A 53,217-nucleotide genomic window follows, 5' to 3' on the forward strand; every position below is an offset into this window, starting at 1 on the left:
CGTGCTGCCCGCCAACCGCGAGCTGGCCGGCGCCGAAGTGGAGATGGTGGCGCTGGACAACCGCGAGCGCCGCCTGAAGGACGCGCTGGCCAAGGTCGACGCGGACTACGATTTCATCCTGATCGATTGCCCGCCGGCGCTGTCGCTGCTGACCCTGAACGGCCTGTGCGGCGCGCACGGCGTGATCATCCCGATGCAGTGCGAGTACTACGCGCTCGAAGGCCTGTCGGACCTGGTCAACACCATCAAGAAGGTGCACGCCAACCTGAACACCGACCTGCGCATCATCGGCCTGCTGCGCGTGATGTTCGATCCGCGCATGACCCTGTCGCAGCAGGTATCGAGCCAGCTGGAGCAGCACTTCGGCGACAAGGTATTCAAGACCATCATCCCGCGCAACGTGCGCCTGGCCGAAGCGCCGTCCTACGGCATTCCGGGCGTGGTGTTCGATCCGTCCTCCAAGGGCGCGCAGGCGTACATCGCCTTCGGCGCCGAGATGGTCGAGCGCATCAAGACAATGTAATCAAGAGAGCTAGAACAACATGGCAAGCAAAAAACTGAAAGGACTCGGCCGCGGCCTCGACGCGCTGCTGGGCGGCGACAGCGAACCGGCCTTGGCGCCGAACAATCCGTCGGCACTGCCGGTGGCGCAGATCCAGGCCGGCAAGTACCAGCCGCGCACCCGCATGGACGAAGGCTCGCTCAGCGAGCTGGCCTCCTCGATCAAGACCCAGGGCATCATGCAGCCGGTGCTGGTGCGTCCGCTGCACGACGGCTCCGGCTCCGGCGCCCGTTACGAGATCATCGCCGGCGAACGCCGCTTCCGCGCCGCCCAGATGGCCGGCCTGGAAGAAATCCCGGTGCTGGTGCGCGACGTCGACGACCAGGCCGCCGCCGCGATGGCCCTGATCGAGAACATCCAGCGCGAAGACCTGAATCCGCTGGAAGAAGCGCAGGGCATCCAGCGCCTGATCTCGGATTTCAACTTCACCCACGAGCAGGCCGCCGCCGCCGTCGGCCGTTCGCGCAGCGCCGTGTCGAACCTGCTGCGCCTGATCAACCTGGCGCAGCCGGTGCAGACCATGCTCATGGCAGGTGACATCGACATGGGCCACGCCCGCGCCCTGCTGGCGGTGGACAGCGCAAGCCAGATCACCCTGGCGAACCAGGTGATCGCCAAGCGCCTGTCGGTGCGCGAGACCGAGAAGCTGGTCGCCCGTGCGATCGAAGAGCAGAACGCGCCGGCCGCCGCGCCGCGCGCCAAGGAAAAGCCGGGCGACATCGTGCGCCTGGAAGAGGAGCTCTCGGACAAGCTGGCGACCCCGGTCATGTTCAAGATGGGCGCGAAAGGGAAGGGGCAGCTGATCATCGACTTCGCCGACCTGGATATCCTGGACGGCGTGCTGGCGCGCTTGCGCACCTGATCGCCCTCCCGCCTGTTTCATTATCACAACAGCACATCACCGGCCCGGCGGATCAACCGCCGGGCGATGCTTCAAACACCACTTCCCCCAGGGAAATCTCCCCTGTCAGACACACAAGATCTGCCCGTCTTTCCCCCTGCCGCATCCCCTTACCAAGCGGTAAATTGTTAACTCGGCAGTCAACAGCAGTCTTTACTTAAGTAACTGAAAAGATTGCACAATCTCCCATTCAGACGTGACAGTTTCGCCATCTATACGTCTCAGTTATAACTTGCGAATCGTTTGACTCACGTCCGTATAACCACTTATAATCCCGCTGATTCATGTAATTACCACATCGCAAATCGTCCACATGCGCGGGCGCGAAACTAGAAAAAAATGCTGCGCATCGTTTCCCTGCAGTTGATCGCAACGGTAGTCGCCGGCCTCATCGCCGCACTGCTGGGGGGATGGCCTGCGATGTTTTCGGCAGTACTGGGCGGTTTGTGTTGTGTCGTGCCCAACGGAATTATGGCGGTACGCCTGTTTGCCGCATCAACGAAAGCGGGAGGGGCAAACCCCTTCACGTTTTTCATCTGGGAATTTATAAAGATTGCAATGACGCTGGCGCTCCTGGGCGTAACGGCGTGGCTGTACCGCGATCTGAACTGGCTGGCCCTGATGGGCGGGTTCATCGTGGCACTGAAAAGTTACATATTCTTATTATTTAGGCAACGATAATGGCGAATCCAACCGAAGGCGCAGCACACGCGCCCACCGCTTCAGAATACATCCGGCACCACCTCGGCTTCCTGTCGAACCACCATCAGGAAAGCCCGATCGACTTCTCGATCCTGCACTACGACACCATCTTCTGGTCGGTGCTGATGGGCGTCATCGGCTCGCTGCTGATGTGGATGGCGGCGCGCCGCGCCACCTCGGGCGTGCCGGGCCGCTTCCAGGCCGCTGTCGAGATGGTCGTCGAGATGGTCGAAGACCAGTCGAAGTCGATCGTCCACGGCGACCGCAGCTTCATCGCTCCGCTGGCGCTGACCGTGTTCGTCTGGGTCGCCCTGATGAACTCGCTGGACTTCCTGCCTGTCGACATGTTCGCCAAAGGCTTCGAATGGCTGGGTCTGACCCATGTCTTCCCGTACCACCGCGTGGTTCCGACCGCCGACATCAACGGCACCATGGGCATTGCCCTGGGCGTGCTGGTCCTGATGATCTACTACGGCATCAAGATCAAGGGCCTGGGCGGCTGGCTCCACGAACTGTTCGCAGCACCGTTCGGCATCGCCATGGCGCCGTTCAACCTGCTCCTGAACGTCATCGAATACGCAGCAAAAATGGTGTCGCTGGCAATGCGACTGTTCGGCAACATGTTCGCCGGCGAGCTGCTGTTCCTATTGATCGCTTTGCTTGGCTCGACCTTCACCGTCTTCGGTATCGTCGGTCATGTGATCGCAGGCTCGATCTGGGCGATCTTCCACATCCTGATCGTGTTCCTGCAGGCATTCATCTTCATGATGCTGACGCTGGTGTATCTCGGTCAGGCCCATGAAGGCCACTGATCGGCGCCGCAAGCATCGAACAAGATAGTGGTTGTAACGAAGTTGTAGTTTTTAATCTAGTTTTTAAATTAACTTTTTGGAGTAATCATGACTGACGTTTCTTTTGTTGCACTGGCTTGCGGTTTGATCATCGGCCTCGGCGCTATCGGCGCATGTATCGGTATCGCTCTGATGGGCGGTAAGTACCTGGAAGCCTCGGCACGTCAGCCTGAACTGATGAACACCCTGCAGACCAAGATGTTCCTGCTGGCTGGCCTGATCGACGCGGCATTCCTGATCGGCGTTGGTATCGCAATGATGTTCGCATTCGCCAACCCGTTCACCGGCTAAGACCTGGCGGCTTGAAGTCTTGAAGGGCCGAACCAACTCTGGTTCGGCATCCGTGTTTCTGTAAGAAGGAAAATACCGTGAACATCAACGCAACGTTGTTTGTCCAGTTCGGGGTCTTTTTCATCCTGGCGCTGTTCACCATGAAGTTCGTGTGGCCGCCACTGATGAAAGCGCTGGACGAGCGCGCCGAAAGGATCGCGAATGGTCTGGCAGCAGCCGATCGTGGCAAGGCCGACCTGGCCGCCGCCGAGAAGCGCGTGCAGACCGAACTGGCTGGCGCCCGTGACGAAGTCCAGAAGCGCATTGCCGACGCTGAAAAGCGTGCTGCCCAGATCATCGACGCAGCCAAGCAGACCGCTACCGAAGAAGCCGCCCGTATCGTCGCCGCCGCCAAGGCCGACGCCGAGCAGCAAGTGACCCGTGCCCGCGAAGAACTGCGCGGCCAGGTGGCGACCCTCGCCGTCCAGGGCGCCGAGCAGATCCTGAAGCGTGAAGTGAACGCAGCGGCCCACGCCGACCTGCTGTCGAAACTGTCGACCGAGCTCTGATCATGGCAGAACTCGCAACCGTCGCCCGCCCCTACGCCGAAGCGCTGTTCCGTGTCGCCCAATCCGGCGACATGGCCGCGTGGTCGGCCGTCGCTTCGGAACTCGGCCAGATCGGCGCGAATTCCGAAGTGCAGGCCTTCGCCAGCAACCCGAACCTCACCCACGCACAGCTGGCGGACACGATTGCGTCCCTGGTCAAGTCGCCGCTGAACGCTGAAGCGAAGAACTTTATCGCGATGCTGGCTGAAAACGGCCGCATCGCCCTGCTGCCCGAGATCAGCACCCAGTTTGCTGCCCTGAAGAACGCGAGCGAAGGTGCTGCCGACGCCACGATCTACAGCGCCTTCGAGATCTCGGCTGACCAGCTCTCGCAGCTGGTTGCTACGCTGGAAAAGAAATTTGGCCGCAAGCTGAACCCAACGGTAACAGTGGATCCTTCGCTGATCGGTGGTGTGCGCGTGGTCGTTGGTGACGAAGTGCTCGATACCTCGGTACGCGCCAAGCTGCAACAGATGCATGTTGCGCTGGTGTCGTAAGAACATCGCACTCGCCGGCGTCCCGCCCTTGCCCTACGCATCAAAAAACATTATTGGAGTTAGCAAGCATGCAACTTAACCCATCTGAAATCAGCGAACTGATCAAGAGCCGGATCCAGGGCCTCGAAGCATCCGCTGATGTTCGCAATCAAGGCACGGTGATCTCCGTCGCCGACGGTATCTGCCGCATCCATGGTCTGTCGGACGTGATGCAGGGCGAGATGCTGGAATTCCCCGGCAACACCTTCGGTCTGGCGATGAACCTCGAGCGTGACTCGGTCGGCGCCGTGATCCTGGGTGCTTACGAGCACATCTCGGAAGGCGACACCGTCAAGACCACCGGCCGCATCCTGGAAGTGCCGATCGGTCCGGAACTGCGTGGCCGCGTCGTCAACGCACTGGGCCAGCCGATCGACGGCAAGGGTCCGATCAACACCGCCCTGACCGCGCCGATCGAAAAGATCGCTCCGGGCGTGATCGCCCGTGAATCCGTCTCGCAGCCGATGCAGACCGGCATCAAGTCGATCGACGCGATGGTGCCGATCGGCCGTGGCCAGCGTGAGCTGATCATTGGCGACCGCCAGACCGGTAAATCGGCTGTCGCAGTCGACGCGATCATCAACCAGAAGGGCCAGGGCGTCACCTGCGTGTACGTCGCAATCGGCCAGAAGGCATCGACCATCAAGAACATCGTCCGCTCGCTGGAACAGCACGGCGCGATGGAGTACACCATCGTTGTCGCCGCGTCCGCTTCGGAATCGGCTGCGATGCAGTACATCTCGGCCTACTCGGGCTGCGCGATGGGCGAATACTTCCGCGACCGCGGCGAAGACGCGCTGATCGTGTACGACGACCTGTCGAAGCAAGCTGTCGCATACCGCCAGATCTCCCTGCTGCTGCGCCGTCCGCCGGGCCGCGAAGCTTATCCGGGCGACGTGTTCTACCTGCACAGCCGCCTGCTCGAGCGCGCAGCGCGCGTGAACGCCGACTACGTCGAGAAGTTCACCAACGGCGCCGTCACCGGCAAGACCGGTTCGCTGACCGCACTGCCGATCATCGAAACCCAGGCAGGCGACGTCTCGGCCTTCGTGCCGACCAACGTGATTTCGATTACCGACGGCCAGATCTTCCTGGAGACCTCGCTGTTCAACGCCGGCATCCGTCCTGCGATCAACGCCGGTATCTCGGTGTCGCGCGTCGGTGGCGCAGCCCAGACCAAGGTCATCAAGGGCCTGTCGGGCGGTATCCGTACCGACCTGGCGCAGTACCGTGAACTGGCTGCGTTCGCGCAGTTCGCATCGGACCTGGACGAATCGACCCGCAAGCAGCTGGACCGTGGCGCCCGCGTCACCGAACTGCTGAAGCAGCCGCAGTTCTCGCCGCTGTCGACCTCGCTGATGGCCGCATCGCTGTTCGCCGTCAACAAAGGCTACCTGGACGACATCGAAGTCAAGAAAGTGCTGCCGTTCGAGCACGGTCTGCACAACTTCCTGAAGTCGAGCCACGCTGCGCTGCTGTCGAAGATCGACGAAACCAAGCAACTGGACAAGGACGGCGAAGCTGCGCTGGCCGCCGCCATTGCTGATTTCAAGAAATCCGGCGCATATTAATCGACGAGCCGGCGCCGTGTAAGCACGGCGCCGGTGCGCGGAAGGAGTAAGGACTCATGGCAGTAGGCAAAGAGATTCGTGGCAAGATCAAGAGCGTAGAGAATACGAAGAAGATCACCAAGGCGATGGAAATGGTCGCCGCATCGAAAATGCGCAAGGCGCAGGATCGCATGCGCGCCGCCCGTCCCTATAGTGACAAGGTTCGTAACATCACCGCCAATCTTGCCGGCGCAAACCCGGAATACACGCACCCGTTCATGGCGCATGCCAAGGACGTGCAGGCGAAGGCCGTGGGTTTCATCGTCGTCACGACCGACAAGGGTCTGTGCGGCGGCATGAACACCAACGTGCTGCGCCAGGTGACGCAAAAAGCGCGCGAGATGGAACAGGCGGGCAACAAGGTCGAAGCGGTTGCCATCGGCAACAAGGGCCTTGGCTTCCTGAACCGCATGGGCATGAAGGTCGTCTCGCAGGTGACCCAGATCGGCGATACGCCGCATCTGGACAAGCTGATCGGACCGGTCAAAGTGATGCTGGACGCGTATCAGGAAGGCAAGCTCGACGCTGTCTACCTGTGCTACACCAAGTTCATCAACACGATGAAGCAGGAGCCGATGGTCGAGCAGCTGCTCCCGCTGCCGGCGAAGCACCTGGAAAAGGATGCCGGCGGTATCAGCTGGGACTACATCTACGAACCGGAAGCGCAAGTCGTCATCGACGAGCTGCTGGTGCGTTATGTCGAGGCGCTGGTGTACCAGGCCGTGGCCGAGAACCTGGCGTCCGAGCAATCGGCGCGCATGGTGGCGATGAAGGCAGCGAGCGACAACGCCGGTAGTGTCATCAGCGACCTGAAGCTGGTCTACAACAAGACCCGCCAGGCAGCGATTACCAAAGAACTCTCCGAGATCGTTTCCGGCGCAGCAGCCGTTTAACCGATCACGTAAAAGAAATTAACTATATATCTGAAGGAACGAAAATGGCTGATGGCAAAATCGTTCAGTGTATCGGCGCCGTGGTCGACGTGGAATTCCCGCGTAACGCCATGCCGAAAGTGTACGACGCACTGAAAATGGAAGGTTCGGAACTGACTCTGGAAGTCCAGCAGCAGCTGGGCGACGGCATCGTCCGTACCATTGCACTGGGCAGCTCGGAAGGCCTGCGTCGCGGCATGATCATCCAGAACACCGGCAACCCGATCATGGTTCCGGTCGGCACCCCGACCCTGGGCCGCATCATGGACGTGCTGGGCAACCCGATCGACGAATGCGGTCCGGTCAGCCACGAGCGCATGGCATCGATCCACCGCGATGCGCCTGCCTACGACGAGCTGTCGCCGTCGACCGACCTGCTGGAAACCGGCATCAAGGTGATCGACCTGGTCTGCCCGTTCGCCAAAGGCGGCAAGGTCGGCCTGTTCGGCGGCGCCGGCGTCGGCAAGACCGTCAACATGATGGAACTGATCAACAACATCGCGAAGGCGCACTCGGGTCTGTCCGTGTTCGCCGGCGTGGGTGAGCGTACCCGTGAAGGTAACGACTTCTACCACGAGATGGCGGACGCCAAGGTCGTCGACCTGGAAAACCCGACCAACTCGAAAGTGGCGATGGTCTACGGCCAGATGAACGAACCGCCGGGCAACCGTCTGCGCGTCGCGCTGACCGGCCTGACCATGGCGGAAGCTTTCCGTGATGAAGGCAAGGACGTTCTGTTCTTCGTCGACAACATCTACCGCTACACCCTGGCCGGTACCGAAGTGTCGGCACTGCTGGGCCGTATGCCGTCGGCGGTGGGCTACCAGCCGACCCTGGCCGAAGAAATGGGCCGCCTGCAAGAGCGTATTACCTCGACCAAGACCGGCTCGATCACCTCGATCCAGGCCGTGTACGTCCCTGCGGACGACTTGACCGACCCGTCGCCTGCTACCACCTTCGCCCACCTGGACTCGACCGTCGTTCTGTCGCGTGACATCGCTTCGCTGGGTATCTACCCGGCAGTGGACCCGCTGGACTCGACCTCGCGCCAGCTGGACCCGCTGGTCGTCGGTGAAGAGCACTACAACACCGCGCGCGCCGTGCAGGGCACCCTGCAGCGCTACAAGGAACTGCGCGACATCATCGCGATTCTGGGCATGGACGAACTGGCGCCGGAAGACAAGCTGGTCGTCGCACGCGCTCGTAAGATGCAGCGTTTCCTGTCGCAGCCGTTCCACGTCGCTGAAGTGTTCACCGGCTCGCCGGGCAAGTACGTTTCGCTGAAGGACACGATCAAGGGCTTCAAGATGATCGCTTCGGGCGAACTGGACCATCTGCCGGAGCAGGCCTTCTACATGGTCGGCACCATCGAGGAAGCGATCGAAAAGGCCAAGAAACTGGCTGCTTAAGCCGGATTCTTTACCTGAAGGACAGACATGGCAAACACTATTCAAGTGGACGTGGTCTCGGCCGAAGAGCAGATCTTCTCCGGCCAGGCTGAATTCGTCGCGTTGCCGGGTGAAGCGGGCGAGCTGGGTATCTACCCGAAGCACACCCCGCTGATCACGCGCATCAGGCCGGGTGCTGTGCGAATCCAGGTGGCCGGTGGTGGCGAAGAGTTCGTCTTCGTCGCCGGCGGTATCCTCGAAGTGCAGCCGAACGGCGTGACCGTGCTGGCCGACACCGCGATTCGCGGTAGCGACCTGGACGAAGCGAAGGCGATCGAGGCCAAGAAGCAGGCCGAAGAGCTGATGCTGAACAAGGAATCGAAGATCGACTACGCGAAAGCCCAGGCCGAAATGGCCGCGGCGATCGCGCAGCTCGCGGCGATCCAGAAGCTGCGTTCGAAGGGCCGTTAAGCTCTTTCGTGCAGCATCGAGAAAAGGCAGCCCCATGGGCTGCCTTTTTTATTGGCGTCCACGCCCTTCATGATAGTCGTCCTGGCGCCAGCGCCAGTCGAGGAAAACATCAGGAGGCAATGCGGCAGTCCTGCTCTCGGCGGGACAAAGAGCCATCTCGAACGGATGACGGGGAAAAGATACTGCCGCGTCGCAAACCAGCGCTACGCGGCCAATTCAAATAGATCTATCGCTGGGATACCAGCGTAATTAACCTCTTTTTTCGTCTTTTTTCTTGCGGCTGAAATAAGCCAGCATAAAAAAGAAAAAGATGGCGGTAGAAACCGCGATCGAATCGATTGCGAGGGAATTATTCGTTAATGTCCGATAAAGGAATGGGAAAACAATTGCGTAAATAACCGCCGCGATCAGCGCTTGTACATATTTATTCTGCATACCTGTTCCTTTCAATATGGAGCGGCCACGCGGACCGCTCCATACTAATATAGCCTACGGCGGGCTATTACGAGAAGCTGATTTTCAGGCCGCCGGCGATGCCGCCGCCGATTGCGCCCAGGCCAGCGCCTGCGAAGCCGCCCAGCGAGCCGCCGATGGCGCCGCCGATGGCGCCGGCAGTTGCACCGCCCCAGTCCCAGTCCACGGTCACGGTGAAGGAAATGGCTGCGCCGTTAACGCTATTGATCTCGTCAAAAGTCAGTTCTTGCATTTTATTGTAAGTCTCCAAATTACCCGGCGCGTTATTGCAGCCGGTGAAATCATTCTACTGTGAGAGATTTATTCAATGAGAGTAAGATACGTATCGCAATCAATTTTATTCATGGAGGATTATTGACCGCTCCTTCACTTATTTATTCTAAATGCGAATGAATATTCGCCAATAAATGGATTCCTTTCCGAGAGTCTGGGAATAAGATCTACTGTTGGTTGCGCCGGCTGTTTTCAGGGTCGAAGCTGACCTACTGTTACCGCGCGCACGTTGAGGCAGCGTGTTTCAGCGTAGGATGGGCCAGTGCCGGTCCGGGCACGCCACCTCCGAGTCGACATGGACAAGCACCCACCGCATCGCGAACAACAGCAAACGCCGCAAGATGTGTCGTTTGGCCGCACGCTGTACCGCTTCCTCTTCTTCGACTGGCTGTTCCGCGACGTGAACGCCGCGCGCAACCTGTTCGAACGCCATGCCGCGCGTGAGCACAACCATCGCATGAGCCGCTACCTGCCCGTCTACATGCGCCGCTGGTCGGTGCTGGCGGCCTGCGACTTCACCCTCGGCTTCCTGTTCGAACGGGTGATGCAGGCGACCGTGCTGTCGGCATGGTTCTTCACCTGGTCGTGCGTGACCGTGACCGGCATCGCCCTGATGACGGTGATGTGGCTCCTCCTCGCCGCCAAACTGCCCTGAGGTAGCAGGATCGCGCCTGCCGGCGGCCAGCCGGCCGTCCCGTGAATCCGACCACTCGACCCACCGGAACGACCGTTTATCCGGCCGCGATTGCCGCTGCCCGCCCGGGCGTCCTACATTGATCGCTCAACAACATAAAGAAAGGGATCCGACCATGCTGCTCCGTACCGCCATCTGCGCCGCCGTGCTCCTGCTATGCCAGCCGCACGCCGCCTTCGCCCAGGATGCTTCCGCCCCCGCCGCGGGCGTGCAGGACCTGGCCGGCCGCATCGACGGGGTCATCGCGCCCCACTTCAAGGCCGACGCTCCCGGCGGCACGGTCGTCGTGGTCAAGGACGGCAAGACCGTATTGCGCAAGGCCTACGGCATGGCCGACGTGGGCAAGGGCGCCAGGATGACGCCGGACATGGCGCTGCGCCTCGGCTCGATCACCAAGCAGTTCACCGCGGCCGGCATCCTGATGCTGGCGGAAGAGGGCAAGCTCTCGGTCGACGACGACATCACGAAGTACCTGCCGGACTATCCCACCCAGGGCAAGAAGATCACCATCGAACACCTGCTGACCCACACCTCGGGCATCGTCAGCTACACCAGCCAGCCGGGATTCAGGGCCCGCATGACCCAGGACCTCAGCGTGGCGCAGATGATCGACTCCTTCAAGAACGAGCCGCTGGAATTCGAGCCGGGCAGCCGCTACCGCTACAACAACTCGGGCTACTTCCTGCTCGGCGCGATCATCGAAAAGATCTCCGGCCAGCCCTATGCGAAATTCGTCGAGCAGCGCATCTTCGTGCCGCTGGGGATGACGCATACCGCCTACGAAGGCTTCGAGCGCAGCAAGGACCCGACCGCCGCCGGCCATACCGCGGCCGAGAATGGCTACGCGCCGCCGATCCGGGTCAGCATGAGCCAGCCTTACGCGGCCGGTGCGCTGGTGTCCACCGTGGACGACCTGGCGCGCTGGGATGCCGCCATCGGCAGTGGCAAGCTGCTCAAGCCGGCCAGCTGGAACAAAGCCTTCACCTCCTACCGCCTGAGCGACGGCAAGGAAACCAACTACGGCTATGGCTGGGAAGTGACGCAGCTGCAGGGCGTCCCCGCGATCGGGCACGGCGGCGGCATCCCCGGCTTTTCGACCTATGCGATGCGGGTGCCGGAACAGAAGCTCTACGTGGCGGTCCTGACCAACAGCGACAGCGGCCCGGTGAATCCGGGCATGGTGGCGCGCAAGGCGGCCGGCGTCGCCATCGGCAAGCCCTATCGCGACTTCAAGGAAGTGGCTCTCGAGCCGGCGGCGCTGGACGCCTTCAACGGCAGCTACGAAGTCGAGAAAGGCGTGCAGCGCGTGTTCCGCCGCGACGGCGACAAGCTGGTGATGCAGCGCACCGGCCGTCCTCCGGTCACGGTGAAGGCCTTCTCGCCGAACGGCTTCTTCCTTCCCAATTCCCTGGAGTACTTCGAGTTCGCGCGCGACGACAAGGGCCGGGTGACCCAGGTGACCCAGCACTACGACGGCGGCGTCCTGGTCCAGCCGCGCACCGGCGACGCCCCGGCGCCGCGCGAGGCGGTCAGGATCGCCAGCACGGCCTTCGACAGCCGCGCGGGTCGCTACGAGCTGCGCCCGGGCTTCGTGATGGAGCTGACGCGCGAAGGCGACCGCTACTTCGCGCAGGCGACCGGGCAGCGCAAGCTCGAGATCTTCGCGGCCAGGGACGACGTGTTCTTCTCGCGCGAGGTCGATGCCGAGATCGCGTTCGCCAAGGGCGAGGGGGATGCGCCGGTGCTGGTGCTGAAGCAGGGTGGCCGCGAGCTGCGCGGCGCACGGCTGCAGTAAGCGCTAACTGCTGGCTGGAGGGCGGCTCAGCGCGGCGCGCGTGCCTGCTCTCCCGCCAGCCTCAAGGCCACCTTGTGGCGGAAATAATCTTCCTTCACATAGCGGTACAAATTCGCTCCCGGGCACACGGTCTTGTCCGAGTAGTCCCGGTGGCTGCGGATTTCGTCCAGCGGCACCCCGTACTTCGCCGCCAGCATCGCCATCACATCGACGACCGCATCGAGCTGGCGCTGGTTCGGTTCCACTTCCTCGAAATTGCCGACCACCTCGATCAGGGCGTGCCCGGCCGGGTCGTACTCGGTATTGGTGTCGCCCGCGAATCCGATGGGACGCGCCTCGTACACCCGTCCTTCCAGATCGATCACGTAGTGGTAGGGAATGTCGATCCAGCCCTTGGTGGTGCGCGACCAGGTCTGCAGCCGGCGCAGGTAGGCTTGCGGATCGGTACCCGGCAGGAAGGGTTCGCCCTGGTGGTGCAGCGTGATCTGCGTGATCCGATGAGGACGCGCCTTGGCCGCATCCGCCGGGGTACCGCCCCAGGCGGCCACGGGAACGATGGCGCGTTCGACGCCGGCCAGCGGCTGCTGGGCATGGGCAGGGGCAGCCAGGACGGCGGCAAGAAAGGAGAGGGCGAACAGGCGCATGGGACGGCTCGATCGGGGACGAATCCGCATCTTTTCACGTTTGCGCGCGCCACGCCAGCGCTGATGCAAACCTGATAAGCTAACAGCGAACCCTGAACTACTCCGCATCCACCATGAGAAGCATTGCCCAGATCCTCAACGACAGCAAGACCATCGCCATCGTCGGCCTGTCGAACAAACCCGACCGCGCGAGCTACGGCGTCGCCGAATACCTGAAGGGCCACGGCTACCAGGTCATCCCGGTCAACCCGAGCTACGCGGGCCAGACGATTCTCGACGAGACGGTCTACGCCACCTTGCAGGAAGCCGCCGATTCCCTGGCCGCCAACGGCCAGCGCATCGATATCGTCGATTGCTTCCGCAAGTCCGAAGACATCCCGCCGATCGCGCGCGACGCCATCGCCGTGCGCGCCGGCTGCCTGTGGATGCAGCTCGACATCGAGAACCAGGCCGCCGCCGACCTGGCGCGCGCCGCCGGACTGGACGTGGTCATGAACCACTGCATCAAGATCGAGCACCGCAGCCTCCAGGCCTGAGTCCAGCCGTGCGCAAGGTGCTGCGTTACAATCGTGGCACCTTTCTTTGTGGGACCTCCACCATGACCAAGATCCTTGCCTTCGCGTTGGCCGCCCTGGCGGCCGCCAGCGTCACCCAGCCGGTGCGCGCGCAGACCGCCGCGGCGCCGCTGAGCGTCCGTCCGGCGAGCTGCCCGGCCGTCCTCAAGCACAACTTCAAGCGCCTGCAGGACGAGGCGCCGCAGGACCTGTGCCAGTACGCCGGCAAGGTGGTCCTGGTGGTGAACACCGCCAGCTACTGCGGCTTCACCAAGCAGTACGAAGGCCTGGAGAAGCTGCACGCCAAGTACGGCGGCCGCGGTCTCGTGGTGCTGGGCTTCCCGTCGAACGACTTCGGCAAGCAGGAACCGGGCAGCGCCAAGGAGATCGCCGACTTCTGCTTCAACACCTATGGCGTGAAATTCCCGATGTTCGCCAAGAGCGTCGTCTCGGGTCCGGAAGCCAATCCGCTGCACGCCGAACTGGCCAGGATCACCGGCAAGGAACCGAAGTGGAACTTCACCAAGTACCTGATCGGCCGCGACGGCAAGGTGCTCGAGCATTTCCCGAGCAAGGTCGCGCCGGAAGATCCTCAACTGGTCGGCAAGATCGAGCAGGCGCTGGCTAACTAAGTCACAATCACGGCGCGCAGCGGGCCGCGCAAGGCATTGCACACGACGACGTCGTCGGCCTGCTCCAGCATCTCGCGCGTGATCACGCGCTCGCTCGCCTGCCAGGCGGGCGCCGCCAGCATCACGCCGCGCATCACGCCCGGCAGCAGGCCCGAGGACAGGGGAGGGGTGAACCATGCCTCGCCGAAGCGCACGAACACGTTGCTGCGCCCGCCTTCCGTCAATTCCCCACGCTCGTTGAAGAACAGCATATCGAAGGCGCCTTGCGCCTCGGCCGCCTTCCAGCCCGCGTCGTAGCGGCTGCGGATGCTGGTCTTGTGGCGCAGGAAGATGTCGCTTGATTGCGTCGGCTCGGACGCCAGCACGACCATGACGGGTTCGTGCAGTTCGCTGATCGCACCGGATTGCAATTGCAAGCCCCTGGCGTGCGAGTTCGACAGGCGCATGCGGTGCAGCTGCCCATGCGGCAGGGCCAGGCAAGCCTCGACCAGCATGCGCCGCGCCTCCTCGCGCTCGAAAGGCAGGCCGAACCAGGCGCAGGAGCCGGCGATGCGGTCCAGGTGCTGCTCCAGGTGGCGCGGCCCGTCGTCCCAGGACGCGCGCAGGGTTTCGAAGATCTCGAATTCGTTGTGCAGCCCGGTCAGGAAGCGCGCCTTCAATTGGCACTCGGCGAATTCGGATTGCGGATCGCTGTCGTAGACGATGCCGGCGCCCACACCCAGCTCGCCCTTTCTGGCCCCACCTTGTGCGCCATTTTCCGGCGCCTGCAAGGCCAGCGTGCGGATCGGCACCGACAGGCAGAAGTCGCCAAAAGGACGGCCATGGCCATCCCGCGGCGGATCGAACCAGCCGATGGCGCCCGTGTAGATGCCGCGCGCATCCGGTTCCAGTTCGTGGATGATTTCCATCGTGCGCCGCTTGGGCGCGCCCGTGATCGATCCGCAGGGGTAGAGGGCCGCGAACAGTTCAAGCAGGCTGGCGTCCTCGCGCACGCGCGCCTGCACCGTGGACGTCATCTGCAGCACGGCGCCATAGCGCTTCACCTCGAACAGGGCCGGCACCTGCACGCTGCCGGTCTGCGCCACGCGCCCCAGGTCGTTGCGCAGCAGGTCGACGATCATCAGGTTCTCGGCGCGGTTCTTGGTGTCCTGCGCCAGCGCCTTCGCGCGCTCCTCGTCGACCGCCGGGTCGCCGCTGGCGGGCGCCGTGCCTTTCATCGGCCGCGCCAGCAGGGTGCCAGCCTCGTGGCGCACGAACAGCTCGGGCGAGAAGGACAGCACCGCGCCGCCGTCCGGCAGGGCGATCAGCGCGCCGTAGGGCACCGGCTGGCGTGCGCGCAGGCGGGTGTACAGTCCCATCAGCGGGCCGAAGGCGTCGAAACGCAGGCGGTAGGTGTAGTTGACCTGGTAGGTGTCGCCGGCCGCGATGTAGTCGCGGATCCGGTTGATCGCATCGGTGAAGCTGGCTTCGTCGACGTTGGCCTGGATGCCGGCCACGCCGGCCGCTTCCTGGCCGGCGCTGCGGGTCGCCAGCCAGGCCTCGACCTGGGGCGCCGTCATGCGTTCGCAGTGCGAGAACAGCAGCACCTGCGCCAGCGGCCCGTCCAGCGGCCTGGCGGGCAATCCCTGCAGGTGCGCGCCCAGCTCGTAGCTCAGGAGCGGGACCGCGTACAGGCCGTTGTTAAGGGCTTGCTGGAGCTGATCGAGCAGTTGCGGCCACCCCGCGGCGTCTTCGCAGCGCAAGCTGCCCGCGTGGCCGTTGTACAGCCGTGAGCCCGCCTCCTGCGTGGCGCTGGCGTCGTCCAGCAGCGCGAAGACTTCCGGGGTGTCCATGTTTTATGCGGCGAGCAGCAGCGACAGCTGCAAGGTGGTGCCTTCCGCCGGATTCTGCTTGAAGCCGCTCTTGGCGAAACGGTGCCAGCGGCCGGTCACATAGCTCACCAGGAGGCCGGCGCGCGCGGCGACATCGGCTTCCTGGCCGTGGCCCTGGGTGACGGCCACGCGCAGCGCCTGCTTGAAGGCCAGCTCGATCTTGTCGTAGAACTGGTTCATGCGCGCCTGCAGGCGCTCGTCTTCGCCCACCAGCGCGTCGCCGATCAGCACGCGCGTCATGCCCGGATTGCTGGCGGCGAAGCCGAGCAGCATCTGCAGGATGGCGTGGGCCTGCTCGACGCCGCCTTCCTCGCGCTCGCTGATCTGGTTGATCAGGCCGAACACGGTGGACTCGATGAATTCGATCAGGCCCTCGTACATTTGCGCCTTGCTGGCGAAATGGCGGTACAGCGCCGCTTCCGACACCGACAGGCGCGCCGCCAGGGCCGCCGTGGTGATCTTTTCTCCCTTCGGCTGCTCGAGCATCGAGGCCAGGGCCTGGAGGATTTGCAGCTTGCGCTGGCCTGGCTTGGTGCTTGCCATGGATTCCCTAGTGATTGTTGTGATGTTTAGCGCAACCGGTGCAGGCGTGCAGGAAGTTGCCGTACGGATTTTACTTTGACATCGACGTAACCGGGGCGTTTCAGGGTCCGCGGCAGCGGCGCGCGGCCAATCGGATCGCTCATGCGCAGGTATTGGGTGACCCAGACCGTGCGCAGGCCCAGCTGGCTGGCGCTTTTCAGGTTGGCCAGGGTGTCCTCGACCAGCACGCAGCGTTGCGCGGCCACGCCATGGCGGCGCAGCAGGCGGCGCAGCATCAGCTTCGAGGGCTTGGGACGCAGCTGGCCATGCACGTGCATGTTCTCGATCGCGATGTGATGGCTGAAGTGATTGTGCAGCTTCAGGCGGCGCACGATCTCGGTCGAATAGCGGGTCGGCGCATTGGTGAGCAGGATCTTGCGGCCCGGCAGGCGGCGCAGCAGGCGCCCGAGACCGCGCTCGGCGCGCATCATGCGGTCCAGCGGGCCGATGTCGTGGGTCTCGTGCAGGAAGTCGGCGGCGCGCACCTTGTGGTGGCGGATCATGCCGAGCAGGGTGGCGCCATAGCGCTTCCAGTAGCCCAGTCGGGCGGCATCGACGGCCGCCTGGTTAGCGGGCATGCCGTTCTCGCCCAGTACGCGGGCGATATAGATGTTCATATTGGCGCTGATCGCCGGGAAGATGGCGTACGAGGCGTCGTGCAGCGTGTTGTCCAGGTCAAACAGCCAGACCGGCGCGCGGAGGGTCGTCGAAGTAGCCACGATGTCAGCATGAAGCAGGATGGTTGCAACATGCGATTATAGCCATCCGGACGCGACTGCGCAGCGGGACAGATAAACGATGAGGGAAAGAAGAGATGGTGCCCTTGACGTGGATTGAACACGTGGCCTCTCCCTTACCAAGGGAGTGCTCTACCACTGAGCTACAAGGGCTGGTAGAAATTCGCGGCTTTTTCTGCCGCGAATGTTTAGTGCGACCGGATCATAGTGCCAAAAGCCTGTTCCGTCAAGACTTCGAGCAGCAAACTGTGTTCGATACGGCCGTCGATGATGTGCACGGTATTGACGCCCGACTTCGCCGCGTCCAGCGCCGACGAGATTTTCGGCAGCATGCCGCCCGAAATCGTGCCGTCCGCGAACATCTCGTCGATCTCGCGCGCCGACAGGTCGGTGACCAGCTTGCCGTTCTTGTCCTGCACGCCGGCGATGTTGGTCATCATGATCAGCTTTTCGGCTTTCAGGATCTCGGCGATCTTGCCGGCGACGACGTCGGCGTTGATGTTGTAGGCCTGGCCGTCCTGGCCGAAACCGATCGGCGAAATGATCGGGATGAAGGCGTCGTCCTGCAGCGCCTTGACCACGGCCGGGTTGATCGCTTCGATCTCGCCGACGAAGCCGATGTCGAGGAACTCGCCCGGCTTGTCCTTGTCCGGCATCGCCATGCGGCGTGCGCGGATCAGGCCGCCGTCCTTGCCGGTCAGGCCCACGGCCTGGCCGCCGTAGTGGTTAATCAGCATCACGATGTCCTGCTGGACTTCGCCGCCCAGCACCCACTCGACCACTTCCATGGTCTCTTCGTCGGTGATGCGCATGCCCTGCACGAAGGTGCCCTGCTTGCCGATCTTCTTCAGCGCGTTGTCGATCTGCGGACCGCCGCCGTGTACCACGACCGGATTCATGCCGACCAGCTTGAGCAGGATGACGTCGCGCGCGAAGCCGTGCTTCAGGCGCTCGTCGGTCATGGCGTTGCCGCCGTATTTGATGACGATGGTCTTGCCGTGGAAATTACGGATGTACGGAAGCGCTTCGGCCAGAATTTGCGCCTTGATCTGAGGCGAGACCTTGGTCAGGTCACTGGTCTGGTCGTCGGTCTTCAAGCTGGTCAGATGAGCGTTCATGGAGGGTCCGAAAATAATGTCGCGAGATTTTACAGGCAAAAGCCGTGCAATTAGCGTAAAACTTGTGCAGATTATAGGGCGTCTTGTTGTATTTTATGGCAGTCCGCTCCAGAGGCTCGCCACCGTGAATCCAGGTCTTTTCAAAAAATCAAGTGTTTTGTCCGTTGCAGGGGCAGCGCGATGAGCGTCTGCACCCGCTGCGGCGCCGAATTCGGCTGCGCCATGGCCGACGGCGCGGCCGAGCCTTGCTGGTGCACCGCGCTGCCGCCCGCCGTCCCTGTTCCGCAGGAAGCCGCGGGCTGCTGGTGCCCGGCCTGCCTGCGCGCCCACATCGAGGCTGTCAGCCTGGCGCGCGAGCGTCAGGCCGGCTAGCGCCGGGTGCGGAAGAAGCGCAGCATTTCGCGGCTCGCGTCCGGTCCCCTGCCATCCGTATAGCTGCCGAGCGCATTTCCGCCGAACCAGGCATGGCCGGCGCCGTGCACCACCCAGTGCTCGGCGTGCACGGTGCCGTCGTGATGGCGGTGCACGGTGCGCGTATAGGCATGGCCGTCCGGCACCCGCCCCGGTTCCACCGCCGGCCGCCGCGGCAGGCCGCGCGCGACCTGGGCCACCAGTTCCTCGCCGTTCGACGGATGCACGGTCGTGTCCTGGTCGCCGTGGAAGACGATGATCGGCAGCGAACGGTCCGGAGCCTGGCTCCGGCGGAATTCTCCCTTCATCGCCGCCAGCGCCGAGGGCAGGTCGCTGGCCGAGGCGAAAGGCAGGCCCGAGTGCACGCCGACCGCCGCGTACAGCTCGGGATAGAGCGTGCCCATGATGGTCGCCATCGCGCCGCCGGCCGACAGGCCCGCCACGTAGACCTGGGAGGCATCGACCGCATGGCGCGCCATGACGGCGTTCGTCATCCCGGCGATGATCGAGGGCTCCCCCTGGCCGCGCTGCTGGTCGATCTCGTTGAACCAGTTCCAGCAGCGCGAGGGATTGGCCTGCTTGCTCTGGGCCGGGTAGAGCACCAGGAAGGCCATCTCTTCGGCCAGTGCGTTCATGCCGGTGCCCTTGGCGAAATCCTCCGGATCCTGGGTACAGCCGTGCAGCATCACCAGCAGCGCTACCGGTTCCCCCGTGTAGCTGCTCGGCACGTACAGCTTGTAGTCGCGGCTGCCGGCCTCGTTGGCATAGCTGCCGTCGACGAACTTGCCCGGCAGTATATCCCGGCCCAGGAAGGGCGCAGGCATCGTCACCGCCATGTCGCGCATTGCCGCGCGCTGCATGGCGGTCGCATTCTTCATCGCCTCTTGAATCACGGCGCCCGTTCCTGCTGGTCCCTTGCGCATCAGTGTGCGGGTTGCGGCGCGCACCTGGGCAAGCAATCTCCTGTTCAGTTTCATGAGCTCTCCTTGTGCGGTGCATGAGATCAATCTCGGCCCGCAGGCTTACACGAACCTTTCAGGGTGTTGCCGGACGGCCCAAGCGAATCAGGCGCATCCCTCGTGCTTGCGTTACTCTAGGAACATGAATCCCAGCTTCCAACCTGGCCATCGCTTCGAATGGCAGTACACCGTGCCCGAGCGCGCTACCGTGCCCGAGCTTTACCACGATACCTTGTTTTGCAGAGAGATGCCGGACGTGTTGGCCACGGGCTATTTGGTCGGCATGATGGAACTTGCCTGCCTGCACGGGATGATGCCCTTCGTCGACTGGCCGCGTGAGCAGAGCCTGGGCACGATGGTGAGTTTCCAGCACCTGGCGCCGACGCCGCCCGGCATGACGCTCACCATTCGCGGCGAAGTGCTGGAAGTCGAGGGACGGCGCGTGCGCTTCCGGGTCGAGGCCTGGGACGAGGTGGAAAAGGTGTGCGAAGGCACGCACGAGCGCTGCCTGATCGATACCGAACGCTTCGCGCAGAAGATGAAACTCAAGCAGGCCGCCTACGAGCAGCCTTCCACGTAATCGACCGAGGGCTTGAGGCCGGCGCGGACCCGCTTGAGCTTGTTCTTGCTGGTTTCGAAGATCAGCGACTTGCCTGTCCCTTTGCGCAGGATGAGGTATTTGCCATGCTCATCGTATTTGTGCGGCTCGACGCGGGCATGGGGATGGCGGCGCAGCACTTCTTCCGGCTGCATGGCTGCCGTCACACCTGCGCTGTTGGGCACGATGGTCCTGGCGTCGGCGCGCGTGATGCGGCCTTGCTCGACCATGAAGCTGACGCGTGGATAGCGCTTGAAGCGCACGATCGAGCAGGCGGGATCGCGCGGCCTGAGCGTGGCGCGCTGGCCGAGGCGCTTCTCGGCCGTGGCCAGGCGGTCGCCGAAGCGGATCTTGCCGTAGCCGTCGGGACTGAGTGTTTGTGCATTGGCCGTGGCGCAGGTGAAGAGGGCGGCGAGCAGAAAACGCAGAGGCATCGGAAGACCTTTCTGAGGCGTCGGGAAAACCAGTATAAAGCCGCGCCCGGCGAATCCGGCAGCCGCCGTCCGGACGCGCGATAATGCGGCTTCATCCTATTCGCTTTCATTCCCAGCGCATGAACCAAGATTTGCCTAGTCCCGTCCCTTCGCCCTGCATCAACGTGTGCCAGATGGCGCCCGACACCGGCCTGTGCCGCGGCTGCCTGCGCACCATCGACGAAATCGTCGCCTGGGGCACGGCCAGCGAGGACACCAAGCGCGCCGTGTGGGCCGAGATCCGGCGCCGCGAAGCCGAGATCAAGTGGGACTGACGTGAACCTGCCGCCCGCCATCCGCATCCTGGAGCGTGGCTGGCTCTCGTCCAATAGCGTCCTCCTGCTCGGGCCGGAGGACGCGGCGCTGATCGACAGCGGCTATGCGACCCACGCCGGGCAGACCCTGGCGCTGGTGCGTGCTGCGCTCGATGGCCGCCCGCTTGACCTTCTGCTCAACACCCACCTGCATTCCGACCATTGTGGCGGCAATGCGCTGCTGCGCGCCGAACTCGGCTGTGAGGTCGCGATTCCCGCACTCGAGGCCGCCAAGGTCGCCGCCTGGGACGAGGACGCGCTCAGCTTCCGCGCCACCGGCCAGCAGTGCCCGCGCTTCGCTTTCGACGCCACGCTGGCGCCGGGAGACAGCCTGGTCCTGGCCGGCCTGCGCTGGGACGTGCTGGCCGCGCCCGGCCACGATCCCCATGCGTTGTTGTTTTTTTGTGCACAGGACGGCGTGCTGGTGGCCGGGGATGCTTTATGGGAAGATGGGTTCGGCGTGATCTTTCCCGAGCTGGCGGGCGAACCCGGCTTCGACGAGGTGGGCGCGACCCTCGACCTGATCGCCGGCCTGGATGCGCGGGTGCTCATTCCCGGCCATGGCGCGGCCTTCACGGATGTGGCGGGCGCGCTGGCGCGGGCAAGGAAACGGCTCGACTACCTGCGCGCCGACCCGCTGCGCAATGCGCGCAACGCGGTCAAGGTGCTGCTCAAGTTCCTGCTGCTGGAGCGGCAGGCGATTTCCTTGGGGGCGCTGCCGGCCTTGCTGGCGTCCATTCCGCTGGTCGAGCGCGTGCGGCAGGAACAATTCGGCATGCCGCCCGAGGAATTGGCCCGCTGGGCCGCCGGGGCGCTGGTGCGCGCCGAGGCGGCGCGCGTGGACGAGGGCATGCTGCGCGACGTTTAGAGTCGAAGTTCTAGCACGGTCGTTCTTTTTTCGCGGCTATAATGCCTGAGGATTCCGATCAACCGACCACCGAGAGCCATCCATGACGATGCCCCCCGTGCTGCAAAACCTGTCCCTTCCCGTCATCGCCTCGCCGATGTTCATCGCCAGCGGCCCCGCGCTGGTGGCGGCCCAGTGCAAGGCCGGCATCGTCGGCTCCTTCCCGGCGCTCAACGCGCGCCCGGCCGAGCTGCTCGACACCTGGCTGACGGACCTGCAGCGCGAGCTGGCCGATTACCAGGAAGCGAACCCGGGCGCCAGGGTCGGCCCGATCGCGGTCAACCAGATCGTGCACCAGTCGAACGACCGCCTGGCGCATGACGTCGAGGTGTGCGTGAAGCACCAGGTGCCGATCATCATCTCCTCGCTGCGCGCGCCGCCGAAGGAGATGCTGGACGCGGTGCACAGCTACGGCGGCATCGTGCTGCACGACGTGGTGTCGATCCGCCACGCCGAGAAGGCGCTGGAAGCGGGCGTGGACGGCCTGATCCTGGTCGCGGCCGGCGCCGGCGGCCACGCGGGCGCGCTGTCGCCGTTCGCGCTGGTGGGCGAGGTGCGCAAGTTCTTCAATGGTCCGGTGGCGCTGTCGGGCTCGATCGCGACCGGCGATGCGATCCTGGCCGCGCAGGCGATGGGCGCGGACTTCGCGTACATCGGTTCGCGCTGGCTGGCGACCAGGGAGTCGAACGTCACCGACGCCTACCGTGAGGCGATCGTCACCTCGAGCGCGGCGGATGTGGTGTACACCAACCTGTTCACGGGCGTGCACGGCAACTACCTGAAGAAGTCGATCGTGGCGGCGGGGCTGGATCCGGAGAACCTGCCGGAATCGGACAAGAGCAAGATGAGCTTCGGCTCGGGCAGCGCCAAGGCCTGGCGCGATATCTGGGGCGCGGGGCAGGGCGTGGGCTTAATGGACGACGTGCCGACCGTCGCGGAGATGGTGGAGCGCTTGAAGAGGGAATACATGGCTGCGCGGGCGCGGCTGGCGCTGTAAGCCAACAACCTCTAGCCTCAAAACCGTCATTCCTGCCACTGGCAGCAATGACTCCCGGCGAAGGCCGGGATCCAAGTCCGTTGCGCAGCCACTGAGCATGCAAGACTTGGGTCCCGGCCTTCGCCGGGACGACGTTTACGCGCAGCGGGTTTTTATCCGGGCTGCTTGAGGTCTTCCTGCCGGATAATCCACAGCCCCGGCAGATTCCTCCAATACCCGTAGACATCCATCCCGAACCCCACGACAAAATCGTTCGGCACCGTCAGCCCCACCAGGTCCGCCTGGATCGGCTTCTTGCGCCCCAGGTCCTTGTCGGCGAACACCGCCACGATCACCTCGGCCGCGCCCATGTCGAGCAGGCGCTGCTTCACGTGGGCCAGGGTCTCGCCTTCGTCGAGGATGTCGTCGACCACCACGATGGTGCGGCCGGCCACGTTCTGGCGCGGGATCACCTTCCACACGATCTGCCCGCCCCTGTCCTCGTCGCCGTAGCGGCTCACGTGGATGTAGTCGAACTCGAGCGGGAAGTCGAGCTGGGGCAGCAGGTGGCCGGTGAATACCACCGCGCCGCCCATCACGCCCAGCACCAGCGGGAAGGCGGGATCGCCATCCTTGCCGAAGCGTTCGTTGAGCCGGTCGGCGACATGCCGCACTGCGGCCTGGACTTGTTCCGCATTGACGATCTCGCGCGCATTGGCCAGCAGCGCACGCGCGCGCTCGTCATGGAACTCTGGCATAGGGATTTCTTGCATGGTCATACAGGTCTAGTGGTGGCCGGGCCATTATGCGCCAAGCCCGGCGGAGGCGGTGTTCCGCTTGGAACAGGTCCGGTCAGGAGGCGTTATTGCGCAGTTCGTTAATCTCTTGCTGCAGCTTGCGCGTCAGCTTGGCGAACACCAGCTCGTAGGAACGGCGCAGCAGCGCGGCCGCTTCCCCGTCATCCATCGAGGCGTCGCCCGCCACATACACCCACTTGTGGCGCGCCAGGTAGGGCGCGGGAATGATCCCCGGACGGTCGGTCAGTTCCAGGAAGCGGTCGTCTTCGACCTTGAAGCTGAAACCCTCGGCGGGCGAGCTGGCATTGGTGGCGGCGAACATCTTGCCGCCGACCGAGAACACGATGTCGTGGTCCCACTTGATGTCCTCGGTACAGCCGGGGAAGCTCCGGCATACGTCCTTGGCCGCTTCGAAATCCATGTGCGTCTCCTGTTGCTGCCGGCGTCATGGCGCCAGTCTCGTGATGGTTTGAGCCATCATCTTAACCCCTCGCGGCCGGATTCCAAGGATTTTGATGTCTTGGCGCAATAATCCGTCGCGCCACGTTCCGGGAATTGCGGCGTATCATACGTGCTTGGAAAACAACCCGATTCTCCGACCCATGTCCACCAACGACACCCGCGCCGAACGGCTGGCCCAATTGCGCAGCGCCATGGCGCGCCACGGCATCGACGCCTGCATCATCCCGTCGAGCGATCCGCACCTCTCGGAATACCTGCCCGGCCACTGGAAGGGCCGCGAATGGCTGTCCGGTTTCACCGGTTCGGTGGGCACCTTCATCGCCACCGCCGGTTTCGCGGGTGTCTGGACCGACGGGCGCTACGTGACCCAGGCCGAAACCGAGCTGGCGGGCTCAAGGATCCAGCTGATGAAGATCCCGAGCGCGGCGAGCCAGATCCACGTCGACTGGCTGGCCGCCAACGTGCACGCCGGCGGCACGGTGGCGGTCGATGCGCGCGTGCTCGGCCTGGCCGGCGCGCGCCTGCTGCAGGAAGCGCTGGGGGCGCGCGGCGTCAAGCTGCGCACGGACATCGACCTGCTCGAGGAGGTCTGGAGCGAGCGCCCGGCGCTGCCGCTCGACCCCGTGTTCGAGCACCTGCCGCCGTTCGCGACCGTGGAACGCCACGAGAAGCTGGCCGCGGTCCGCGCCGCGATGGAAGCGCATGGCGCCGGCTACCACTTCATCTCGACCCTGGACGACATTGCCTACTTGTTCAACCTGCGCGGCGCCGATGTCAGCTTCAATCCGGTGTTCCTGGCGCATGCGCTGATCGGCCGCGCCGACGCCACCCTGTTCATCGGCGAAGGCAAGGTGCCGCACGAGCTGCGCGCGCGCCTGGAGCATGACGGCGTCCACCTGGCGCCTTATGCCAACGCCGCGCACGCGCTGGAGTCGCTGCCGGACGGCGCCACCTTGCTGCTCGATCCGCGCCGCGTGACGGCCGGCATGCGCGCCGCGGTGGCGCAGGGCGTGCGCGTGGCCGAAGCCGTCAACCCGACCACCTTCGCCAAGTCGCGCAAAGTCGAATCGGAAGCGGCCAACGTGCGCGCCACCATGGAGCAGGACGGCGCGGCGCTGTGCGAGTTCTTCTCCTGGCTCGAGCCGCTGCTGGCCAACGCCGATCGCGCGCCGGTAAGCGAAGTCGACATCGACACCCAGCTGACGCAGGCGCGCACGCGGCGGCCGCATTTCATCTGCCCGAGCTTCTCGACCATCGCCGGCTTCAATGCGAACGGTGCGATCATCCACTATCGCGCCGCGCCGGAATCCTGCGCCACCATCGAAGGCGACGGCCTGCTGCTGATCGACTCGGGCGGCCAGTACCTGGGCGGCACCACCGACATCACGCGCGTGATCCCGGTCGGCACGCCGTCCGACGCTCAGAAGCGCGACTACACGCTGGTGCTCAAGGGCCTGATCAACCTGTCGGCCACGCGCTTCCCGCGCGGCATCCGTTCGCCGATGCTGGACGCGATCGCGCGCGCGCCGATCTGGGCGGCCGGCATCGACTACGCCCACGGCACCGGCCACGGCGTGGGCTACTTCCTGAACGTGCACGAAGGTCCCCAGACCATCTCGCCGTCGGCGCTGCCCGAAGCGCACACCGCGATGGAGCCGGGCATGATCACCTCGATCGAGCCGGGCATCTATCGTCCGGGACGCTGGGGCATCCGCATCGAGAACCTGGTGCTGAACCGCAGCGTCGAGACCACCGAGTTCGGCGAGTACCTGGGCTTCGAGACCCTGACCCTGTGCCCGATCGACACCCGCTGCCTCGACATGAGCATCTTGCGCCCGGATGAAATCGCGTGGCTGAACGACTACCACGCGACCGTGCGTGCGCGCCTGGCGCCGCATGTCGAGGGCGCCGCGCGGGACTGGCTGATGCTGCGCACGGAGGCGATCTGATGGCCGGCGGACGCTCCACCCGCGCCAGCTCGGCGGTCGAACGGCTGAAGAAGCGTACCGGGAACATGGGCTATTCAATGGCCCGTACCGGCGACGGCCTGTTCTTCCTGTCCGAAGCGCCGGGCGCGCCGCCGCTGTGTGCGCCGCTCGAACTGGACGACTTCGTCGCCTTCGTCAACGGCCTCGGCCCGCAGGAAGTGAAGCGGATCAGCAAACACGATCTCGCCTTCGAGAAGCAACTGGTCAAGAAGAAGCCCTAGGCGCCGCCATGAACAAGAACGAATTGCTGGCCACCTACTGGTCAGGGCCCGAGATTTTCACCAATGCGCTGATCCTGCTGCACCTGGCGGGGGCGCTGGCGCTCGGCCTGCTGGTCGGCTACGAGCGCGCCTACCACGGGCGCGCGGCCGGCATGCGCACTTATGGCCTGGTGTGCATGGCCTCGGCGGCGCTGACCATCCTGGCCGGCTATCCGGACTTCTGGTACGGCGGCGGCGCCTCCGGCTTCCTGGCCCCGGTCGACCCGACCCGCATCATCCAGGGCGTGGTGACCGGCATCGGCTTCCTCGGCGCCGGCGTGATCATGCGCGAAGGCTTCAACATCAGCGGCCTGACCACGGCGGCCTCGATCTGGGCCTCGTCGGCGATCGGCATCCTGGTCGGCGTCGGCTTCTACCTGGCCGCGATGGGCCTGGCTTTCTTCGCCTCGATGATCATGATCTACCTGAACCGCCTGGAGAGCTTCCTGCCGGCGCGCCACGCGGTGGCGGTGCGGGTGCGCTTCAAGCCCGATTTCCTGCCGCGCGAAGAGGGCCTGCGCCAGGCCGCGCTGGAGCGCGGCTACGAGATCGCCGGCAGCTCGCTCACCATCAGCAGCGAGAACGGCCGCCAGGAATGGCGCTTCGTGGCGCTGGCGCTGTCGCGCAAGTCGGGCGCGCCGCTGCACGCGCTGGCCGGAGAGCTGGCCGCTTTCGAAGGCGTGGAAGGCTTCCAGGTATCGCACGCCCGTAATTGACATCGAATAACAATACTCTCCAAAACCGGAACAGCCATGGAAGCAACAGACGTACAAGCCCAGGACGTACTCGATTTCTGGTTCCTGCCGCCTTCGCACGAAGGCCACGGCAAGCAGCGGCCAGAGTGGTTCCGCAAGGACGACAGGTTCGACGCGGCGATCCGCGAGCGCTTCGGCGCCACCATCGCCAAGGCGGTGGCGGGCGGCCTGCGCGAATGGGATGCGCTCGGCCCACGCGGCGTGCTGGCGCGCCTGCTGATGCTCGACCAGTTCACGCGCAACGCCCACCGCAACACGCCCGAGTCCTTCGCCGGCGACACGCTGGCCCTGGCCGCCGCACGCCAGCTGGTGGACTCCGGCGGGCACCTGGCACTGTCGCCGGTGGAGCGCTCCTTCGCCTACATGCCTTTCGAGCACGCCGAGGACGCGCGCATGCAGGAACAGGCGGTGGAGCTGTTCACCGCGCTGTCGAACGAGCACGCGGGCTTCGCGGAGACGCTCGACTATGCGCACCGCCACCGCGGCGTGATCGCGCGCTTCGGCCGCTTCCCGCACCGTAATGCGATCCTGGGCCGCGCCTCCACGCCGGAGGAAACCGAGTACCTGCGCCAGCCCGGCTCGGGCTTCTGAGGTGGCGCCTGCATTGAACCTGGCCGGCGCCGGCCACGTCGGGCGCGCGCTGGGCCGCCTGTTCCATGCCAGCGGCGTGTTCGCGGTCCAGGACGTGCTGACCCGTTCGGCGGACAGCGCGCGGCAGGCGGTGGACTTCATCGGCGCCGGTACGCCCGCCTCGACGCTCGCGGCCATGCGCCCGGCGCGTGCCTGGCTGCTGGCCGTGAACGACGACCAGATCGCGCCTGTGTGCGCGGCGCTGGCCGCCGCGCATGACCTGAAGGGCGCGGTGATCTTCCATTGCAGCGGCGCCAAGGCCTCCTCCGAACTGCAGGCGGCGCGCGACGCCGGCGCCCTGGTGGCGAGCGTGCACCCGATCCGCAGCTTCGCCGATCCCGACAAGGTGGCGCGCGAGTTCGCCGGCACTTTCTGCGGCATCGAAGGCGATGTGGAGGCGCTCACGCTGCTCGAACCGGCCTTCGCGGCGATCGGTGCGCGCCTGGTGGAGATCGATCCGGCTGCCAAGACCGTCTACCACGCCGCCGCCGTGTTCGCCTCGAATTACCTGGTGACGGTACTGGATGCGTCCCTGCGCGCCTACCAGGCCGCTGGCGCGCCCGAAGAGGTGGCGCGCGAGCTGGCGCGGCCGCTGGCCGAGGAAACGCTGGCCAACGTGTTCCGCCTGGGGCCGGCCGCCGCCCTCAGCGGCCCGGTGGCGCGCGGCGACTTCGCCACCGTGGCGCGCCAGCAGGCGGCGCTCACGCAATGGGACGCGCCCACCGGCCAGCTCTACGAAGCACTGGTGGCGCCGACCACCGACCTGGCCCGGCGCAAGCCGAAGCAAACCTGAATCGCAAGGAGAACATATGGTGTTGACCGCCTGGGCCTCGCTGGCCGTGCTGGGCGTGTATTTCTGGACCTGGGCGAACGCCGCCCGGGCTCGTGCGCGCTACGACGTGCCGGCGCCCTCGATGGAGGGCCCGGAAGGCTTCCTGCGCGCCCATCGCGTGCAAATGAACACCCTCGAGCAGCTGCCGCTGGTGCTCGTGCCCCTGTTCCTGTGCGGCGCCTTCCTGGGCGACGTCTGGGCCGCCGCGGGCGGCCTGCTGTGGTGCGCCAGCCGGATCCTGTACGCGCTCGGCTATGTCCGCGATCCGGCCAGGCGCGAAATGGGTTTCATTCTTGGCATGCTTGCCTGTGCTGCATTGATTGGCGGCTCAGTTGTGGGCTTATTGCTGCGCTAGAGTCAAGAAACTACAGAGAAAGATCGACAAAGTTCCCAGAGGGCAATAAGCTAGGCTGCTAATCACACAAAACATGGTCCGCGCGCCAATCGGAAAGCTTGCCGGCGCGGACCCTGGAGAAGGAGAACACTATGTTGTTTCTGAAGAGCACCAGCGTTACCAAGGCCCCAGGCATTTACGAAGTCGATGTCGCGGCCAAGCCGCCCGGCAAGACCTTTGGCGTCTTCATGGCGACCGACCCGGACAATCCGCCGCAGTCCATCCTTGCCGGCCTGGCGGAACTGGGCTTCCGCAATATCCACGAGCAGCGCTACGTCCACAAGGACAAGGGCAAGGTCCTTGACCTGCATTTCCAGAAAGACGGCACCGACCTGTTCGCCGGCTGGAAGTCGGAAGAGTGCACGGCCAACCTGGCCGCCCTCGATGCGCTGTTCGGCAATGTCGGCATCAAGCTCGCTCCGCGCGTGATGAGCCTGGCCGAAGCCTACCGTTAAGCGGCGACGTCGATGTGATACAGCGCCCAGGGACAGGCGCCGAAACGCTCGTTGAGCGGGCGCTTTGCCATTTCCGGCACCCGGTCGGCGTCGTACACCGCCCATAAGGGGCCCAGCCCGCCCAAGGGCATAGTCTTGCCGTCCAGGTGGGTGGCGACGATGAGCTTCCAGGCGCGGGCCTGGCGCATCTCCAGCGCCGCCGCATAGCCGTCCACCGCCCGCAGCACCACCTTGGCTGCATCGCCCGGCCGGGCGCCCCCCTGCGCCAGCACATCCGCCAGCAGCGGACCGCGCAGAGTATGCGGCTTGCCGTCGTATTCGAGGGTGGGGCGGATCGTCTGCGCGGGCAGGGAAGCCAGCGCGGCGAAATCCATGGCATAGGCTTGTGCGAAGTCCAGTTTCTGCTTGTGCATCATCTGGTCGAGCGCCGGATCAAGCGCGCCACGATTGCTGCGCCCTATGGCGCCGGTGATCGTCAGCAGGGCCGGGCCTTGCAGCGTGGGCTTGGCCGCGGCAAAGACGGGCGCGGCGCCGGCCAGCGCGGCGGCGCCGAGGAAGTGGCGTTTGTCCATGCGAGAATGTCCTTCCTGGGAAAGCCGCCATCATAGCCTTGAACATTGCACTATGGATTTATTTAGCGCAGGCCCCGGCCTGATGCCGATCCCGTTGCCGGACGGCGAACTCGGCTGGCTGCAGCAGCTGCCGCTGCCCTGGCCGAACGGGGATGTGCTGGCGCGCCTGATTCTCGAAACCGCCTGGCGCGAGGAAACCGTGGTCGTGTACGGCAAGCGCCACCTGCAGCCGCGGCTGAGCGCCTGGTATGGGGATGCCGCCTACCGCTATTCCGGCCTGAGCCTGGCGCCGGCGCCGTTCACACCGCTGCTGGAGGCCATCCGCGCCAGCGTCCAGCAGGTCACCCGATGCGAGTTCAACAGTGTTCTGCTGAACTACTACCGCAACGAACGCGACAGCATGGGCATGCATGCCGACGACGAACCCGAACTGGGCCCGGCGCCTGCAATCGCTTCCCTGAGTTTTGGCGCCGAGCGCACGTTCATCCTGCGCCACAAACAGACGAAAGAGACCCTGCGCCTGCGCCTCACGGACGGCAGCCTGCTCCTGATGAGGGGATCCACGCAACAGAATTGGTTGCACGGAATCAACAAAACGGCAAAACCGATTGGGCCGCGCGTGAATCTAACTTTCAGGAAGATCATTTGATCTTCTTTCTTCTTGCGCTATCTGGTATGTATTTTATCTGACCGCAAAGTCAGAACGTTACATCCGCTTACAGTTTTTACGGGTTTGGCAACGCTTTCATTTTTTGTCAATGCTATCTTGGCCCTATTGCGATTCATTGGGAATCGCGAACCAAGTAACAAGAAGAGGATCCGTAATGAACAAGCTTATCGTTGCACTGATCGCGTCCGTCGCGGCGATGTCCGCCGCTCATGCCCAGCAAGACACCCCGCGCGCCTATGTCGGCGTGGGTGTGGCCAGCGCCGACCACCAGAATTCCCTGCCGGGCGCCACCAGCGTCGATGCCGACGGCTACAAGGCCTCGGGCAAGATCTTCGGCGGCTATGACTTCAACCGTACCTGGGGCGTCGAAGCCGGCTACACCGATTTCCGCAGCTCGAACGTGACCTATTCGCTCGGCGGCGTGCCGGGCAGCGGTGAAACGAAAGGCCATTCGCTGTATGTGGCGGGCAAGGCGAGCATGCCGATCAACGAGCAGTTCCTGGCGTATGCCAAGCTGGGCGTGTCGCGCAACAAGAACGAGCTCGAGACCGTCAATGCTGTGATGAACCGCAGCCACAGCAAGACCGAGGCATATGGTGCGCTGGGGCTGCAGTACAACATCAACCAGGATGTTTCCCTGATTGCTGAGTACGAGCGCTATGGCAAGAGCAAGGACTTCGGCGCGAAGCCGAATGTGTGGACGATCGGGGCGAAGTACAGCTTCTGATTGGACTGCGGTTCAAGCGAAAAAGGCCCTGCGGGGCCTTTTTCTTTTTTGAGCGGATGCAGACATGGTCGTAAGAGTCACCCTCAACTTCCCCGTCGTCCCCGCCTTCGCGGGGAGTCATTGCCGCCAGTGGCGGGAATGACGTTTTGAAGTGAGTGGTGCTAACGGAGCTAAAGCCGCGCCAGCACCATTCCCTGCGGCCTTGTCACCCACGGCGGCACGATCAGCTCCGCCTCCGGCTGCGCATGCCCCGCCGACAGGAACCGGTGCAGCGACGACCACGGCCACTCGCGCGGCGCCACGCAGTGCCCATGGCGTACGGCATCCGTGTGCACGTAGTCCACCAGCGCCTTGTAGTCCTGGTCTTCCTGCACCCGGTAATGCCGGTAGTGCCGCTCCCACACCGCCCCATCGCTTGCATCCGCCATGCCGGCCTTGCGCAAGGCTTTCGAGAATGCGATCTTGACCGCGCGCCAGCGGCTGGAGCAGTCGTGGTCGCCCGGGGGCAGGGTCCAGATCGTATGCGCGTGGTTCGGCAGCACCACCCAGGCGTCGACGTGGAAGGGCTTGCGCACGCGCGCCAGCCGCATCGCTTCGCCAAACGCGGAAATGTGCTCGGTCAGCAGGGCGCTGCCACGGTCTAGAAGGCGCACCGTGAAAAAGAACGTCCCGCCAGGGACGCGGTTGTCGCGGTAATCTGTCATGGGTATGTTTAACGCCCGGCAGCCGTAGCGACGGCAAGGCAGGACCAGGCGCTTGCACGGCCTCGTCCTCGGGAATTCTACACACGAAGCCACGATCCCCACGTTCCGTTTCCGGGCGTAAAAAAGCCCGCGCAGTGACTCCCTGCGCGGGCTTTTCTTTAGGAAACAAGCATTTAGGTCGTCAGTGGCTTGTAGCGGATACGCTTCGGCTTGGCGCCTTCCTCGCCCAGGCGCTTTTTCTTGTCGGCTTCGTATTCCTGGTAGTTACCGTCGAAGAAGGTGACTTGCGAGTTGCCTTCGAAGGCCAGGATGTGGGTCGCGATGCGGTCCAGGAACCAGCGGTCGTGCGAGATGACCATCACGCTGCCGGCGAATTCCAGCAGGGCGTCTTCCAGCGCGCGCAGGGTTTCCACGTCCAGGTCGTTCGACGGTTCGTCCAGCAGCAGGACGTTGCCGCCTTGCAGCAGGGTCTTGGCCAGGTGCAGACGGCCGCGTTCGCCGCCCGACAGGTTGCCGACCACCTTCTGCTGGTCCGCGCCCTTGAAGTTGAAGCGGCCCAGGTAGGCGCGCGACGGCATCTCGAAGCGGCCGACGCTCAGCATGTCGGCGCCGCCGGTGACGTCCTCGAACACGGTCTTGTTGTTGGCCAGCTCGTCGCGGCTCTGGTCGACCAGCGAGACCTTGGCGGTCTTGCCGATCACGACTTCGCCGCTGTCCGGCTGTTCCTTGCCGGCGATCATCTTGAACAGGGTCGACTTACCGGCGCCGTTGGGGCCGATGATGCCGACGATCGCGCCCGGCGGCACGGTGAAGGACAGGTTGTCGATCAGCAGGCGGTCGCCGAAGGCCTTCGAGACGTTCTTGAACTCGATGACTTCGTTGCCCAGGCGCTCGGCCACGGGGATGAAGATCTCCTGGGTCTCGTTGCGCTTCTGGTATTCGAATTCGCTCAGCTCGTTGAAGCGGGCCAGACGGGCCTTGGACTTGGCCTGGCGCGCCTTCGGGTTCTGGCGCGACCACTCGAGTTCCTTCTGCAGGGCCTTCTGGCGCGCCGATTCGGTCGCTTCTTCCTGCTTCAGGCGCGCCTGCTTCTGGTCCAGCCAGGACGAGTAGTTGCCCTTCCAGGGGATGCCCGAGCCGCGGTCCAGTTCCAGGATCCATTCGGCGGCGTTGTCGAGGAAGTAGCGGTCGTGGGTGATGCCCACCACGGTGCCCGGGAAGCGCAGCAGGAACTGCTCCAGCCACTCGACCGATTCGGCGTCCAGGTGGTTGGTCGGTTCGTCGAGCAGCAGCATGTCCGGCTTGGACAGCAGCAGCTTGCACAGCGCCACGCGGCGCTTCTCGCCGCCCGACAGCACGGCGATCTTCTGGTCCCAGGGCGGCAGGCGCAGCGCGTCGGCGGCCATTTCCATCTGCAGGTTCAGGTTGCCGCCGTCGGCCGCGGCGATGATCGATTCCAGGCGCTCCTGTTCCTTGGCCAGGGCGTCGAAGTCCGCGTCTTCTTCCGCATAGGCGGCGTACACGGCTTCCAGCTTGGCCTGGGCTTCGAAGGCTTCGCCCAGGCCCGATTCGACTTCCTGGCGCACGGTTTTTTCCGGATCGAGCTGCGGTTCCTGCGGCAGGTAGCCGATGTTCAGGCCCGGCATCGGGCGCGCTTCGCCCTGGATGTCGGTATCGATGCCGGCCATGATCTTCAGCAGGGTCGACTTGCCCGAGCCGTTCAGGCCCAGCACGCCGATCTTGGCGCCCGGGAAGAAGGACAGCGAGATGTCTTTCAGGATCTGGCGTTTTGGCGGGACGATTTTGCCCACGCGGTTCATGGTATAGACGTAATTGGCCATGCTTTAACTCTGGTGTTGTTTAAGGTGCACAGGATACGACAGAACCCGTTTCGCACACAGGATTTATTGGTGCCGCATCAAGCTTTATTCGCCACGCGGCTGCGCCACAGGCCTTCGCCGCCGAACAGGGCCAGCGCGGACCAGATCAGGACGAAGCCTGCCAGGCGGTCGGCGCTGAAGGCTTCGTGGAACAGCCACACGCCCAGCAAAAACTGGATGGTGGGCGACAAATACTGCAGCAGCCCCAGGATCGACAGCGGGATCTGGCGCGCGCCGCTGGCGAACAGCAGCAGCGGAATCGCGGTGATCGGACCGGCCAGGATCAGCAGCAGGCGGGTGGTGTCCGACGGCGCGTTGATGAAGGCATTGTCGCCGGTATAGCTCAGCCAGCCGATGTAGACGGCCGCCACCGGGAACAGCAGCATGGTTTCGAAAGACAGGCCTTCGAGCGCGCCCAGCGCGGCGGTCTTGCGCAGCAGGCCGTAGCCGCCGAAGGTGGCGGCCAGGAACAGCGCGATCCAGGGCACCGAACCCGATTGCCAGGTCAGCCAGGCCACGCCCAGCGCCGCCAGCCCGATCGCACCCCATTGCGCGGGACGCAGGCGCTCCTTCAGGATCACGTAGCCGAACATGATGTTCACCAGCGGATTGATGAAGTAGCCGAGGCTGGCCTCGATCACGTGGCCGTTCTTGACCGCCCAGATATAGGCCAGCCAGTTGGCGCTGAGCAGGAAGGCGGAAGCCAGGAAACTGCCCAGCACGCGCGGCTGGCGCGCCAGCGCCAGCCATTTCCACTGGCGCCGCACGGCCAGGACGATCAACAGGAAGCCAAGCGACCACAGCACCCGGTGCATCAGGATTTCCAGCGGCGGCACCTCGCCGATCGCGTGGAAATACAAAGGAAACAGCCCCCAGCACAGGAAGGCGAGGGTGGCGGACAGGATACCGGAGCGCATGGGAAGGGAGGGGCGATTGCTGAGCTGCCATTATCCCCGATGCGCACGAACCCTGCTGGCGCGGCGCAAATTTGCGCAGGTGTATGATGCAGGACGAAATGTTCTTGCAATTTTCTTGTCGATATTTTATGGTGCGCCGCACCAGAACAAAAACATGGTGCAATCTTGACGTCCGAGAACAAGAAAAGCAGCCTGGCCGCGCTGACCCTGGCCGCGGTAGGCATCGTCTACGGGGATATCGGTACCAGCCCTCTCTACACCCTGCGGGCCATCTTCGACCAGGAGCATGGCCTGCCCCTCAACACGCCGAACATCCTCGGCATCGTGTCCCTGATCTTCTGGAGCCTGACGATCATCGTCTCGCTCAAGTACGTGACCCTGGTCCTGCGCGCCGACAACCGCGGCGAAGGCGGGATCATGGCCCTGATGGCGCTGGCCACCAACTCCGTCACCAGGCACTCGGCCTGGCACTTCCCGCTGCTGGTGATCGGCGTGCTGGGGGCCACCATGTTCTACGGCGACAGCGTGATCACGCCGGCGATCTCGGTGCTGGGCGCGATCGAAGGCCTGGAAGTGGCGGCGCCCGGCATGTCGCACTACGTGGTGCCGATCGCGGTCGTCGTGCTGCTGGTCCTGTACAGCGTGCAGCGCCACGGCACCGCCGGCATCGGCCGCTTCTTCGGCCCCATCATGCTGGTGTGGTTCATCGCCCTGGCCGTCATGGGCGTCATCAACATCATCGAGGCGCCGGTGATCCTGCGCGCGCTCAACCCGTGGGAAGCGCTGCGCTTCATGTTGGAAAACAAGCTGCTGGCCTTCGTGGCGCTGGGCGCGGTGGTGCTGGCGATCACGGGCGCCGAGGCGCTGTACGCCGACATGGGCCACTTCGGCAAGAAGCCGATCCGCATGGCCTGGTTCATGATCGCCTTCCCGGCGCTGGCGCTGAACTACCTGGGCCAGGGCGGCCTCCTGATCATGCAGCCGGACGCCGTGGACAATCCTTTCTTCCACCAGCTCGGCTCCTGGAGCGTGATTCCGCTGGTGATCCTGTCGACCATGGCGGCGGTGATCGCCTCGCAGGCGACCATCTCGGGCACCTATTCGATGACCAAGCAGGCCATCGCGCTGGGCCTGCTGCCGCGCATGCGCATCCTGCACACGTCGGAAAGCGAGATCGGCCAGATCTACATCCCGGCCGTGAACTGGCTGCAGCTGTGCGTGGTACTGATCGCCGTGATCGGCTTCGGTTCCTCGGACGAACTGGCCGGCGCCTACGGCATCGCGGTGACCGCGACCATGATGGCCACCACCATCCTCACTTTCTTCGTCACGCGCTACCGCTGGCGCCTTCCGCTGGCCGTGTGCCTGGGCGCGACCGGCTTCTTCTTCGCGATCGACATCATGCTGTTCTCGTCGACCACGCTCAAGCTGTTCCACGGCGGCTGGTTCCCGCTGCTGCTGGGCACGGTGCTGCTGACCCTGATGCTGACCTGGAAGCGCGGCCGCGAACTGGTCTTCGAGAACCTGGAAAAGCACGCGATCCCGCTGGACGCCTTCATGGAATCGCTGTTCGTCGCGCCGCCGGTGCGGGTGCCGGGGACCGCCCTGTTCCTGCGCGGCGAAAGCGACGGCGTGCCGCACGCGCTGCTGCACAACCTGGTGCACAACAAGGTGCTGCACGAGCGCGTGGTGTTCCTGACCGTGCACATCCGCGAAGAACCCTGGGTGCCGCCGCAGGAGCAGGTGAAGATCGTCGAGCTGGGCCACAACTGCTACCAGCTCAACGTCCAGTACGGCTTCAAGGACGAGCCGGACATCCCGGGCATCCTGCGCCAGTGCGCCGACCTCGGCTTGGGCTTCGAGATGATGGAGACCTCGTTCTTCATCGCGCGCCAGACCGTGATCTCGACCCCGGGCCGCGGCATGGCGCCATGGCGCGAGCATTTGTACGTGATGATGTCGAGGAATGCCCGTGCGGCGGCGGACTACTACCAGATCCCGCCCAACCGCGTGATCGAATTGGGCACGCAGATCGAGATCTGAGCGGAATTACAAATCGCCGACAAAATCCGCACATTTTCATGGAATTGATGAGGTAAGGTGCAAAGTTTCTCGTAGCAAACTTTGCTTCGAAATTTTTTCACCTTATCTCGTCGAGGATTTCCATGAAACTGAAGTTCCCCCTGATCGCCGCTTTCGCCGCCATGCTCGCCCTGACCGCCTGCGGCGGCGGCGATTCGGCCGGCACCAATATTCCCGTCAGCAGCCCGGCCACCCTGGTCAAGACCGACAACGTGGTCGGCACCGGCGCCGAAGCGGTCACCGGCAAGACCCTGACCCTGAACTATACCCTGTGGCTGTACAAGGCCGAGGCAAGCGACTTCAAGGGCACCCAGCTGGAGTCGAACCCCTACACCCTGAAGCTGGGTACGACCAATGTGATCCAGGGCTTCGCGCAGGGCGTGACAGGCATGAAGGTGGGCGGCAAGCGCACCGTGCTGGTGCCGTCCAGCCTGGCCTACGGCCCGACTGGCGGCAACGGCATCCCGCCGAATTCGGGCCTGGTGTTCGAGATCACCCTGAACAAGGTCGAGTGATCAGCGCAGCATGTCGATGTGCATGATGCCGTCTTCGTCGTAAGGGGCGGAGACGGTTTCGAAGCCGAAGCCCTGGTAGAACTTTTCCAGGTATTGCTGGGCCCCGATGCGGATGCGGTGGCCCGGGTAGAGCGCTTCGGCGCATGCGATGCCGCGCGCCAGCAGCTGGCGGCCGGCGCCGGTGCCGCGCGCGGCCTGGGTCGTGATCACGCGGCCCAGCGACATCTCGTCGTACTTGGCGCCCGGCGCCAGCACGCGCAGGTAGGCGGCCAGCTCGCGCTTGCCGTCCACGGTGCGCCAGCCGAGCAGGTGATGGGCCTCGAGGTCATAGCCGTCGATGTCCGGATACAGGCAGGTCTGCTCCAGGATGAAGATGTTCTGGCGCTGGGCCAGCACCTCGTAGAGGTCTTTGTTGGACAGGTCGGTAAAGCTGGAGAATTGCCAGTCGAGCATGGAAGTCGGACTCAAAAAATAATCATTCGGTAGCGGTCTCGAAGCCTTCGAGCACGTTCACGATGTGCGTGCCCAGCTCCGGGGCCGCGTCGCCGCCCTCGAGGATGAAGGCGGTGGGCAGGCCCAGGTGGGCGATGCGTTCGCCGATGCGCAGGAAGTCGCCTCCCTGCAGCCGGAAGCGCGCCTCCGGCGCCGTGCCGAAGGCGGGCGCGCCTAGCGAGACCACCAGCGCCTCGGCGCGGAACATGGCCAGCTTGACGCAGGCCGTCTCCAGCGCCGCGAACCACTCGGCGCTTCCCGCGCCCGCCGCCAGGGGCAGGTTCATCGTCGCGCCCAGCCCGGCGCCCACGCCCGTTTCGTCGGCATGGCCGCTGTACCAGGGATAGGCGCCGCGCGGGTCGGCATGCAGCGACAGGAACAGCACGTCGCCGCGGCCGTAGAAGATCGCCTGGGTGCCGTTGCCGTGGTGGTAGCCGAGGTCCAGGATCGCCACGCGTCCCAGGCCGTCGTCCAGCAAGTGCTGGGCGGCCAGCGCCGCATTGTTCAGGAAGCAGCCGCCGCCGAAGAAGTCCGCGCCCGCATGGTGGCCGGGCGGACGCGTGAGCGCGAAGCTGCCGCGTTCTCCCATGCGCAGCGCATGCGCGGCGTTCACGGCGCAGTCGGCCCCGGTCTTGGCGGCCAGCCAGGTGCCGGCGGTGAGCGGGGTCGCATTGTCCATTGCGTACAGGCCGAAGCGGGCGTCGAAGCTGTCCGGTTCGATGTCCATGCGCACCGGCCGCGGCGGCCAGGCCGAGGGAAAGGCGTCGCGCGCCGCGTTGGCGGCATCGAGCGCCGTCCACTCGCTCCAGGCGCTGCGCAGGAAGTGCAGATAGCGCGGGCTGTGCACGCGCTCGAGCGACACCAGGGGTACGCCGTGCGGCGTGACGATGCGGCCCAGCCCGCGCCGCTCGCATTCCTTCAGGACGAAGGCGGCCCGCTCAGGCTGTTCCGGACACGGCGCCAGCTCGCCGCGCACGAAGGCGAAGCGTCCCGCATGCTGGGCATGGTGTTCGTTGTAAAAGGTGAGCAAGGCATCCCCGGATCAGTGGTGATTGCCGCACAGCGTACTGCTGTTGTAGGCCGCGACGAAGTCGTCGAAGCTGCCGGTGTCCGAGGCCTCGATGGTGGCCTGCTCGGCCAGCGAGGCCGCCGCCATCTCGTCGAACAGGGCCGCTTCGGCCGGCATCAGGGGGCTGTCGCGGAAGGTGGCCGCATGCAGCTCGCTCTGGCGCAGGCCGAAGGCGGCGGCCGAACCGAGGGCGCGCACTTCTTCCAGCACGCGCGCCGACGGCGTCAGCGAGGCATCCGCGACCTTGGCCTTCTGCAGGTTCAGCGACGACTCGTGCACGCCGCCTTCGTTGTGCTGGTCGTCGAGCAGCTGGGCCACCGGGCGGATGCGTTCGATCAGTTCTTCCGCCCATTCCTTGAGCGGCACTTCACGGCCATCGCGGGTGAGGGTCAGGTCCGGGCGGCGGCCTTCCTTGACGGTGCGCGCGAAGTTGCGCGCGTGGATCGCGCCGTCGTGGGCGCTGATCAGGGGGCTCTCGTCCAGGGCGCAGAACAGCAGGAAGGCGTCCAGGAAGCGGCCGGTCTCCAGGGCGATGCCGATCGGCTCGAAGGGGTCGACGTCCAGGCAGCGCACCTCGATGTACTGCACGCCGCGGTTGCACAGCGCCTGCACCGGACGCTCGCCGGTGCGGATCACGCGCTTGGGACGGATGGTCGAATAGTATTCGTTCTCGATCTGCAGCACGTTGGTCGAGAGCTGGATCCACTCGCCGTCCTTCTTGGTGCCGATCGCGGCGTAGGGTGCATAGGGGCGGTTGACCGCGTCCATCAGGCTGGTGACATAGCTTTCCAGGCTGTTCTCGTGCGGGCACAGGCCGGACTGGGCGTCGTTCTGGTAGCCCAGGTCGCTCATGCGCAGGCTGGTCGCATAGGGCAGGTAGAGCGTGTCGTCCGACAGCCGCTCGAGCTGGTGCGGGCGGCCGCGCAGGAAGCTGGTGGTCAGGGCCGGGGTGGCGCCGAACAGGTACATCAGGAGCCAGGCGTAGCGGCGGAAATTGCGGATCATCGCAATATAGCTCTCGGACTGGAAGTCGCGCAGCGCGTTGCGGCGTTCTTCAAGGATGCCTTCGTTTTCCGCGAACAGCTTCCACAGCTTTTCCGGCAGCGAGTAGTTGTAGTGGATGCCGGCGATGCACTGCATCGCCTTCCCGTAGCGCAGGGCCAGGCCGCGGCGGTAGACGTGCTTGAGCATGCCCAGGTTGGATTTGCCGTACCAGGCGATCTCGATCTCTTCTTCCGACGGCAGCTCGCCCGGCATCGACACGCCCCACAGCATCTCGTCGCCCAGCTTGGAGTAGGCGTAGCGGTGGATGGCGTCCAGGCGGTGCAGGGCCAGGCCGATGTCGTGCTCGGCCGGGGTGATGAATTCCAGCAGGGTCTCCGCGTAGTCGGTCGTGATCTGCGGATGGGTCAGTGCCGACCCCAGCGCCACCGGATGGGGAGTGCGGGCGAGCTGACCTTGTGGGTCCACGCGCAGGGTTTCGCGTTCGATGCCACGCAAGCCCTGGCCCAGCAGGGCGCGATGTTCGTCGTCGTCGAGCAGGGCCAGTCGGCGGTTGAATTGGTTCGACACGGGGTTTCCTTTCTTATACTGCCAGTGCGGTGGTGCAGAGAGTAACCGAAAACCGGCAAGTTCGCCGACCGCCCCTCATTCCTGCTTCTGGCCGGGGTTGGCGCTCCCAGCGGGAGGCTTGGCGGCAGGAGCCGGGGGAGGTGCGGCGGCAGGGGCGACCGGTGCGGCGGCAGGCGTCGCGGCAGCGTCGGCGGGCCGGGTTTCGGCGGCGATCCAGCGCTCGACCTGGCGCTCGAGGAGGGGCAGCGGCAGGGTGCCGCCGCCCAGCACCGCGTCGTGGAAACGGCGCAGGTCGAAACGTTCGCCCAGGGCCGCCCTGGCCTTCTTGCGCAGCGCCAGGATGCGCAGCTGTCCGATCTTGTAGCTGAGGGCCTGGGCCGGCCGGGCGATGTAGCGGTCGACCTCGGCCTCGTTGTCGGCGGGCGGATTGGCGGTGTTGGCGTTCAGGTAATCGACGGCCTGCTGGCGCGACCAGCCCAGCGCGTGGATGCCGGTGTCGACCACCAGACGCGCGGCGCGGAAAGCCTGCTCGTTGAGGTGCCCGAACAGCGAGAACGGGTCCTGGAAGAAGCCCAGTTCCGGGCCCAGGCCTTCGGCATAGGTGGCCCAGCCTTCGCCGAAGGCCGGGAACCAGCCGTGGCGCCGGAAGGCGGGCAGCTCGAGTTCCCTGGCGCGCGCCACCTGCAGGTGGTGGCCGGGCAGGCCCTCGTGCAGGGCGATGGTGTCGACCTGCCAGATCGGCCGCGCCCCCAGGTCCGCCACGTTGACCACCAGGGCCGCGCTGCGCTGTTCGCTGCCGGCCTCGTAATAGGCGGCCGGCTGGCCGGCCCCCGCCGCCGTCATCGGCTTGACCGCCAGGCCGGCGGAAGGCGGCGTGCCGACCACCTTGGGCAGCTTGTTTTCCGCGCGTGCGAGGGCGCGCCGGTAGCGTCCCAGCAGGGTCTCGGCATCGGGAAAGAACAGGCGCGGATCGGTGCGTGCGAACACCAGGAACCTGGCGGGGTCGCCGCGAAAGCCGGTGCGCGGCACCAGCGCCGCCACTTCGAGGCGCAGGCGCGCCACTTCCTTCTGGCCGATCGCATGGATCTCCGCCGGCGTCAGTTCCGTGCTGGTGGACTGGCGCACCAGGAGGGCGTACCAGGCCGCGCCGTTCGGCAGGCTGGAGGCGCCGATGCTGTCGCGCGCCAGCGGCAGGTAGTCGGTGCGCAGGAAGTCTTCCAGCTTGCGCAGGGCCGGCGCGGCGCTGTCGTTCAGGGCCGCCGCGCCGGCCGCCAGCAGTTCTTCGCGCACCTCGGGCGCGACCGCTGCGGGGATGCGCTTGAACGGGGCGGCCAGCGCGCCGTCCTGCAGGCCTTCGCGCAGGCTGCGCAGCGCGTCCGGCACGCCGCGCAGCACCGTCTTGGGCATAGGCCAGCCCGCCTTCAGGCCGGCGCGCAGCTGTTCGACCAGGCCGTCCACGTGGGCGGGCAGGGCCTTCAGGCGCGCGATATAGGCGCGGTAGTCGTCTTCGCCGGCGAAGGGCATCTGCGCCACCAGCCGCGGCAGCTGGACGTGCAGGCCGTCGTAGGCGGTGAGCGGCTGCGGATCGAAGGGAAGGAGGGCGCCGGCGGCCAGGCGCTGCTGCTTGTCCAGCACGAACAGGTCGTACGAGACCAGTGTCTGGCCTTCCAGGCGGCTGCGGTCGATCTCGCGCGCCGCCTCCAGCATCTCGCGCTCGTGCTCGAGGGCGGCGGCGCGCGCGGCCAGGCTGGTGTCGGAGAGCAGGGCGTTGTGGCGCTGCTCTCCCAGGCCGGTCGCGCGTTCGGGGGCGCGGCGCAGCTGCCATTGCCAGTCGCGCTCGAACAGCTTTCTTGCCTGCTCGGCTGCGGAAGGAGCCGGCGTGGCGGGCGTCGGGGGATCGGCTTCCGGCCCGACGGCGGCGCAGGCTAGGGGCGCGAGCAGGGCGAGAGTGGCGAACAGGTGACGCATGCGGGCTCCGGGGTTCGGGCTGGCCATTGTAACAAGGCCACCGTAAGCCTCGCGCTCTTCAGGCGCCGCAGCGTCCGCCGCTGACGCGCTCGATGCCTGCCAGGTCGCGCCAGCTCTGGACCTCGGTGAAGCCGCGCGCGGCCAGCAGGGCGCGCACGGCCTCGGCCTGGTCGTAGCCGTGTTCGAGCAGCAGCCAGCCGCCCGGTTCCAGGTGAAGGGGAGCGCCGGCTATGATGATGCGCAGCGCCGACAAGCCGTCCGCATGGTCGGTGAGGGCGCCGGTGGGCTCGAAGCGCAGGTCGCCTTCGCCCAGGTGGCGGTCGCTTGATGCGATGTAGGGCGGGTTGGAGGCGATCAGGTCGAAGCCTTCCTCGCCCAGCGCAGCGTACCAGTCGCTGCGCAGGAAGCGCACGCGGGCGCCGTTGGCGGCGGCGTTGGCCTGGGCGATGTCGAGGGCCTCCATGCTGACATCGAGCGCGGTGACGGCGGCGTCCGGGCGCGTATGGGCGACGGCGACCGCGATGGCGCCGCTGCCGGTGCCCATGTCGAGCAGGCGCGCGCGCGGCGCCAGGCGGTCCAGCGCCAGTTCGACGATCAGTTCGGTATCGGGGCGGGGGATCAGCACGGCCGGGCTGACCCGGAACGGCAGCCCGAAGAATTCGCGTTCGCCGACGATGTAGGCGATCGGTTCGCCGTCCAGGCGGCGCTGCACCAGGCCGGCAAGCGCGGCGGCTTCCTCGCCAGTGAGCGCCCGCTCCGCCTGCGTGATCAGGGCCACGCGCGGCAGCTGCAGGGCATGGCACAGCAGGATGCGGTTTTCCAGCGGGTCGAGCGGCAGGTGTTTTTGCAGCTGGCCAAGGGTGGCGCCGGCCTGGATCATGCCTGTGTCCTTCATCTCACGCGGTCATGCCGTTTTTTTACGCACCAGCACCCAGACCAGCAGCACGGTCAGGGCCACGAACCACACGGCCGACCACTGCGGAATCGCCAGGCCCAGCACGGTGTCGGTGGCGCCTTCGCACAGGCCGTCGGCGCGGAACAGCCAGGGCAGGTATTCGGCGGTGGGGATCTTGTTGAGCATGGTCTCCATCGGGTCGATGCCGCAGGAGAAACCCGGGTTGGCGATCACGTACAGGTGCTTGCCGACCGCGTACAGTCCGCCCAGCGCCGCCAGCAGGGCCAGGATCGTGCCTTCGCGGACCTTGCCGCTGATGGCCGACACCAGGGCGCACACGCCGATGGCCAGGAACATGTAGCGCTGGATCACGCACAGCGGGCAGGGCCGCATTTCCATGATGTGCTGCAGGTAGAGGGCGACGGCGATCAGCGCGAAGCAGATCGAGGAAATGGCGAACAGGACCTGGCGCGAGGTGGGCATAATTGGCAGCATGCGGTGCTTTCTCTGGGCGTGGTTCAAGATGAAATCGGGGGCATTCTCGCACGAACCCGGCGCGTCTGCCCGCGCATATTTTCAGTCTAGCAACTTAACCTTTGCTTAACTTCATACGCCTCAATCGCCCAGCGCCGCCAGCTGCTCGGCCTGGTGCTCGGCGGACAGCGCATTGGTCAGGTCGGCCAGGTCGCCGTCCATGATCATGTCGAGCTTGTACAGGGTCAGGTTGATGCGGTGGTCGGTCAGGCGTCCCTGCGGGAAGTTGTAGGTGCGGATGCGTTCGCTGCGGTCGCCCGAGCCGATCAGGCTCTTGCGGGTGGCGGCTTCCTTCGACTGCTGCTCGCGCAGCTGCACGTCCTTGATGCGCGCGGCCAGCACCTTCAGGGCCTGGGCCTTGTTCTTGTGCTGGCTGCGGTCGTCCTGGCACTCGACCACGATGCCGGTCGGCAGGTGGGTGATGCGTACCGCCGAATCGGTCTTGTTGATGTGCTGGCCGCCCGCGCCCGAGGCGCGGTAGGTATCGATGCGCAGGTCGGCCGGGTTGATGTTGACGTCCTCGACCTCGTCGGCTTCCGGCATCACCGCCACCGTGCAGGCCGAGGTGTGGATGCGGCCCTGGGTCTCGGTGGCCGGCACGCGCTGCACGCGGTGGCCGCCGGACTCGAACTTGAGCTTCGAGTACACGCCGTTGCCGATGATGCGCGCGATGACTTCGCGGTAGCCGCCCAGGTCCGAGGCCGACTCCGACACGATCTCGACCTGCCAGCGGTTGCGTTCGGCGAAACGGGTGTACATGCGCAGCAGGTCGCCCGCGAACAGGGCCGATTCGTCGCCGCCGGTGCCGGCGCGGATCTCGAGGAAGATGTTGCGTTCGTCGTTGGCGTCCTTCGGCAGCAGCATTTTCTGCAGGTCCAGCTCCAGCTCCGCCAGGCGGCCTTTGCCGGATTCGATCTCTTCCTGCGCGAACTCCTTCATCTCCGGATCCGCCAGCAGTTCCTGGGCCGCCGCGATGTCGCCCAGCGCCTTCTGGTACTCGTGGTAGAGCGCGACCAGCGGCGACAGCTCGGCGTGCTCGCGGGTGAGCTTGCGGTAGTTGTCCATGTTCGCGGTCGCCCCCTCGTGCGAGAGCAATTCGTCCACTTCGACGAGGCGGTTGGCAAGTTGGTCCAGCTTGGCCAGCATGGAAGGTTTCATACGGATTCCCGGAACAAGAAGAAAGGATCGAACAGGCGCCGCGGGGCGCGGCAAGGGCGCGCGTCCCGGCGGGACACGCAAGGCGAAGCGGCGCTAACGGCGGCTGCGGAACAGCTGCGGCAGCAGGGTGGCCAGGCGGGCGCGCTCGTCGCCCTGGGCGTGGTGCAGGGCCTGTTGCGGGCCATGCAGGAACTTGGCGGCGAGGCCTTTGGACAGCGCTTCGAGCACGGCTTCGGGATCGTCGCCGCGCGCCAGCAGCTTGCGGGCGCGCTCGAGTTCCGCCATGCGCAGCGCTTCGCTCGATTCGTGCAGCTCGCGGATCACCGGCACCATGGCGCGGTCGCCTACCCAGTGCATGAAGGATTCGACGCGCGCGTCGATGATGGCCTCGGCCTGCTTGACGGCGGCCTGGCGGTTTTCCATGCCGGTCTGGACCACCTGGGCCAGGTCGTCCACGGTATACAGGAAGACGTCGTCGAGGCGTGCGACTTCCGGCTCGATATCGCGCGGCACGGCCAGGTCGACCATGAACACCGGGCGGTGGCGGCGCGCCTTGACCGCGCGCTCCACCAGGCCCAGGCCGATCAGGGGCAGGGTCGAGGCGGTGCAGGAGACCACGATGTCGAACTGGTGCAGGCAGTCGGGCAGGTCGGCCAGGCGGATCGCCTTGCCGTTGTAGCGGGTGGCCAGGGCTTCGCCGCGCTCCATGCTGCGGTTGGCGATGGTGACCGACTTCGGATTCTGGGCCGCGAAGTGGGCCGCGCACAGCTCGATCATTTCGCCGGCGCCGATGAACAGCACGTGCTGGTGGGCGATGCGGTCGAAGATGCGCTGCGATAAACGAACCGCGGCGGCGGCCATGGAGACGCTGTGGGCGCCGATCTCGGTGGTGCTGCGCACTTCCTTGGCCACCGCGAAGCTGCGCTGGAACAGCTGGTGCAGGTAGGTGCCCAGGCCGCCCGCTTCTTCGGCGGTGCGCACTGCGTCCTTCATCTGGCCCAGGATCTGGGGTTCGCCCAGCACCATCGAATCCAGGCCGGAAGCGACGCGGAAGGCGTGGCGCACGGCGTCGTGCTGGGGGAGCAGGTAGAGGTGCGGACGCAGCTCGGCGTAGTTAAGCGCATGATAATGCGCCAGGAACTGGCCGGAGGCGTCGAGGGGATTCGGCAGGTTGCTTGCCGCGTAGAGTTCGGTGCGGTTGCAGGTCGACAGGATCGCCGCTTCCTCGCCGGTCGAACCCTGGCGCGAGAACCAGGTGCGCGCCGCCTGCACCGCGCGTCCGAGCTGGTCGGGCGCGAGCGCCAGCTGCTCGCGCAGCGAGACCGGTGCGGTGGTGTGGTTCAGGCCAACGGCGAGCAGTTGCATTCGGGGACGGGGGTCGACAGGTATGCACCCATTATACCCTCAGGCCAGCAGGGTTTCAGCGGATACCGCCGAGGGGGGCTCAGGCGCCCAGCTTTTCCAGGCGGTAGCCGTAGCTGTAGACCGGCACCAGGCGGAAACCGTTCTCCGGGCGCAGGTGCAGCTTGTTGCGTACGCGCGAGACGTGGGTGTCCATGGTGCGCGAAGGGACATCGGTATCGCGCACCCAGACCGACTCGTGGATGTAGGCGCGCGACAGCGGGCGGCCGATGTTACGGAAGAACAGCAGCGCCAGCGAGAACTCTTTCTGGGTCACGTCGATGACCGAACCGTCCTTCAGCAGGCGGCCGGGACGGGTTTCGAAGACATAGGGGCCGAACTGCAGCTGCTCGGCGCTGTTCTGCGAGGGGTAGGCGCGGCGCAGCAGGGCCGAGACACGGGCCACCAGCTCGCCGCGGCGCAGCGGCTTGACCAGGTAGTCGTCGGCGCCGGCGCTGACGCCGTCGATGATGTCGTCTTCGGCATTGTTGCCGACGAGGAAGATGACCGGTGCGGTCGGCGCCAGCTTTTCCTTGGCGCGGCGCAGCACCTCGGCACCGTCGAGGTCAGGAACGTTCCAGTCCATGACCAGCATATCCGCACTGTCCTTGCGAAGCTGCCCCAGCAGCTCCTTGGCGCTATCAAACGATTGGCAGCTGTGGCCAGCAGCGCTCAGCACCTGGCAGATCAGGTCTGCCTGGCTACGGTCTTGTTCAAGAACGGCGATCTTCATGTTGACGCTTATAAAAAGTTGCCTTTGTAGGAAGTGTCCTACAAGGTTAAACCAAATATATCAGACTTTCACAAAATAGTGCTACAGATAAACACCGAATTTACATTTGCAACTACAGATCTGTTGTGTGAAAGGGACCACTAAGCAATTTCTACTATGGGAGTACACTCGAAACACGGTTTTCCAACATCTACAGCGAGGTGACGATATGTTGTTTCGACGCAAAAACAAGATCGACGAGTCGGGCCGCGTGCCCGTGACCGGAACCCAGATCGAGCAAGCGCGCCAGCGTTGCCTGCAGGTCGTGAAGAAGCGCGCGGCCATGTCGGCCGGCGTGGCGGCGATCCCGCTGCCGGGCATGGACATCCTGTCGGACGCGACCGGCTTCGCCGTGCTGGTGGACGAAGTCAACAAGGAATTCGGCCTGACCCAGGCGCAGATCGAGAAGCTGACCCCGCGCCTGCGCCGGATCGCCTATGAGGCGGCCGCTTCGGTGGGCGGCATGATGGTCGGGAAGATGGTGACGCGCAGGCTGGTGATGGGCCTGTTCAAGCGCTCGGCCGGGAAGATGGCGGCCAAGTCGACCGCCAGGTTCGTGCCGCTGGCCGGGCAGCTGGCCTCGGCGGCGATCGGCTATGCCTTGTTCAAGAAGATGGGCGACCAGCACGTGGAAGCCTGCGCCAAGGTGGCGCGTGCGCTGGAAGCGGAGACCGGCAAGGAATTCGACAATGTGTCGCCGATGCCGGCCGCGGGCAAGGGCTTCGAAGGCGAGTCGCCGATGCCGGTGATGTAAACGACGATGCCCGCGCGAGGCGGGCATCCAGTGGGAGCGCCTGAAGAAAATCAGGCGTCCGGCAGCACGACGTTCACATCGAGCACTTCCAGGTTGCCCTGGCGGTCGAGCGAGATCTTGATGTCGTCCGGGTTGACCTTGGTGTACTTCGAGATCACCTCGATCAGCTCGCGGTGCAGGGCCGGCAGGAAGTCCGGGCCGGTGCGGCTGCTGCGTTCGCGCGCGATGATGATCTGCAGGCGTTCCTTGGCGGCTGTCGCGCTCTTCTTTTTTTCCGGGAAGAGGAAATTAAGCAGCGGCATATCACTTGGCTCCGAAAATGCGCTGGAACAGGCCCGGCTTCTCGTAGTTCGTGAAGCGCAGCGGACGTTCCTCGCCCAGGAAACGGGCGACCACGTCTTCGTAGGCGTCAGCCACGTCGGTGCCCTTGAAATGGATGGCCGGGTTGCCCTGGTTCGATGCGTGCAGCACCGATTCCGATTCCGGGATGATGCCGATCAGCGGAATGCGCAGGATTTCCTGCACATCCTGGTAGGACAGCATTTCGTCGGCTTCGACGCGCTTCGGCGAGTAGCGGGTGATCAGGAGGTGTTCCTTGACCGGCTCCGAACCGCTCTGGGCGCGGCGCGACTTGGCCTGCAGGATGCCCAGGATGCGGTCCGAGTCGCGCACCGAGGACACTTCCGGGTTGGTCACGACGATCGCCTCGTCGGCGAAGGTCAGGGCCATCAGGGCGCCGTGCTCGATGCCGGCCGGCGAATCGCAGACGATGAAGTCGAAGCCCATCTTGACCATGTCGTTGAGCACGTTCTCGACGCCTTCTTCGCTCAGCGCGTCCTTGTCGCGGGTCTGCGAGGCCGGCAGGATGAACAGGTTGTCGCAGTGCTTGTCCTTGATCAGCGCCTGGTTCAGGGTCGCCTCGCCGTTGATCACGTTGATCAGGTCGTACACCACGCGGCGTTCGCAGCCCATGATCAGGTCGAGGTTACGCAGGCCGACGTCGAAGTCGATGACCGCGGTCTTGTAGCCGCGCATGGCCAGCCCGGTCGAGAAGCTCGCGCTCGAGGTCGTCTTGCCCACACCGCCCTTGCCGGACGTCACAACAATAATTCTTGCCACAAAAAAGTCCTTTTCAATATCTGTGAGTTCGGGATTCAGGCGCGCGGCGATGCCGGGCCCAGCGACTGGATGTCGATCCGGTCGCCGACCAGCCGGACCTGGGCCGGCTGGCGCGCCTGGTTGTTCGGGAATCCTTCGTCGAAGGTGCGGTAGACGCCGGCGATCGACACCAGCTCGGGCTGCATCGTCAGGGCGAAGATGCGCGCCCCGGCGTCTCCCGACGCGCCCGCCAGCGCCCGTCCGTTGAGCGGCGCATACACGTGGATGCTGCCGTCGGCGATGATTTCCGCGCCGTTGTTGACCACCGCCGTGATGATCAGGTCGCTGCCGCGCGCATAGATGCGCTGGCCGGCCCGCACCGGGGTGTCGATGATCATGGCCGTCGGGGCCGGGACGGGAGCCGCCGCCGGAGCAGGGGCCGGTTCCGCCACCGGCACCGGCGCCGCGACCGGCGCGGGAACAGGGGCAGCCGCAGCCGCCGGCGCGGCGCTCTCCGGCGCGCGCACGCCGCTCGAGCCGTCGTCCAGCGCCAGGCCGTGGGCGCGGATCGCCTCGGCCATCGCCGGGCTGGCGCCGCGCACCGCCACGGCATTGAGCCGGTATTTCTTGAGCAGCGCCACCAGGGCCGGCCAGTCGATGGCCGGGGTCTCGTGCGCGATCGCCGCCACGTCGATCACCGCGAATTCGTCTTCGAAGAAGTCGGACACGCCGCCGGTCATCTGGGTCAGGGCCGCATCGATGGCCACCGGATCGGCCGAGTGCAGGATCGTCGAGATGGCGACGACCGTGGAGATCTTGATTTCGATGGGCAGCGTGGTTTTCGGCATAAAACAGGAGTGGTTGGCGTTGCGCTCGTGCATTCTACTGTGAAATTTACAGAAAAGGTCGTCGCGGATAAATGATTCTTAGTGGAAATTGATGCTTTGCCAAACCCAAAAAATTAAGTCGCGCCATAGGCCGAAAGGCGGTTCTACAGCGGTTGTATTCTGTGAATAAGCTGATAAGATTGATTTTGCTCAAACTAGAGTAGAGCACCGTACGTAATATGCTTGGGTTTCGCACCCCTCGCGCCAATCAAGGGATGCCGGCGGCTCCGGCCGCCGTCTCGACCAACCCGGCCCGAACGGGCCGGCAGAACGGAGATCGACATGGAAGACGTAGTCATCGTGGCCGCTGGCCGCACTGCCGTCGGCAAGTTCGGCGGCACGCTCGCCAAGATCCCAGCCGCCGAACTGGGCGCGCATGTGATCCGCCACCTCCTGGGCAAGACGGGCATCGATCCCGCTTCCATCAGCGAGGTCATCATGGGCCAGGTGCTCACCGCCGGCGTGGGCCAGAATCCGGGCCGCCAGGCGTCCATCAAGGCGGGCCTGCCCGACATGGTGCCGGCCTACACCATCAACAAGGTCTGCGGCAGCGGCCTCAAGGCCACCCACCTGGCCACCCAGGCGATCCGCTGCGGCGACGCCGGCATCATCATCGCCGGCGGCCAGGAGAACATGAGCGCCGCGCCGCACGTGCTCAACGGCTCGCGCGACGGCTTCCGCATGGGCGACATCAAGATGACCGACACGATGATCGTGGACGGCCTGTGGGATGTCTACAACCAGTACCACATGGGGGTGACGGCCGAGAACGTCGCGCGCAAGTACGAAGTCTCGCGCGCCGAGCAGGACGAATTCGCGCTGCAGTCGCAGCTCAAGGCCGAGGCCGCCCAGAAGGAAGGCCGCTTCAAGGACGAGATCATCCCGATCGAGATCCCGTCCAAGAAGGGCGCGATCGTGTTCGACAGCGACGAATACCCGAAGCACGGCACCACGCTGGAAGCGCTGGCCAGCCTGCGCCCGGCCTTCAACAAGGAAGGCACCGTCACCGCCGGCAACGCGTCCGGCCTGAACGATGGCGCGGCCGCCGTGATCATGATGGGCGCCTCCAAGGCGCGCGAACTGGGCCTGGCCCCGCTGGCGCGCATCAAGGCCTACGCATCGGCCGGCATCGACCCGACCATCATGGGCATGGGACCGGTCTCGGCCTCGCGCCTGTGCCTGCAGAAGGCCGGCTGGCGCCACGAGGACGTGGATCTGATGGAAATCAACGAGGCGTTCGCCGCCCAGGCCATTGCCGTCAACAAGGAAATGGGCTGGGATACCTCGAAGATCAATGTGAACGGCGGCGCGATCGCGCTGGGCCACCCGATCGGTGCGTCCGGCTGCCGTGTCCTGGTCACCCTGCTGCACGAAATGGCCCGGCGCGACGCCAAGCGCGGCCTGGCCAGCCTGTGCATCGGCGGCGGCATGGGCGTGGCGCTGGCAGTCGAACGCGACTGACAGGCGATCCATATACGGGGATGTTAGGGAAGTGACGAATACCAACACTGGAGAGAACAATGGCTAGAGTAGCATTAGTAACGGGCGGCATGGGCGGCCTGGGCGAAGCGGTGTGCCTCAAACTGGCCGCGCTGGGATATACGGTCGTCACTACTTTTTCGCCGGGTAACAAGAAGGTCGACGGCTGGCTCAGCAGCATGCGCGAGCAGGGCCACGACTTCAAGGCCTACGCCTGCGACGTGTCGGACTACGACTCGGCCCAGGAATGCGTGCGCCAGGTGGTGCAGGACATCGGCCCGGTCGACGTGCTGGTCAACAACGCCGGCATTACCCGCGACATGACCTTCAAGAAAATGGACAAGGTCAATTGGGATGCGGTCATGAAGACCAACCTGGACTCGGTCTTCAACATGACCAAGCCGGTCTGCGACAGCATGGTCGAGCGCGGCTGGGGCCGCATCATCAACATCTCGTCGGTGAACGGCCAGAAGGGCGCCTTCGGCCAGACCAACTACTCGGCGGCCAAGGCCGGCATGCACGGCTTCACCAAGGCGCTGGCGCTGGAAGTGGCGCGCAAGGGCGTGACCGTCAACACCATCTCGCCGGGCTACATCGGCACCAAGATGGTGATGGACATCCCGAGCGAAGTCCTGGAAACCAAGATCATCCCGCAGATTCCGATGGGCCGCCTGGGCAAGCCGGAAGAAGTGGCTGGTCTGGTCGCCTTCCTGGCTTCCGACGACGCGGCTTTCGTCACCGGCGCCAACATCGCCATCAACGGCGGCCAGCACATGTTCTGATCCGCATGGCTTGATCACACCGATCTGCGCTTGCGCTCTCGGCCCGGTCCAGTAATGGCCGGGCTTTTTTTCGGCTGTTTCCGGCTTCACGATGCGCGTGACACGCGAGCTTCCATGCCCCTTGTCACATACGCGAGCGCGCACTGGCGCCAGGCCGCCGATCGCGGTGCCGCACGATGCCGCCGCCATTTACAATGGCATGGTCTCCACCTGGCATGAAGAGGAAACCGATGTCTACCTTGCCGCATGGCGCGCTGGCGCTGTCCAGCCTCGACGAACAAGTGCTGCTCCCCGGCACCAAGGGCCTGCCCCTGCGCGAACCCTTGCGCCAGGGCGCGATCGGCGTGCAGGGCTGGAACGTGCTGCGCGGCGACACCAGCTTCCCGGTGGCGGTGCTGAAGGATGCCGCGTTGCGCCACAACCTCGACTGGATGCGCCGCTTCTGCGAGCGCCATGGCGTCACCCTGGCGCCGCACGGCAAGACCACGATGAGTCCGCAGCTGTTCGGCGCCCAGCTGGCCAATGGCGCCTGGGGAATCACCCTGGCCACAGCCGCCCAGGTGCAGATAGCGCACCGTTTCGGCGTGCGCCGCGTGCTGCTGGCCAACCAGCTGGTGGGCCGCGCCGACATCGCGGCCGTGCTCGACCTGCTGCACGGCGACCCCGACTTCGAATGCGTGGTGCTGGCCGATTCCCCGGCCGGCGCTGAGCGCCTGGCGCGCGCGGTGCGGGAAACAGGACTCGCGCGTCCGCTCCCGGTGCTGGTCGAGCTCGGCCTGGCCGGCAAGCGCGCCGGCTGCCGCACGCCTGAGGCGGCGATGGCGGTGGCGCGCCAGGTCGCCGGCGCCCGGGGCCTGGTCCTGGCCGGCTTCG

The 53,217-nt window shown here is 65.1% G+C and carries 62 protein-coding genes and 1 tRNA gene (2 of these 63 only partly in view); 35 read left to right on the top strand and 28 right to left on the bottom strand.

Going from position 1 to position 53,217, the window contains the following annotated elements:
- The 11 genes from KBW95_RS04730 to KBW95_RS04780 form a co-directional block, all read left to right on the top strand.
- Positions 1-523 carry the 3' portion of a ParA family protein gene (locus KBW95_RS04730; protein WP_211527614.1) on the top strand. Its footprint begins 248 nt before the window's first position, so 523 of the gene's 771 nt are visible here — the last part of the coding sequence; its start codon lies beyond the left edge, outside the window; it ends in the stop codon at positions 521-523.
- A gap of 19 nt (positions 524-542) precedes the next feature.
- Entirely contained in the window at positions 543-1,424 is an 882-nt protein-coding gene (locus tag KBW95_RS04735) for a ParB/RepB/Spo0J family partition protein (protein ID WP_211523029.1), read from the top strand.
- 378 nt (positions 1,425-1,802) lie between these two features.
- Entirely contained in the window at positions 1,803-2,144 is a 342-nt protein-coding gene (locus KBW95_RS04740; RefSeq protein WP_211527615.1) for an ATP synthase subunit I, read from the top strand.
- Positions 2,144-2,977 (top strand): F0F1 ATP synthase subunit A, encoded by an 834-nt coding sequence (atpB, locus tag KBW95_RS04745; RefSeq protein ID WP_211523031.1) that lies wholly within the window; start codon positions 2,144-2,146, stop codon positions 2,975-2,977. The genes KBW95_RS04740 and atpB overlap by 1 nt, the downstream gene beginning before the upstream one ends.
- An 87-nt stretch (positions 2,978-3,064) precedes the next feature.
- Positions 3,065-3,307 (top strand): F0F1 ATP synthase subunit C, encoded by a 243-nt coding sequence (gene atpE, locus KBW95_RS04750; protein ID WP_211523032.1) that lies wholly within the window; start codon positions 3,065-3,067, stop codon positions 3,305-3,307.
- 77 nt (positions 3,308-3,384) lie between these two features.
- On the top strand, positions 3,385-3,855 hold the full coding sequence (locus tag KBW95_RS04755; protein WP_211523033.1) for a F0F1 ATP synthase subunit B: 471 nt from the start codon (positions 3,385-3,387) through the stop codon (positions 3,853-3,855).
- A gap of 2 nt (positions 3,856-3,857) precedes the next feature.
- Positions 3,858-4,391, top strand: coding sequence for a F0F1 ATP synthase subunit delta (locus tag KBW95_RS04760; protein WP_211527616.1), 534 nt, complete (start codon positions 3,858-3,860; stop codon positions 4,389-4,391).
- Positions 4,392-4,459: 68 nt separating this feature from the next.
- Complete coding sequence (gene atpA / locus KBW95_RS04765) at positions 4,460-6,001, top strand: F0F1 ATP synthase subunit alpha (RefSeq protein ID WP_211523035.1); 1,542 nt, start codon at positions 4,460-4,462, stop codon at positions 5,999-6,001.
- Between the two features lie 56 nt (positions 6,002-6,057).
- Positions 6,058-6,933: a F0F1 ATP synthase subunit gamma gene (gene atpG / locus KBW95_RS04770; protein ID WP_211523036.1), complete on the top strand. Its 876-nt coding sequence runs from the start codon at positions 6,058-6,060 to the stop codon at positions 6,931-6,933.
- A 44-nt stretch (positions 6,934-6,977) separates the two neighbouring features.
- Positions 6,978-8,381, top strand: a complete 1,404-nt coding sequence (atpD, locus tag KBW95_RS04775) for a F0F1 ATP synthase subunit beta (RefSeq protein WP_211523037.1) — start codon at positions 6,978-6,980, stop codon at positions 8,379-8,381.
- Positions 8,382-8,408: 27 nt separating this feature from the next.
- Positions 8,409-8,831 (top strand): F0F1 ATP synthase subunit epsilon, encoded by a 423-nt coding sequence (locus tag KBW95_RS04780; RefSeq protein WP_211523038.1) that lies wholly within the window; start codon positions 8,409-8,411, stop codon positions 8,829-8,831.
- A 249-nt stretch (positions 8,832-9,080) separates the two neighbouring features.
- Here the strand turns inward: KBW95_RS04780 and KBW95_RS04785 are convergent, their stop codons facing one another.
- The gene (locus KBW95_RS04785; RefSeq protein ID WP_211523039.1) at positions 9,081-9,266 is read right to left on the bottom strand and encodes a hypothetical protein; all 186 of its coding nucleotides are present in this window, start codon (positions 9,264-9,266) and stop codon (positions 9,081-9,083) included.
- Between the two features lie 67 nt (positions 9,267-9,333).
- A complete protein-coding gene (locus KBW95_RS04790) occupies positions 9,334-9,537 on the bottom strand; it encodes a hypothetical protein (RefSeq protein WP_211523040.1) in 204 nt (67 codons plus the stop codon).
- A gap of 336 nt (positions 9,538-9,873) precedes the next feature.
- Between KBW95_RS04790 and KBW95_RS04795 the strand changes: the two genes are divergently transcribed.
- Together KBW95_RS04795 and KBW95_RS04800 are read left to right on the top strand one after the other, a co-directional pair.
- Positions 9,874-10,233, top strand: coding sequence for a hypothetical protein (locus tag KBW95_RS04795; RefSeq protein WP_211527617.1), 360 nt, complete (start codon positions 9,874-9,876; stop codon positions 10,231-10,233).
- Positions 10,234-10,387: 154 nt separating this feature from the next.
- Positions 10,388-12,067, top strand: a complete 1,680-nt coding sequence (locus KBW95_RS04800; RefSeq protein WP_211527618.1) for a serine hydrolase — start codon at positions 10,388-10,390, stop codon at positions 12,065-12,067.
- A 26-nt stretch (positions 12,068-12,093) separates the two neighbouring features.
- Here KBW95_RS04800 and KBW95_RS04805 read toward each other — a convergent pair whose 3' ends face one another.
- Entirely contained in the window at positions 12,094-12,711 is a 618-nt protein-coding gene (locus KBW95_RS04805) for a peptidoglycan recognition family protein (protein WP_211523043.1), read from the bottom strand.
- 113 nt (positions 12,712-12,824) lie between these two features.
- Here KBW95_RS04805 and KBW95_RS04810 point away from each other — a divergent pair, with 113 nt between their 5' ends.
- Together KBW95_RS04810 and KBW95_RS04815 are read left to right on the top strand one after the other, a co-directional pair.
- Complete coding sequence (locus tag KBW95_RS04810) at positions 12,825-13,247, top strand: CoA-binding protein (RefSeq protein WP_211523044.1); 423 nt, start codon at positions 12,825-12,827, stop codon at positions 13,245-13,247.
- Positions 13,248-13,309: 62 nt separating this feature from the next.
- Positions 13,310-13,897, top strand: a complete 588-nt coding sequence (locus KBW95_RS04815; RefSeq protein WP_211527619.1) for a glutathione peroxidase — start codon at positions 13,310-13,312, stop codon at positions 13,895-13,897.
- On the opposite strand, the gene pabB is transcribed toward KBW95_RS04815, so the two are convergent.
- From pabB to argB, 5 genes are all read right to left on the bottom strand, one after another.
- A complete protein-coding gene (pabB, locus tag KBW95_RS04820; protein WP_211527620.1) occupies positions 13,894-15,729 on the bottom strand; it encodes an aminodeoxychorismate synthase component I in 1,836 nt (611 codons plus the stop codon). The genes KBW95_RS04815 and pabB overlap by 4 nt on opposite strands.
- 3 nt (positions 15,730-15,732) lie before the next feature.
- The gene (slmA, locus tag KBW95_RS04825; RefSeq protein ID WP_211523048.1) at positions 15,733-16,311 is read right to left on the bottom strand and encodes a nucleoid occlusion factor SlmA; all 579 of its coding nucleotides are present in this window, start codon (positions 16,309-16,311) and stop codon (positions 15,733-15,735) included.
- Between the two features lie 26 nt (positions 16,312-16,337).
- Positions 16,338-17,069: a pyrimidine 5'-nucleotidase gene (locus KBW95_RS04830; RefSeq protein WP_211523049.1), complete on the bottom strand. Its 732-nt coding sequence runs from the start codon at positions 17,067-17,069 to the stop codon at positions 16,338-16,340.
- A gap of 96 nt (positions 17,070-17,165) precedes the next feature.
- A tRNA-Thr gene (locus KBW95_RS04835) sits at positions 17,166-17,240 on the bottom strand.
- A gap of 35 nt (positions 17,241-17,275) precedes the next feature.
- Entirely contained in the window at positions 17,276-18,205 is a 930-nt protein-coding gene (argB, locus tag KBW95_RS04840; protein WP_211523050.1) for an acetylglutamate kinase, read from the bottom strand.
- 180 nt (positions 18,206-18,385) lie between these two features.
- On the opposite strand from argB, the gene KBW95_RS04845 reads away from it, so the two are divergent.
- Positions 18,386-18,577, top strand: a complete 192-nt coding sequence (locus KBW95_RS04845; protein WP_211523051.1) for a cysteine-rich CWC family protein — start codon at positions 18,386-18,388, stop codon at positions 18,575-18,577.
- Here KBW95_RS04845 and KBW95_RS04850 read toward each other — a convergent pair.
- Positions 18,574-19,593: a PHB depolymerase family esterase gene (locus KBW95_RS04850; protein ID WP_211527621.1), complete on the bottom strand. Its 1,020-nt coding sequence runs from the start codon at positions 19,591-19,593 to the stop codon at positions 18,574-18,576. The two genes, KBW95_RS04845 and KBW95_RS04850, sit on opposite strands and share 4 nt — an antisense overlap.
- A 124-nt stretch (positions 19,594-19,717) precedes the next feature.
- Between KBW95_RS04850 and KBW95_RS04855 the strand changes: the two genes are divergently transcribed.
- Positions 19,718-20,155, top strand: coding sequence for a thioesterase family protein (locus tag KBW95_RS04855; protein WP_211523053.1), 438 nt, complete (start codon positions 19,718-19,720; stop codon positions 20,153-20,155).
- Here the strand turns inward: KBW95_RS04855 and KBW95_RS04860 are convergent.
- Positions 20,134-20,607 carry a hypothetical protein gene (locus KBW95_RS04860; protein ID WP_211523054.1) on the bottom strand — a complete coding sequence of 158 codons (474 nt, stop codon included), beginning with the start codon at positions 20,605-20,607 and terminating at the stop codon, positions 20,134-20,136. The genes KBW95_RS04855 and KBW95_RS04860 overlap by 22 nt on opposite strands.
- Positions 20,608-20,726: 119 nt before the next feature.
- Here KBW95_RS04860 and KBW95_RS04865 point away from each other — a divergent pair, with 119 nt between their 5' ends.
- The 3 genes from KBW95_RS04865 to KBW95_RS04875 all read left to right on the top strand — a co-directional run bounded on the left by KBW95_RS04865 (position 20,727) and on the right by KBW95_RS04875 (position 22,864).
- A complete protein-coding gene (locus KBW95_RS04865) occupies positions 20,727-20,921 on the top strand; it encodes a DUF1289 domain-containing protein (RefSeq protein WP_211523055.1) in 195 nt (64 codons plus the stop codon).
- A 1-nt stretch (position 20,922) separates the two neighbouring features.
- Positions 20,923-21,828, top strand: a complete 906-nt coding sequence (locus tag KBW95_RS04870; protein ID WP_211523056.1) for an MBL fold metallo-hydrolase — start codon at positions 20,923-20,925, stop codon at positions 21,826-21,828.
- 82 nt (positions 21,829-21,910) lie between these two features.
- Complete coding sequence (locus KBW95_RS04875; protein ID WP_211523057.1) at positions 21,911-22,864, top strand: nitronate monooxygenase family protein; 954 nt, start codon at positions 21,911-21,913, stop codon at positions 22,862-22,864.
- A 152-nt stretch (positions 22,865-23,016) separates the two neighbouring features.
- On the opposite strand, the gene KBW95_RS04880 is transcribed toward KBW95_RS04875, so the two are convergent.
- Together KBW95_RS04880 and KBW95_RS04885 are read right to left on the bottom strand one after the other, a co-directional pair.
- Positions 23,017-23,601: a hypoxanthine-guanine phosphoribosyltransferase gene (locus KBW95_RS04880; RefSeq protein ID WP_211523058.1), complete on the bottom strand. Its 585-nt coding sequence runs from the start codon at positions 23,599-23,601 to the stop codon at positions 23,017-23,019.
- 94 nt (positions 23,602-23,695) lie between these two features.
- Positions 23,696-24,061, bottom strand: coding sequence for an MmcQ/YjbR family DNA-binding protein (locus tag KBW95_RS04885; RefSeq protein ID WP_211523059.1), 366 nt, complete (start codon positions 24,059-24,061; stop codon positions 23,696-23,698).
- Positions 24,062-24,242: 181 nt separating this feature from the next.
- Between KBW95_RS04885 and KBW95_RS04890 the strand changes: the two genes are divergently transcribed.
- The 7 genes from KBW95_RS04890 to KBW95_RS04920 all read left to right on the top strand — a co-directional run bounded on the left by KBW95_RS04890 (position 24,243) and on the right by KBW95_RS04920 (position 29,416).
- Entirely contained in the window at positions 24,243-26,051 is a 1,809-nt protein-coding gene (locus KBW95_RS04890; RefSeq protein WP_211523060.1) for an aminopeptidase P family protein, read from the top strand.
- On the top strand, positions 26,051-26,311 hold the full coding sequence (locus tag KBW95_RS04895) for a hypothetical protein (protein ID WP_211523061.1): 261 nt from the start codon (positions 26,051-26,053) through the stop codon (positions 26,309-26,311). The genes KBW95_RS04890 and KBW95_RS04895 overlap by 1 nt, the downstream gene beginning before the upstream one ends.
- An 8-nt stretch (positions 26,312-26,319) precedes the next feature.
- Positions 26,320-27,066, top strand: coding sequence for an MgtC/SapB family protein (locus tag KBW95_RS04900; RefSeq protein WP_211523062.1), 747 nt, complete (start codon positions 26,320-26,322; stop codon positions 27,064-27,066).
- A gap of 36 nt (positions 27,067-27,102) precedes the next feature.
- On the top strand, positions 27,103-27,696 hold the full coding sequence (locus KBW95_RS04905; protein ID WP_211527622.1) for a DUF924 family protein: 594 nt from the start codon (positions 27,103-27,105) through the stop codon (positions 27,694-27,696).
- A 1-nt stretch (position 27,697) separates the two neighbouring features.
- Positions 27,698-28,528: a Rossmann-like and DUF2520 domain-containing protein gene (locus KBW95_RS04910; protein ID WP_373888755.1), complete on the top strand. Its 831-nt coding sequence runs from the start codon at positions 27,698-27,700 to the stop codon at positions 28,526-28,528.
- A gap of 16 nt (positions 28,529-28,544) precedes the next feature.
- On the top strand, positions 28,545-28,922 hold the full coding sequence (locus KBW95_RS04915; RefSeq protein WP_211523065.1) for an MAPEG family protein: 378 nt from the start codon (positions 28,545-28,547) through the stop codon (positions 28,920-28,922).
- Positions 28,923-29,053: 131 nt separating this feature from the next.
- A complete protein-coding gene (locus KBW95_RS04920) occupies positions 29,054-29,416 on the top strand; it encodes a hypothetical protein (protein ID WP_211523066.1) in 363 nt (120 codons plus the stop codon).
- Here KBW95_RS04920 and KBW95_RS04925 read toward each other — a convergent pair.
- Complete coding sequence (locus KBW95_RS04925) at positions 29,413-29,988, bottom strand: molybdopterin-dependent oxidoreductase (protein WP_211523067.1); 576 nt, start codon at positions 29,986-29,988, stop codon at positions 29,413-29,415. The genes KBW95_RS04920 and KBW95_RS04925 overlap by 4 nt on opposite strands.
- Between KBW95_RS04925 and KBW95_RS04930 the strand changes: the two genes are divergently transcribed.
- Together KBW95_RS04930 and KBW95_RS04935 are read left to right on the top strand one after the other, a co-directional pair.
- Positions 29,987-30,637 (top strand): alpha-ketoglutarate-dependent dioxygenase AlkB, encoded by a 651-nt coding sequence (locus KBW95_RS04930; RefSeq protein WP_307727634.1) that lies wholly within the window; start codon positions 29,987-29,989, stop codon positions 30,635-30,637. The genes KBW95_RS04925 and KBW95_RS04930 overlap by 2 nt on opposite strands.
- Before the next feature lie 175 nt (positions 30,638-30,812).
- The gene (locus KBW95_RS04935; protein ID WP_211523069.1) at positions 30,813-31,385 is read left to right on the top strand and encodes a porin family protein; all 573 of its coding nucleotides are present in this window, start codon (positions 30,813-30,815) and stop codon (positions 31,383-31,385) included.
- Between the two features lie 170 nt (positions 31,386-31,555).
- On the opposite strand, the gene KBW95_RS04940 is transcribed toward KBW95_RS04935, so the two are convergent.
- From KBW95_RS04940 to rarD, 3 genes are all read right to left on the bottom strand, one after another.
- A complete protein-coding gene (locus KBW95_RS04940) occupies positions 31,556-32,089 on the bottom strand; it encodes a transposase (RefSeq protein ID WP_211523070.1) in 534 nt (177 codons plus the stop codon).
- A gap of 173 nt (positions 32,090-32,262) precedes the next feature.
- The gene (gene ettA, locus KBW95_RS04945; RefSeq protein ID WP_211527624.1) at positions 32,263-33,930 is read right to left on the bottom strand and encodes an energy-dependent translational throttle protein EttA; all 1,668 of its coding nucleotides are present in this window, start codon (positions 33,928-33,930) and stop codon (positions 32,263-32,265) included.
- A 77-nt stretch (positions 33,931-34,007) separates the two neighbouring features.
- Entirely contained in the window at positions 34,008-34,886 is an 879-nt protein-coding gene (rarD, locus tag KBW95_RS04950; RefSeq protein WP_211527625.1) for an EamA family transporter RarD, read from the bottom strand.
- 165 nt (positions 34,887-35,051) lie between these two features.
- Between rarD and KBW95_RS04955 the strand changes: the two genes are divergently transcribed.
- Together KBW95_RS04955 and KBW95_RS04960 are read left to right on the top strand one after the other, a co-directional pair.
- Positions 35,052-36,929 (top strand): potassium transporter Kup, encoded by a 1,878-nt coding sequence (locus KBW95_RS04955; RefSeq protein WP_211523073.1) that lies wholly within the window; start codon positions 35,052-35,054, stop codon positions 36,927-36,929.
- Positions 36,930-37,051: 122 nt separating this feature from the next.
- Positions 37,052-37,483, top strand: coding sequence for an FKBP-type peptidyl-prolyl cis-trans isomerase (locus KBW95_RS04960; protein WP_211527626.1), 432 nt, complete (start codon positions 37,052-37,054; stop codon positions 37,481-37,483).
- Here the strand turns inward: KBW95_RS04960 and KBW95_RS04965 are convergent, their stop codons facing one another.
- From KBW95_RS04965 to KBW95_RS05005, 9 genes are all read right to left on the bottom strand, one after another.
- Complete coding sequence (locus tag KBW95_RS04965; RefSeq protein ID WP_211523076.1) at positions 37,484-37,936, bottom strand: GNAT family N-acetyltransferase; 453 nt, start codon at positions 37,934-37,936, stop codon at positions 37,484-37,486.
- A 22-nt stretch (positions 37,937-37,958) separates the two neighbouring features.
- Entirely contained in the window at positions 37,959-39,005 is a 1,047-nt protein-coding gene (locus KBW95_RS04970) for a histone deacetylase family protein (protein WP_211523077.1), read from the bottom strand.
- A 12-nt stretch (positions 39,006-39,017) separates the two neighbouring features.
- On the bottom strand, positions 39,018-40,616 hold the full coding sequence (gene gshA / locus KBW95_RS04975; RefSeq protein WP_211523078.1) for a glutamate--cysteine ligase: 1,599 nt from the start codon (positions 40,614-40,616) through the stop codon (positions 39,018-39,020).
- A gap of 75 nt (positions 40,617-40,691) precedes the next feature.
- Entirely contained in the window at positions 40,692-42,584 is a 1,893-nt protein-coding gene (locus tag KBW95_RS04980) for a DUF885 family protein (protein ID WP_211527627.1), read from the bottom strand.
- Between the two features lie 58 nt (positions 42,585-42,642).
- Complete coding sequence (prmC, locus tag KBW95_RS04985; protein ID WP_229429549.1) at positions 42,643-43,479, bottom strand: peptide chain release factor N(5)-glutamine methyltransferase; 837 nt, start codon at positions 43,477-43,479, stop codon at positions 42,643-42,645.
- A 9-nt stretch (positions 43,480-43,488) separates the two neighbouring features.
- Positions 43,489-43,962: a disulfide bond formation protein B gene (locus KBW95_RS04990; RefSeq protein ID WP_211523104.1), complete on the bottom strand. Its 474-nt coding sequence runs from the start codon at positions 43,960-43,962 to the stop codon at positions 43,489-43,491.
- A gap of 132 nt (positions 43,963-44,094) precedes the next feature.
- Complete coding sequence (prfA, locus tag KBW95_RS04995) at positions 44,095-45,171, bottom strand: peptide chain release factor 1 (RefSeq protein WP_211523080.1); 1,077 nt, start codon at positions 45,169-45,171, stop codon at positions 44,095-44,097.
- Positions 45,172-45,264: 93 nt separating this feature from the next.
- Positions 45,265-46,536, bottom strand: a complete 1,272-nt coding sequence (gene hemA / locus KBW95_RS05000; protein ID WP_211523081.1) for a glutamyl-tRNA reductase — start codon at positions 46,534-46,536, stop codon at positions 45,265-45,267.
- A 79-nt stretch (positions 46,537-46,615) separates the two neighbouring features.
- Positions 46,616-47,305 carry a response regulator transcription factor gene (locus KBW95_RS05005; RefSeq protein ID WP_211523082.1) on the bottom strand — a complete coding sequence of 230 codons (690 nt, stop codon included), beginning with the start codon at positions 47,303-47,305 and terminating at the stop codon, positions 46,616-46,618.
- A gap of 208 nt (positions 47,306-47,513) precedes the next feature.
- Between KBW95_RS05005 and KBW95_RS05010 the strand changes: the two genes are divergently transcribed.
- On the top strand, positions 47,514-48,098 hold the full coding sequence (locus KBW95_RS05010) for a hypothetical protein (RefSeq protein ID WP_211527628.1): 585 nt from the start codon (positions 47,514-47,516) through the stop codon (positions 48,096-48,098).
- Between the two features lie 50 nt (positions 48,099-48,148).
- Here the strand turns inward: KBW95_RS05010 and minE are convergent, their stop codons facing one another.
- From minE to minC, 3 genes are read right to left on the bottom strand one after another with little or no spacing between them, the layout of a single operon-like run.
- Positions 48,149-48,400: a cell division topological specificity factor MinE gene (gene minE, locus KBW95_RS05015; RefSeq protein WP_211521554.1), complete on the bottom strand. Its 252-nt coding sequence runs from the start codon at positions 48,398-48,400 to the stop codon at positions 48,149-48,151.
- Position 48,401: 1 nt separating this feature from the next.
- Positions 48,402-49,217, bottom strand: a complete 816-nt coding sequence (gene minD, locus KBW95_RS05020; protein WP_211523084.1) for a septum site-determining protein MinD — start codon at positions 49,215-49,217, stop codon at positions 48,402-48,404.
- Positions 49,218-49,252: 35 nt separating this feature from the next.
- Positions 49,253-50,044 (bottom strand): septum site-determining protein MinC, encoded by a 792-nt coding sequence (minC, locus tag KBW95_RS05025; RefSeq protein ID WP_211523085.1) that lies wholly within the window; start codon positions 50,042-50,044, stop codon positions 49,253-49,255.
- 321 nt (positions 50,045-50,365) lie between these two features.
- On the opposite strand from minC, the gene KBW95_RS05030 reads away from it, so the two are divergent.
- The 3 genes from KBW95_RS05030 to KBW95_RS05040 form a co-directional block, all read left to right on the top strand.
- The gene (locus tag KBW95_RS05030; RefSeq protein ID WP_211527629.1) at positions 50,366-51,544 is read left to right on the top strand and encodes an acetyl-CoA C-acetyltransferase; all 1,179 of its coding nucleotides are present in this window, start codon (positions 50,366-50,368) and stop codon (positions 51,542-51,544) included.
- Between the two features lie 59 nt (positions 51,545-51,603).
- Entirely contained in the window at positions 51,604-52,344 is a 741-nt protein-coding gene (gene phbB / locus KBW95_RS05035; protein WP_211523087.1) for an acetoacetyl-CoA reductase, read from the top strand.
- A 230-nt stretch (positions 52,345-52,574) separates the two neighbouring features.
- Positions 52,575-53,217 carry the start of an amino acid deaminase gene (locus KBW95_RS05040; RefSeq protein ID WP_211527630.1) on the top strand. Its footprint extends 683 nt past the window's final position, so only the first 643 of its 1,326 coding nucleotides appear in the window; it begins with the start codon at positions 52,575-52,577; its stop codon lies off the right edge, out of view.

The organism is Massilia sp. ZL223, from assembly GCF_018119395.1.
Taxonomy (GTDB): domain Bacteria; phylum Pseudomonadota; class Gammaproteobacteria; order Burkholderiales; family Burkholderiaceae_D; genus Telluria.

What these genes read in the sequence shown, in the direction of transcription:
- KBW95_RS04735 (WP_211523029.1), top strand. Translation starts at nt 543, where the DNA reads ATGGCAAGCAAAAAACTGAAAGGACTCGGCCGCGGCCTCGACGCGCTG.
- KBW95_RS04740 (WP_211527615.1), top strand. Translation starts at nt 1,803, where the DNA reads ATGCTGCGCATCGTTTCCCTGCAGTTGATCGCAACGGTAGTCGCCGGC.
- atpB (WP_211523031.1), top strand. Translation starts at nt 2,144, where the DNA reads ATGGCGAATCCAACCGAAGGCGCAGCACACGCGCCCACCGCTTCAGAA.
- atpE (WP_211523032.1), top strand. Translation starts at nt 3,065, where the DNA reads ATGACTGACGTTTCTTTTGTTGCACTGGCTTGCGGTTTGATCATCGGC.
- KBW95_RS04760 (WP_211527616.1), top strand. Translation starts at nt 3,858, where the DNA reads ATGGCAGAACTCGCAACCGTCGCCCGCCCCTACGCCGAAGCGCTGTTC.
- atpA (WP_211523035.1), top strand. Translation starts at nt 4,460, where the DNA reads ATGCAACTTAACCCATCTGAAATCAGCGAACTGATCAAGAGCCGGATC.
- atpG (WP_211523036.1), top strand. Translation starts at nt 6,058, where the DNA reads ATGGCAGTAGGCAAAGAGATTCGTGGCAAGATCAAGAGCGTAGAGAAT.
- atpD (WP_211523037.1), top strand. Translation starts at nt 6,978, where the DNA reads ATGGCTGATGGCAAAATCGTTCAGTGTATCGGCGCCGTGGTCGACGTG.
- KBW95_RS04780 (WP_211523038.1), top strand. Translation starts at nt 8,409, where the DNA reads ATGGCAAACACTATTCAAGTGGACGTGGTCTCGGCCGAAGAGCAGATC.
- KBW95_RS04785 (WP_211523039.1), bottom strand. Translation starts at nt 9,266, where the DNA reads ATGCAGAATAAATATGTACAAGCGCTGATCGCGGCGGTTATTTACGCA.
- KBW95_RS04790 (WP_211523040.1), bottom strand. Translation starts at nt 9,537, where the DNA reads ATGCAAGAACTGACTTTTGACGAGATCAATAGCGTTAACGGCGCAGCC.
- KBW95_RS04795 (WP_211527617.1), top strand. Translation starts at nt 9,874, where the DNA reads ATGGACAAGCACCCACCGCATCGCGAACAACAGCAAACGCCGCAAGAT.
- KBW95_RS04800 (WP_211527618.1), top strand. Translation starts at nt 10,388, where the DNA reads ATGCTGCTCCGTACCGCCATCTGCGCCGCCGTGCTCCTGCTATGCCAG.
- KBW95_RS04805 (WP_211523043.1), bottom strand. Translation starts at nt 12,711, where the DNA reads ATGCGCCTGTTCGCCCTCTCCTTTCTTGCCGCCGTCCTGGCTGCCCCT.
- KBW95_RS04810 (WP_211523044.1), top strand. Translation starts at nt 12,825, where the DNA reads ATGAGAAGCATTGCCCAGATCCTCAACGACAGCAAGACCATCGCCATC.
- KBW95_RS04815 (WP_211527619.1), top strand. Translation starts at nt 13,310, where the DNA reads ATGACCAAGATCCTTGCCTTCGCGTTGGCCGCCCTGGCGGCCGCCAGC.
- pabB (WP_211527620.1), bottom strand. Translation starts at nt 15,729, where the DNA reads ATGGACACCCCGGAAGTCTTCGCGCTGCTGGACGACGCCAGCGCCACG.
- slmA (WP_211523048.1), bottom strand. Translation starts at nt 16,311, where the DNA reads ATGGCAAGCACCAAGCCAGGCCAGCGCAAGCTGCAAATCCTCCAGGCC.
- argB (WP_211523050.1), bottom strand. Translation starts at nt 18,205, where the DNA reads ATGAACGCTCATCTGACCAGCTTGAAGACCGACGACCAGACCAGTGAC.
- KBW95_RS04845 (WP_211523051.1), top strand. Translation starts at nt 18,386, where the DNA reads ATGAGCGTCTGCACCCGCTGCGGCGCCGAATTCGGCTGCGCCATGGCC.
- KBW95_RS04850 (WP_211527621.1), bottom strand. Translation starts at nt 19,593, where the DNA reads ATGAAACTGAACAGGAGATTGCTTGCCCAGGTGCGCGCCGCAACCCGC.
- KBW95_RS04855 (WP_211523053.1), top strand. Translation starts at nt 19,718, where the DNA reads ATGAATCCCAGCTTCCAACCTGGCCATCGCTTCGAATGGCAGTACACC.
- KBW95_RS04860 (WP_211523054.1), bottom strand. Translation starts at nt 20,607, where the DNA reads ATGCCTCTGCGTTTTCTGCTCGCCGCCCTCTTCACCTGCGCCACGGCC.
- KBW95_RS04865 (WP_211523055.1), top strand. Translation starts at nt 20,727, where the DNA reads ATGAACCAAGATTTGCCTAGTCCCGTCCCTTCGCCCTGCATCAACGTG.
- KBW95_RS04875 (WP_211523057.1), top strand. Translation starts at nt 21,911, where the DNA reads ATGACGATGCCCCCCGTGCTGCAAAACCTGTCCCTTCCCGTCATCGCC.
- KBW95_RS04880 (WP_211523058.1), bottom strand. Translation starts at nt 23,601, where the DNA reads ATGCCAGAGTTCCATGACGAGCGCGCGCGTGCGCTGCTGGCCAATGCG.
- KBW95_RS04885 (WP_211523059.1), bottom strand. Translation starts at nt 24,061, where the DNA reads ATGGATTTCGAAGCGGCCAAGGACGTATGCCGGAGCTTCCCCGGCTGT.
- KBW95_RS04890 (WP_211523060.1), top strand. Translation starts at nt 24,243, where the DNA reads ATGTCCACCAACGACACCCGCGCCGAACGGCTGGCCCAATTGCGCAGC.
- KBW95_RS04895 (WP_211523061.1), top strand. Translation starts at nt 26,051, where the DNA reads ATGGCCGGCGGACGCTCCACCCGCGCCAGCTCGGCGGTCGAACGGCTG.
- KBW95_RS04900 (WP_211523062.1), top strand. Translation starts at nt 26,320, where the DNA reads ATGAACAAGAACGAATTGCTGGCCACCTACTGGTCAGGGCCCGAGATT.
- KBW95_RS04905 (WP_211527622.1), top strand. Translation starts at nt 27,103, where the DNA reads ATGGAAGCAACAGACGTACAAGCCCAGGACGTACTCGATTTCTGGTTC.
- KBW95_RS04915 (WP_211523065.1), top strand. Translation starts at nt 28,545, where the DNA reads ATGGTGTTGACCGCCTGGGCCTCGCTGGCCGTGCTGGGCGTGTATTTC.
- KBW95_RS04920 (WP_211523066.1), top strand. Translation starts at nt 29,054, where the DNA reads ATGTTGTTTCTGAAGAGCACCAGCGTTACCAAGGCCCCAGGCATTTAC.
- KBW95_RS04930 (WP_307727634.1), top strand. Translation starts at nt 29,987, where the DNA reads ATGCGAGAATGTCCTTCCTGGGAAAGCCGCCATCATAGCCTTGAACAT.
- KBW95_RS04925 (WP_211523067.1), bottom strand. Translation starts at nt 29,988, where the DNA reads ATGGACAAACGCCACTTCCTCGGCGCCGCCGCGCTGGCCGGCGCCGCG.
- KBW95_RS04935 (WP_211523069.1), top strand. Translation starts at nt 30,813, where the DNA reads ATGAACAAGCTTATCGTTGCACTGATCGCGTCCGTCGCGGCGATGTCC.
- KBW95_RS04940 (WP_211523070.1), bottom strand. Translation starts at nt 32,089, where the DNA reads ATGACAGATTACCGCGACAACCGCGTCCCTGGCGGGACGTTCTTTTTC.
- ettA (WP_211527624.1), bottom strand. Translation starts at nt 33,930, where the DNA reads ATGGCCAATTACGTCTATACCATGAACCGCGTGGGCAAAATCGTCCCG.
- rarD (WP_211527625.1), bottom strand. Translation starts at nt 34,886, where the DNA reads ATGCGCTCCGGTATCCTGTCCGCCACCCTCGCCTTCCTGTGCTGGGGG.
- KBW95_RS04960 (WP_211527626.1), top strand. Translation starts at nt 37,052, where the DNA reads ATGAAACTGAAGTTCCCCCTGATCGCCGCTTTCGCCGCCATGCTCGCC.
- KBW95_RS04965 (WP_211523076.1), bottom strand. Translation starts at nt 37,936, where the DNA reads ATGCTCGACTGGCAATTCTCCAGCTTTACCGACCTGTCCAACAAAGAC.
- KBW95_RS04980 (WP_211527627.1), bottom strand. Translation starts at nt 42,584, where the DNA reads ATGCGTCACCTGTTCGCCACTCTCGCCCTGCTCGCGCCCCTAGCCTGC.
- prmC (WP_229429549.1), bottom strand. Translation starts at nt 43,479, where the DNA reads ATGAAGGACACAGGCATGATCCAGGCCGGCGCCACCCTTGGCCAGCTG.
- KBW95_RS04990 (WP_211523104.1), bottom strand. Translation starts at nt 43,962, where the DNA reads ATGCCCACCTCGCGCCAGGTCCTGTTCGCCATTTCCTCGATCTGCTTC.
- prfA (WP_211523080.1), bottom strand. Translation starts at nt 45,171, where the DNA reads ATGAAACCTTCCATGCTGGCCAAGCTGGACCAACTTGCCAACCGCCTC.
- hemA (WP_211523081.1), bottom strand. Translation starts at nt 46,536, where the DNA reads ATGCAACTGCTCGCCGTTGGCCTGAACCACACCACCGCACCGGTCTCG.
- KBW95_RS05005 (WP_211523082.1), bottom strand. Translation starts at nt 47,305, where the DNA reads ATGAAGATCGCCGTTCTTGAACAAGACCGTAGCCAGGCAGACCTGATC.
- KBW95_RS05010 (WP_211527628.1), top strand. Translation starts at nt 47,514, where the DNA reads ATGTTGTTTCGACGCAAAAACAAGATCGACGAGTCGGGCCGCGTGCCC.
- minE (WP_211521554.1), bottom strand. Translation starts at nt 48,400, where the DNA reads ATGCCGCTGCTTAATTTCCTCTTCCCGGAAAAAAAGAAGAGCGCGACA.
- minC (WP_211523085.1), bottom strand. Translation starts at nt 50,044, where the DNA reads ATGCCGAAAACCACGCTGCCCATCGAAATCAAGATCTCCACGGTCGTC.
- KBW95_RS05030 (WP_211527629.1), top strand. Translation starts at nt 50,366, where the DNA reads ATGGAAGACGTAGTCATCGTGGCCGCTGGCCGCACTGCCGTCGGCAAG.
- phbB (WP_211523087.1), top strand. Translation starts at nt 51,604, where the DNA reads ATGGCTAGAGTAGCATTAGTAACGGGCGGCATGGGCGGCCTGGGCGAA.